At 60.4% G+C, this 56018-nt stretch carries 58 protein-coding genes and 2 tRNA genes (2 of these 60 cut by a window edge); 30 read left to right on the forward strand and 30 right to left on the reverse strand.

Translation table 11 applies throughout. The features are described 5' to 3' along the window. The 7 genes from B5526_RS23125 to B5526_RS23155 all read right to left on the reverse strand — a co-directional run. Positions 1–1510, reverse strand: the 5' portion of a protein-coding gene (locus B5526_RS23125; RefSeq protein WP_079541968.1) for a methyl-accepting chemotaxis protein. Its footprint begins 638 nt before the window's first position; only the first 1510 of its 2148 coding nucleotides appear in the window; the start codon lies at positions 1508–1510; its stop codon lies beyond the left edge, outside the window. 189 nt (positions 1511–1699) lie between these two features. After that, on the reverse strand, positions 1700–2428 hold the full coding sequence (locus tag B5526_RS23130) for an outer membrane protein (RefSeq protein WP_079541970.1): 729 nt from the start codon (positions 2426–2428) through the stop codon (positions 1700–1702). Positions 2429–2656: 228 nt separating this feature from the next. Beyond that, positions 2657–3055, reverse strand: a complete 399-nt coding sequence (cyoD, locus tag B5526_RS23135) for a cytochrome o ubiquinol oxidase subunit IV (protein WP_079541972.1) — start codon at positions 3053–3055, stop codon at positions 2657–2659. Then, complete coding sequence (cyoC, locus tag B5526_RS23140) at positions 3052–3699, reverse strand: cytochrome o ubiquinol oxidase subunit III (RefSeq protein WP_079541974.1); 648 nt, start codon at positions 3697–3699, stop codon at positions 3052–3054. The genes cyoD and cyoC overlap by 4 nt, the downstream gene beginning before the upstream one ends. Continuing rightward, positions 3699–5696 (reverse strand): cytochrome o ubiquinol oxidase subunit I, encoded by a 1998-nt coding sequence (cyoB, locus tag B5526_RS23145; RefSeq protein WP_079541976.1) that lies wholly within the window; start codon positions 5694–5696, stop codon positions 3699–3701. The genes cyoC and cyoB overlap by 1 nt, the downstream gene beginning before the upstream one ends. Beyond that, positions 5686–6519: a cytochrome ubiquinol oxidase subunit II gene (locus B5526_RS23150; RefSeq protein WP_079541978.1), complete on the reverse strand. Its 834-nt coding sequence runs from the start codon at positions 6517–6519 to the stop codon at positions 5686–5688. The genes cyoB and B5526_RS23150 overlap by 11 nt, the downstream gene beginning before the upstream one ends. Positions 6520–6762: 243 nt before the next feature. Further along, complete coding sequence (locus B5526_RS23155) at positions 6763–7425, reverse strand: TetR/AcrR family transcriptional regulator (protein ID WP_079541981.1); 663 nt, start codon at positions 7423–7425, stop codon at positions 6763–6765. A gap of 50 nt (positions 7426–7475) precedes the next feature. Between B5526_RS23155 and B5526_RS23160 the strand changes: the two genes are divergently transcribed. Both B5526_RS23160 and B5526_RS23165 read left to right on the forward strand, forming a co-directional pair. Beyond that, on the forward strand, positions 7476–8120 hold the full coding sequence (locus B5526_RS23160) for a DUF2306 domain-containing protein (RefSeq protein ID WP_079541983.1): 645 nt from the start codon (positions 7476–7478) through the stop codon (positions 8118–8120). A gap of 35 nt (positions 8121–8155) precedes the next feature. Beyond that, on the forward strand, positions 8156–8557 hold the full coding sequence (locus tag B5526_RS23165; RefSeq protein ID WP_154071403.1) for a PaaI family thioesterase: 402 nt from the start codon (positions 8156–8158) through the stop codon (positions 8555–8557). Positions 8558–8613: 56 nt separating this feature from the next. Here B5526_RS23165 and B5526_RS23170 read toward each other — a convergent pair. After that, positions 8614–8688 (reverse strand) — tRNA-Thr (locus tag B5526_RS23170). Between the two features lie 611 nt (positions 8689–9299). Between B5526_RS23170 and B5526_RS23180 the strand changes: the two genes are divergently transcribed. The 5 genes from B5526_RS23180 (at position 9300) to B5526_RS23200 (ending at position 13283) form a co-directional block, all read left to right on the forward strand. Further along, positions 9300–11015 (forward strand): FAD-dependent oxidoreductase, encoded by a 1716-nt coding sequence (locus B5526_RS23180; RefSeq protein WP_079541985.1) that lies wholly within the window; start codon positions 9300–9302, stop codon positions 11013–11015. 45 nt (positions 11016–11060) lie between these two features. Continuing rightward, the gene (locus B5526_RS23185) at positions 11061–11369 is read left to right on the forward strand and encodes an EthD family reductase (RefSeq protein WP_079541988.1); all 309 of its coding nucleotides are present in this window, start codon (positions 11061–11063) and stop codon (positions 11367–11369) included. A 5-nt stretch (positions 11370–11374) separates the two neighbouring features. Next, positions 11375–11683, forward strand: coding sequence for a UBP-type zinc finger domain-containing protein (locus B5526_RS23190; RefSeq protein ID WP_079541990.1), 309 nt, complete (start codon positions 11375–11377; stop codon positions 11681–11683). A gap of 175 nt (positions 11684–11858) precedes the next feature. Next, positions 11859–12350, forward strand: coding sequence for a hypothetical protein (locus B5526_RS23195; protein ID WP_079541992.1), 492 nt, complete (start codon positions 11859–11861; stop codon positions 12348–12350). A gap of 108 nt (positions 12351–12458) precedes the next feature. Continuing rightward, positions 12459–13283: an alpha/beta fold hydrolase gene (locus tag B5526_RS23200; protein ID WP_079541994.1), complete on the forward strand. Its 825-nt coding sequence runs from the start codon at positions 12459–12461 to the stop codon at positions 13281–13283. A gap of 25 nt (positions 13284–13308) precedes the next feature. Here B5526_RS23200 and B5526_RS23205 read toward each other — a convergent pair whose 3' ends face one another. Next, entirely contained in the window at positions 13309–13923 is a 615-nt protein-coding gene (locus tag B5526_RS23205) for a TetR/AcrR family transcriptional regulator (RefSeq protein WP_244562387.1), read from the reverse strand. 130 nt (positions 13924–14053) lie between these two features. Here B5526_RS23205 and B5526_RS23210 point away from each other — a divergent pair, with 130 nt between their 5' ends. The 13 genes from B5526_RS23210 (at position 14054) to B5526_RS23270 (ending at position 24799) form a co-directional block, all read left to right on the forward strand. Next, positions 14054–14992 (forward strand): SDR family oxidoreductase, encoded by a 939-nt coding sequence (locus tag B5526_RS23210; protein ID WP_079541999.1) that lies wholly within the window; start codon positions 14054–14056, stop codon positions 14990–14992. Between the two features lie 32 nt (positions 14993–15024). Beyond that, positions 15025–15684, forward strand: a complete 660-nt coding sequence (locus B5526_RS23215; protein ID WP_079542001.1) for an epimerase — start codon at positions 15025–15027, stop codon at positions 15682–15684. Positions 15685–15891: 207 nt separating this feature from the next. After that, on the forward strand, positions 15892–17196 hold the full coding sequence (locus B5526_RS23220; protein WP_172842090.1) for an ABC transporter substrate-binding protein: 1305 nt from the start codon (positions 15892–15894) through the stop codon (positions 17194–17196). Positions 17197–17301: 105 nt separating this feature from the next. After that, on the forward strand, positions 17302–18132 hold the full coding sequence (locus B5526_RS23225) for a carbohydrate ABC transporter permease (protein ID WP_172842091.1): 831 nt from the start codon (positions 17302–17304) through the stop codon (positions 18130–18132). Next, positions 18132–18974, forward strand: coding sequence for a carbohydrate ABC transporter permease (locus tag B5526_RS23230; protein ID WP_079542007.1), 843 nt, complete (start codon positions 18132–18134; stop codon positions 18972–18974). Before B5526_RS23225 ends, B5526_RS23230 begins: the two co-directional genes overlap by 1 nt. A 120-nt stretch (positions 18975–19094) precedes the next feature. Beyond that, positions 19095–20384, forward strand: a complete 1290-nt coding sequence (gene murA, locus B5526_RS23235; RefSeq protein ID WP_079542012.1) for a UDP-N-acetylglucosamine 1-carboxyvinyltransferase — start codon at positions 19095–19097, stop codon at positions 20382–20384. 111 nt (positions 20385–20495) lie between these two features. Continuing rightward, complete coding sequence (locus tag B5526_RS23240) at positions 20496–20930, forward strand: DUF2948 family protein (protein WP_079542014.1); 435 nt, start codon at positions 20496–20498, stop codon at positions 20928–20930. 146 nt (positions 20931–21076) lie between these two features. After that, positions 21077–22372, forward strand: coding sequence for a histidinol dehydrogenase (gene hisD / locus B5526_RS23245; RefSeq protein ID WP_079542016.1), 1296 nt, complete (start codon positions 21077–21079; stop codon positions 22370–22372). Next, on the forward strand, positions 22369–22863 hold the full coding sequence (locus tag B5526_RS23250) for a UPF0262 family protein (RefSeq protein ID WP_079542018.1): 495 nt from the start codon (positions 22369–22371) through the stop codon (positions 22861–22863). The genes hisD and B5526_RS23250 overlap by 4 nt, the downstream gene beginning before the upstream one ends. Before the next feature lie 93 nt (positions 22864–22956). Then, positions 22957–23424: a low molecular weight phosphatase family protein gene (locus B5526_RS23255; RefSeq protein ID WP_079542020.1), complete on the forward strand. Its 468-nt coding sequence runs from the start codon at positions 22957–22959 to the stop codon at positions 23422–23424. 321 nt (positions 23425–23745) lie between these two features. Further along, entirely contained in the window at positions 23746–24369 is a 624-nt protein-coding gene (locus B5526_RS23260) for a Maf-like protein (RefSeq protein WP_079542023.1), read from the forward strand. Then, on the forward strand, positions 24359–24589 hold the full coding sequence (gene yacG, locus B5526_RS23265; protein WP_079542025.1) for a DNA gyrase inhibitor YacG: 231 nt from the start codon (positions 24359–24361) through the stop codon (positions 24587–24589). The genes B5526_RS23260 and yacG overlap by 11 nt, the downstream gene beginning before the upstream one ends. A gap of 134 nt (positions 24590–24723) precedes the next feature. Next, positions 24724–24799 (forward strand) — tRNA-Phe (locus B5526_RS23270). Between the two features lie 264 nt (positions 24800–25063). Here B5526_RS23270 and B5526_RS23275 read toward each other — a convergent pair. Further along, positions 25064–25627, reverse strand: coding sequence for an HdeD family acid-resistance protein (locus tag B5526_RS23275; RefSeq protein ID WP_079542027.1), 564 nt, complete (start codon positions 25625–25627; stop codon positions 25064–25066). Continuing rightward, a complete protein-coding gene (locus B5526_RS23280) occupies positions 25624–25830 on the reverse strand; it encodes a hypothetical protein (RefSeq protein ID WP_079542030.1) in 207 nt (68 codons plus the stop codon). The genes B5526_RS23275 and B5526_RS23280 overlap by 4 nt, the downstream gene beginning before the upstream one ends. Positions 25831–25993: 163 nt before the next feature. On the opposite strand from B5526_RS23280, the gene B5526_RS37830 reads away from it, so the two are divergent. The 4 genes from B5526_RS37830 (at position 25994) to B5526_RS23295 (ending at position 29036) form a co-directional block, all read left to right on the forward strand. Beyond that, positions 25994–26212, forward strand: coding sequence for a hypothetical protein (locus tag B5526_RS37830; protein ID WP_154071404.1), 219 nt, complete (start codon positions 25994–25996; stop codon positions 26210–26212). Then, positions 26187–26390, forward strand: a complete 204-nt coding sequence (locus B5526_RS39785; protein ID WP_079542032.1) for a DUF6894 family protein — start codon at positions 26187–26189, stop codon at positions 26388–26390. Before B5526_RS37830 ends, B5526_RS39785 begins: the two co-directional genes overlap by 26 nt. 137 nt (positions 26391–26527) lie before the next feature. Continuing rightward, positions 26528–27580, forward strand: a complete 1053-nt coding sequence (locus B5526_RS23290) for a patatin-like phospholipase family protein (protein WP_079542034.1) — start codon at positions 26528–26530, stop codon at positions 27578–27580. Positions 27581–27584: 4 nt separating this feature from the next. Next, positions 27585–29036: a GntP family permease gene (locus B5526_RS23295; RefSeq protein WP_079542036.1), complete on the forward strand. Its 1452-nt coding sequence runs from the start codon at positions 27585–27587 to the stop codon at positions 29034–29036. Between the two features lie 25 nt (positions 29037–29061). Here the strand turns inward: B5526_RS23295 and B5526_RS23300 are convergent, their stop codons facing one another. The 14 genes from B5526_RS23300 to B5526_RS23360 form a co-directional block, all read right to left on the reverse strand. Beyond that, complete coding sequence (locus tag B5526_RS23300) at positions 29062–29442, reverse strand: SHOCT domain-containing protein (RefSeq protein WP_154071405.1); 381 nt, start codon at positions 29440–29442, stop codon at positions 29062–29064. 204 nt (positions 29443–29646) lie between these two features. Further along, entirely contained in the window at positions 29647–31278 is a 1632-nt protein-coding gene (locus B5526_RS23305; protein ID WP_079542040.1) for a complex I subunit 5 family protein, read from the reverse strand. Beyond that, positions 31275–32807, reverse strand: coding sequence for a complex I subunit 5 family protein (locus tag B5526_RS23310; RefSeq protein ID WP_079542042.1), 1533 nt, complete (start codon positions 32805–32807; stop codon positions 31275–31277). Before B5526_RS23310 ends, B5526_RS23305 begins: the two co-directional genes overlap by 4 nt. After that, positions 32807–33148 carry an NADH-quinone oxidoreductase subunit K gene (locus B5526_RS23315; protein WP_079542044.1) on the reverse strand — a complete coding sequence of 114 codons (342 nt, stop codon included), beginning with the start codon at positions 33146–33148 and terminating at the stop codon, positions 32807–32809. Before B5526_RS23315 ends, B5526_RS23310 begins: the two co-directional genes overlap by 1 nt. Then, positions 33145–34086, reverse strand: a complete 942-nt coding sequence (locus B5526_RS23320) for an MnhB domain-containing protein (RefSeq protein WP_079542046.1) — start codon at positions 34084–34086, stop codon at positions 33145–33147. Before B5526_RS23320 ends, B5526_RS23315 begins: the two co-directional genes overlap by 4 nt. Further along, positions 34083–34376 carry a monovalent cation/H(+) antiporter subunit G gene (locus B5526_RS23325; protein WP_079542048.1) on the reverse strand — a complete coding sequence of 98 codons (294 nt, stop codon included), beginning with the start codon at positions 34374–34376 and terminating at the stop codon, positions 34083–34085. The genes B5526_RS23320 and B5526_RS23325 overlap by 4 nt, the downstream gene beginning before the upstream one ends. After that, the gene (locus tag B5526_RS23330; protein ID WP_079542050.1) at positions 34373–34660 is read right to left on the reverse strand and encodes a monovalent cation/H+ antiporter complex subunit F; all 288 of its coding nucleotides are present in this window, start codon (positions 34658–34660) and stop codon (positions 34373–34375) included. The genes B5526_RS23325 and B5526_RS23330 overlap by 4 nt, the downstream gene beginning before the upstream one ends. Continuing rightward, a complete protein-coding gene (locus tag B5526_RS23335; protein WP_244562037.1) occupies positions 34653–35153 on the reverse strand; it encodes a Na+/H+ antiporter subunit E in 501 nt (166 codons plus the stop codon). Before B5526_RS23335 ends, B5526_RS23330 begins: the two co-directional genes overlap by 8 nt. A gap of 197 nt (positions 35154–35350) precedes the next feature. Further along, on the reverse strand, positions 35351–35608 hold the full coding sequence (locus B5526_RS37835; protein ID WP_154071406.1) for a hypothetical protein: 258 nt from the start codon (positions 35606–35608) through the stop codon (positions 35351–35353). 10 nt (positions 35609–35618) lie between these two features. Continuing rightward, positions 35619–36431, reverse strand: coding sequence for an outer membrane beta-barrel protein (locus B5526_RS23340; RefSeq protein WP_079542054.1), 813 nt, complete (start codon positions 36429–36431; stop codon positions 35619–35621). Positions 36432–36672: 241 nt separating this feature from the next. Further along, the gene (gene arcA / locus B5526_RS23345; RefSeq protein WP_079542056.1) at positions 36673–37935 is read right to left on the reverse strand and encodes an arginine deiminase; all 1263 of its coding nucleotides are present in this window, start codon (positions 37933–37935) and stop codon (positions 36673–36675) included. A 14-nt stretch (positions 37936–37949) separates the two neighbouring features. Continuing rightward, the gene (locus B5526_RS23350; RefSeq protein WP_079542058.1) at positions 37950–39380 is read right to left on the reverse strand and encodes a basic amino acid/polyamine antiporter; all 1431 of its coding nucleotides are present in this window, start codon (positions 39378–39380) and stop codon (positions 37950–37952) included. 618 nt (positions 39381–39998) lie between these two features. After that, positions 39999–43061, reverse strand: a complete 3063-nt coding sequence (locus B5526_RS23355; RefSeq protein ID WP_079542060.1) for an efflux RND transporter permease subunit — start codon at positions 43059–43061, stop codon at positions 39999–40001. Further along, positions 43058–44161: an efflux RND transporter periplasmic adaptor subunit gene (locus B5526_RS23360; protein WP_079545223.1), complete on the reverse strand. Its 1104-nt coding sequence runs from the start codon at positions 44159–44161 to the stop codon at positions 43058–43060. Before B5526_RS23360 ends, B5526_RS23355 begins: the two co-directional genes overlap by 4 nt. A gap of 556 nt (positions 44162–44717) precedes the next feature. Between B5526_RS23360 and B5526_RS23365 the strand changes: the two genes are divergently transcribed. From B5526_RS23365 to B5526_RS23390, 6 genes are all read left to right on the forward strand, one after another. Beyond that, positions 44718–45827, forward strand: a complete 1110-nt coding sequence (locus tag B5526_RS23365) for an ATP-binding protein (protein WP_244562038.1) — start codon at positions 44718–44720, stop codon at positions 45825–45827. A 123-nt stretch (positions 45828–45950) separates the two neighbouring features. Beyond that, entirely contained in the window at positions 45951–46583 is a 633-nt protein-coding gene (locus B5526_RS23370; RefSeq protein WP_079542062.1) for a response regulator, read from the forward strand. A 348-nt stretch (positions 46584–46931) separates the two neighbouring features. Continuing rightward, positions 46932–47567 (forward strand): response regulator transcription factor, encoded by a 636-nt coding sequence (locus B5526_RS23375; RefSeq protein WP_079545227.1) that lies wholly within the window; start codon positions 46932–46934, stop codon positions 47565–47567. A 42-nt stretch (positions 47568–47609) separates the two neighbouring features. Beyond that, a complete protein-coding gene (locus B5526_RS23380) occupies positions 47610–48707 on the forward strand; it encodes an AI-2E family transporter (RefSeq protein ID WP_079542064.1) in 1098 nt (365 codons plus the stop codon). Positions 48708–49021: 314 nt separating this feature from the next. After that, positions 49022–49222 (forward strand): SemiSWEET family transporter, encoded by a 201-nt coding sequence (locus B5526_RS39790; RefSeq protein WP_433994660.1) that lies wholly within the window; start codon positions 49022–49024, stop codon positions 49220–49222. A gap of 99 nt (positions 49223–49321) precedes the next feature. Next, positions 49322–51061 carry a metallophosphoesterase family protein gene (locus B5526_RS23390; protein WP_079542068.1) on the forward strand — a complete coding sequence of 580 codons (1740 nt, stop codon included), beginning with the start codon at positions 49322–49324 and terminating at the stop codon, positions 51059–51061. Positions 51062–51281: 220 nt separating this feature from the next. Here B5526_RS23390 and B5526_RS23395 read toward each other — a convergent pair whose 3' ends face one another. The 5 genes from B5526_RS23395 to B5526_RS23415 all read right to left on the reverse strand — a co-directional run. Further along, the gene (locus B5526_RS23395) at positions 51282–51806 is read right to left on the reverse strand and encodes a DUF1269 domain-containing protein (RefSeq protein WP_079542070.1); all 525 of its coding nucleotides are present in this window, start codon (positions 51804–51806) and stop codon (positions 51282–51284) included. A gap of 66 nt (positions 51807–51872) precedes the next feature. Continuing rightward, a complete protein-coding gene (locus B5526_RS23400; RefSeq protein WP_079542072.1) occupies positions 51873–53312 on the reverse strand; it encodes a basic amino acid/polyamine antiporter in 1440 nt (479 codons plus the stop codon). Positions 53313–53394: 82 nt separating this feature from the next. Then, positions 53395–53637: a hypothetical protein gene (locus B5526_RS37840; RefSeq protein ID WP_154071407.1), complete on the reverse strand. Its 243-nt coding sequence runs from the start codon at positions 53635–53637 to the stop codon at positions 53395–53397. 123 nt (positions 53638–53760) lie between these two features. Beyond that, the gene (locus B5526_RS23405) at positions 53761–54279 is read right to left on the reverse strand and encodes a hypothetical protein (protein WP_079542074.1); all 519 of its coding nucleotides are present in this window, start codon (positions 54277–54279) and stop codon (positions 53761–53763) included. Between the two features lie 735 nt (positions 54280–55014). Beyond that, on the reverse strand, positions 55015–56018 hold the 3' portion of the coding sequence (locus tag B5526_RS23415; RefSeq protein ID WP_079542076.1) for an aldo/keto reductase. Its footprint extends 10 nt past the window's final position; 1004 of the gene's 1014 nt are visible here — the last part of the coding sequence; its start codon lies off the right edge, out of view; the stop codon is at positions 55015–55017.

A 56018-nucleotide genomic window follows, 5' to 3' on the forward strand; every position in this document is an offset into this window, starting at 1 on the left:
CCTCGGTGCCCGAGGACACCGTCTGCACGTTCACGGAAGCTTCCTCGGCGGCGGCCGCCACCGTATTGACCAGCGCGCTGGATTGATCGGCGGTCGAGGACATGGTTTGCGCGGTGGTCTCCATCGAGGTTGCGGATTTCTGCAGGCCGTCCAGCGCGCCGCGGACGGTTGCCTCGAATTCGACGATCCGCGCCTCCATCCGGGAGGCGCGTTCGGCCTTGGCGAGGCGATCCTTGTCCTGATCGGCGGAGAGCGCGCGGGCCTCGATCATGCTCTCGCGGAAAACCTGCAGCGAATTCGCCATCGAGGCGATCTCGTCGTGCTGGTGGCTCTGGTAGATTTCCGATTCGAGGTCGCCGTCGGACAGAAGCTGCATCGAGCGTTGCAGGCTGCGGATCCGGCGCAGGATGTTGCCGCCGACGTAGAGCCAGACGAACAGCACGGAGGCTACGAAAGTGAGGCCGCCGAGCGCCAGCATCACGGTCGTCGCCAGCGAGATATCCTTGCGCGCCTGCCAGGTCGAGGCGTCGGTCTCGCGCTGCACGCCGTCGACGAGCTGCTGCACGCTGATGCCGAGGCCGACATTGAGCTTGCGGGTCTCGTCGAGCACGATCTGGCCGTAATCATTGGCGTCGAGTTCCTTCTGGCGGACCTTGAAGACGCCGGTCTTGCCCTCGCCAAACGCCAGCAATTTCAGCGCCGCGTCGCTCAGCGCCTTGGTGCCGGCATTCTTCGGCAGGAGATCGAGGCTAACTTTGACGCGTTCTTTCGAGGCCTTGAATTCCTTTTCGATCGTATCCAGCGTTTCGCTGCCATTGGCCGAGAGGCCTGCGATCAATTCGGACGCCGTCAGATGGCCGCTTGCGATGACATTGCCGAGCTGCTCCACGGTGCGTGCGGCCTCCGCCGCGTCCTCAGGCGAAAGATTGGCGGAGCCGAGGATGGCGTTGATCTGGGTCTGGGAGTCCAGCATCGCCGGGCTCGCGGCGGCGACAAAGCCCGCCTGCGCGCCGCGTAGCGCTTCGTAAAGCTTCTCACGCTGGGCCGTGGCCGCGAGCCGTTCGCGCGCCGCCGAACCCAGGCTCGTGATGGTGTCGTCGATGTTCTTCACGGTCTCGGTAAGTGCGGCGACGACCGACTTGTCGGCGCCGAGCTCGATGATCTGGCCGAGCTTTTCCAGCGTGACCGCCTGGGTTTCCTTCATCTTCTTGGAGCGCTCGTTGAGCGCAGCCTCGCTGTCGGAGGAAAGCAGGGCCGGTCCCTGACTGGCAAGGCTCGCGCTCTGGGCCGAAAGCTGCAGGCTCGCCGCAAGGCGGGGGATGTCCCGTCCGCTGAGATCGACCATGGTGCCGCCGAGATGGCGCAGCACCATCCCGGCGCCGGCGGAGATGACGATGGCCATGCCGGCGATCACGGCGAAGGCGGCAAACAGGCTGCCTCTGACACCCCATCGCGGTCGCAACAATCCCACCAGCCAGCCGAGTTTACCGATCGAAAATCGCCCCAACATGCCGTCCCCGCCCGCGAAAGTTGAATTTCGGGCGGCAGTATCGCGTTACCAGGTTAATAAAAAGTCGGGAAAATTCGATGCAGTTGGCGATTTTTGAGGGGCCTAAAAGCAAAAAGGCCGGCACGAGGCCGGCCTTTCCGTCAGTTTCTGCTGGATCAGTACTTATCAGTACTTGGCTCAGTACTCGTCTCAGTACTTGGCGACCACCGGGCCACCCCAGTTGAAGCGATAGTTCAGGCCGGCCTTCACGACATGGTCGTCGGTGGTGAAGCTGCCGAACGGGACCAGAGCGGCCGGGGTGATGAACCGGCTGCTGCCGAAGTTGTAGTACTGGTACTCGACCTTGGCCGACCAGTTCTGGGCGAACATGTATTCGATGCCGGCGCCGACGGTGTAGCCGTTCTTGTGGTCGCTATCGAACGCGAATGCGATCGGAACGCCACCAAGCGCCACGGTCTCGTTGTTGTCCGAAAAGGCATAGCCGCCCTTCACGTAGAGCAGGGCCGGACCCCAGGTGTAGCCGACGCGGCCGGTGACCGAACCGAGACCGCGCTGGTTGTTGGTGTAAATGAAGCCACCCGGGAAGATGACGCCGTTGTTGTTGTTGGCAAGCCAGGAGTACTGGCCTTCGATACCGAGCACCCAATTGGGGGCGAACTGGTAGTCGGCGCCAACCTGCACGCCGCCGAGGAAGCGGCCGTTATTGTTGTTGCCAACGGCCAGACCGTTGAAATTGTTGTTGCTCGAGAACGCGCCGCCGAGATGACCGCCGATATAGAAACCGGTCCAGTTGTAGATCGGCTGAGCGACGTAGGGAGCCGCCTTGGCATAGGGACGCGCCGCGAGATCGGCTGCGAGTGCTGGCACGGTCGCGCCGAGAGCGACGAGGGCCACAGTAGCAAGCAGGAACTTCTTCATTAGTATTTGTCTCCAACAGATTGTTTTTCGAGAGGCGCCGCGCCTCGGCGCCATCCATGGCGCGCAGATAGACAGCTTTTGCATAAAATGCTGTCACTCATCGGCCACACTCGCTGATAACCCAACCTGTTGGAGAACAACAACTTTCTGTGATTAATGACGCCTTAATGAAACCTAAAAGAAGCCTTAATTTTCGGCGGTCTCACCAGGCAAGCCCTAACATTTGAGCTACCGCTGCATCTGCATGATCTGATCCATCGGCATCATGTTGTGGTTCAGGTTCGCCATGATCCAGAGCGAACCGCCGATCACCAGAAGCACGATCAGGACGCCGAAGGCCAGCGCCAAAACGTTATTGGTATTGTCGGGCCCGGTGGTGATGTGCAGGAAGAACACCAGATGCACGCCCATCTGCGCGATCGCCAGCACCACCAGCGCCACGGGAATGCTGGGCTGCCATACCAGATCGGTGCCCGCGACAAAGAAAGACGTCGCCGTCAGCAGAATGGCGAGCCCCAGCCCGACGAGATAGCCGAGTACCCGCGAAGCGATGCCGCCACCTTCGACGTATTCATCGCCGGGGGCGAGATCGGCTGCGTGGTCGAGTTGTTCGTGTCCGTTGCTCATGCGGCGCTTCCCAACAAATAGACGACGGTGAAGACGGCGATCCAGATGATGTCGAGGGCATGCCAGAACAGTGCGAAGCACAGGATGCGGCGCAAAATGTCCGCCCGGAACCCCTTGGTGAAAACCTGGGCCATCATCGTCAATAGCCACAGGATGCCGGCCGAGACGTGCAGCCCGTGGCAGCCCACCAGCGTGAAGAACGCCGACAGGAACGCGCTGCGGGTCGGCCCGGCGCCGCGCGCAACCAGGCTGGCGAATTCCCGGCCTTCGATGGCGAGAAAGCCGAGGCCGAGAACGCAGGTCACGGCCATCGCAACCTGGAACCATTTTGCGCTTCGGGTATCGGCGGCGATCGAGGCGAGGCCGCAGGTAAAGCTCGATGCCAGCAGGAAGCCGGTTTCGATCGCAACATTGCGCAGGTCGAACAGCTCGCGCCCGCTCGGCCCGCCGGCCGTCTGCCCAAGCAGGACGGCATAGGTCGCGAAGAACGCCGAGAACATCACCATGTCGCTGAGGATGAAGATCCAGAAGCCGTAGCCGGTGACGATGCGCTTGGACGCCGGACCGCTATGCGCTGCCGCTAACGCCATGCTCCCCAGTTGATGCGGGTCGCTGCCTGCATACGCCATCGTGGTGTCGGCCATCACGCGCTCTCCAGGCCGGCAAGCGCCCGCCGCTCGGCGAGATTGGCGCGGTCGATGCGCGCGACTTCCGCCGCCGGGATGATGTATTCGTCATGGTCGCGCCAGGCGAACACGACGAACGTGGCGAAGGCGCCGATCGCGCCTACGGTGACCATCCACCAGATGTGCCAGATCAAGGCAAAGCCCATTACGGTCGCAAAGAACGCGCAAACGAATCCGGTCGGCGAATTGCGCGGCATCTCGATGTCCTGGTAGCGCGGCCCGCTGTGTTCGAGGTCCTGCCGCTTGGCGAGCGATTTCTGGTGCCAATAGGCGTCTTCGCCCTGCACGTCGGGCAGGATGGCGAAGTTGAAAGCCGGCGGCGGCGAAGATGTCGCCCATTCCAGCGAGCGCCCGTGCCAGGGATCGCCGGTACGGTCGCGCAACTCTTCGCGGTGGCGGATGCTGACGACGAGCTGCGCGATCTGAAATACGATACCGATCAGGATCAGCACGGCGCCGAACGCCGCCACGACCAGCCAGGGACGCCAGGCCGCGACGTCGTAATGCTGCATCCGCCGCGTCATGCCGAGAAAACCAAGCACGTAGAGCGGCATGAAGGCGACATAGAAGCCGATCAGCCAAAACCAGAACGCGGCTTTGCCAAGGCTGTCATGCAGGCGGAAGCCGAATGCCTTGGGAAACCAGTAGGTGTAGCCGGCGAACGCGCCGAACAGCACGCCGCCGATGATCACGTTGTGAAAATGCGCGATCAAAAACAGGCTGTTATGCAGCACGAAGTCGGCGGGCGGCACGGCGAGCAGCACGCCGGTGAGGCCGCCGATGATGAACGTCACCATGAAGCCGATCGACCACAGCATCGGCGTCTCAAAGCGAACTCGCCCGCCATACATGGTGAACAGCCAGTTGTAGATTTTCACGCCGGTCGGCACCGCGATGATCATGCTGGCGATGCCGAAGATCGCGTTGACGTCGGGGCCGGCGCCCATGGTGAAGAAATGATGCAGCCACACCATGAACGAGATGACGCAGATCGCCATGGTCGCCAGCACCATCGAGCGGTAGCCGAACAGCGGCTTGCCGGAGAATGTCGAGACCACTTCCGAGAAAATGCCGAACGCCGGCAGCACCAGGATATAGACCTCCGGATGGCCCCACGCCCAGATCAGGTTCATGAACATCATCATGTTGCCGCCGGCTTCGTTGGTGAAGAAATGAAAGCCGAAATAGCGGTCGAGGATCAGCATCGCCAGCGTCGCGGTCAGGATCGGAAATGCCGCGACGATCAGCAGGTTTGTCGCAAGCGTGGTCCAGCAGAACATCGGCATGCGCAGATAGCTCATGCCTCTGGTGCGCAGCTTGAGCACGGTGGTGACGAGATTGATGCCGGCGACCAGCGTACCGAGGCCGGAGATCTGCAGCGACCATAGATAATAGTCGACGCCGACGCCGGGCGAATAGGTCAATTCCGACAGCGGCGGGAAGGGCAGCCAGCCGGTGCGCGCGAACTCGCCGACGATAAGCGAGATGTTGATCAATAACGCGCCGGTGGCGGTGAGCCAGAAACCGACCGAATTGAGGGTCGGAAACGCCACGTCGCGAACGCCGAGCTGCAGCGGCACCACCAGATTCATCAAGCCGATCACGAACGGCATCGCGACGAAGAAGATCATGATGGTGCCGTGGGCCGAAAAAATCTGGTTGAAATGCTCGGGCGGCAGATAGCCATTCGAATGATAGGCGATCGCCTGCTGCGAGCGCATCATGATGGCATCGGCAAAGCCGCGCAGCAGCATCACCATGGCGAGCAGCGTGTACATGACGCCAATGCGCTTGTGGTCGACGCTGGTGATCCATTCGTTCCAGAGATACGGCAGGTGGCCCTTTATGATGACCCAGGCGAGCACCGCGAGGATCGCGACGAGCACCACACTCGCCGAAATCAATGGAATCGGTTGATCGATCGGAATCGCCGACCAACTCAGCTTACCGAGCATCGCTTGCTCCGAGATATGATTGCGCGGATTCGGTGGTCAGTCGTGGCCCCGGGGCGGGCGGAATCTTTTGGGTCGCGATGGCGTCGAACAGGCGGGGATCGTCGAGTCGAAAGGTCGGCTTGTCAGGCACGAGCGACTGCTGGGCGAGTTTCCAGTAGCTGTCTGCGTTCAGAACCCGATCGCTGCGCGATGTGCTCCTCACCCAATCGGGAAACGCAAGTTGCGATACGACGTGAACGTCGAACAACATCTCCGGAAAGCCGTCGCCGCTGAAATGCGCCGCGAGGCCCTGGAAGGTGCCTTCATTATCCGCGCGGAGATGCAGCCGGGTCACCATGCCGTTCATGGTGTAGATCATGCTGCCGAACTGCGGAACGAAGAACGCGGTCATCACGCTGCCGGAGGTCAGTTCGAAGTGCAGCGGCGCACCGGCCGGCACGGTCAGTGTGTTGACGGTGGCGATCCGCTGATCCGGATAGATGAAGAGCCATTTCCAGTCGAGCGATACGACCTGGATCCTGACCGGACTTCCGGTGCCTTCAACCGGCGTGGCGGGATCGAGCTGATGCGAGCCGATCCAGGCTACGCCGCCGAGCAGGATCACGGTAAGGGCCGGGATCGACCAGACGACCAGTTCGATACGCCCTGAATATTCCCAGTCCGGCCAGTAAAATGCCCTCGTGTTGGAGGCGCGAAAGTAGAAGGCAAAGCCGAAGATCGCGATGATGGTCGGCAGCACGATCGCCAGCATGATCGCGATCGAATCGATCAGGATGGTTGTTTGGGCGGCTCCGACCGGCCCTTGTGGATCAAGGATATTCATCGCCGCCCGCGATCGTTGAACCGGTAACGATACCGCTGCCCGGTCGTTCCATGGTCGTCGTCAGATTGTATTTGCGCCGGACCGCTGCTGCGACCGGGCGAAGTCGCGTGTCCCTTTCACGTCACTTGAACTTCGTGAAGCCGATGTAGGTTAGCCGCTCAGCCGACACCATTAAAATCAATTTTAGAAAGCCTCGTCGTCCGGCCGCTTGAGCGCGGAAGTGCTTGCGACACCGCGAAGATTTCATTTCTTCAGTGGCGACGGCAGATGCTTGAGCGTCAGCGGCAAAAGCTGCTCGAGGATCGCCTGCTTGCCGCCACCGCCGCGTTCGGGCTTGCTGAGCTCGCCGCCGAAGGCGAGATGGCAATAGCCATGCACCATGGACCAGACCGCCATCAGCAACCCCTGCCCATCGGGGCTCAGCTCCCGATCCGGTGATGTGCCGGTGGCGGCGCGGATCGCGTCCTTGAGGATGCGGAACGATTCTTCCGAGACGCGCACGAATTCGGCATTGCCGTGGTCGTGCTTGTCGGTGCGGAACATGAGCTGGAAACGTGCCGGATATTTCAGCGCGAACCGCACATAGGCGGTGCCCTGCTCGGTGAGGCGCCGCATCGGATCCTCGCCGCCGCGCCGGTCGGCGGCCGCCAGCGCTTCTGCGAAATCGCGAAAGCCGAGCAGCGCCACTTCCGTCAAGAGCCCCTTGGCGTCCTTGAAATGGTGCGATGGGGCGGCCGGCGAGACGCCGACGCGGCGCGCCGCCTCGCGCAGCGTGAAACCCTCCACGCCGCGCTCGACGATGATCCGCTCCGCCGCGGCGATCAGCTGACGGCGCAAATCGCCGTGATGATAGCTGGTCGGCTGCTTCGCCTTGCGCCGGCGAGGTTCTATCTTGACACTGTTCAAATCGTCCCCTAGCGTAACTGAACACTGTTAAGATCATAGCGGGCAATCGGATGGTTGGAAAGTATCTGGCGCGGCCCGGCCTTGCCATCATGGCCCTGCTGGCCGCCGGCGTGGCGCTTTATTCGCTTCGTTATTACGGCGCGCTCACGGACCGCTGGCTCGACGTCGATCCGAAAATCCACGCCGTCATCACGCAGGTGCCGGTCCGGGCGCTGACGCATATGCTGATCGCCCCGGTGGCGCTTCTGCTCGGACCGTTCCAGTTCTTTTCCCGACTTCGCGCGAAATATCCGAAAGTCCATCGCGGGTCGGGCCGCGTCTATGTCGCGGCTTGCGTGATCGCCGGTATTGGCGGGCTGGCCACGGCGCCCTCGGCGTCCGGCGGCCCGGTCGCGGGACTTGGCTTCGGCATTCTGGCGGTCTTGTGGGTCGCCACGACGCTGGGCGCCTGGCGCGCCGCGGTGCAGCGCCAATTCGCGCTGCATCGCCTTTTGATGCGCTTCAGCTATGCGATGACCTTCGGCGCGGTGACCTTGCGCCTGCAAATTCCGATCGGGCTGGCGCTGGGATTTTCGGATTATTCGGCGATGTCGGTATGGCTCGCCTATACCTCCTGGGTGCCGAACGTGATCATCGTCGCGCTCTATTCGGTGACAGAGGCATTGCGCCGTCCGCTGGCACCTGCGACGGTTTGATTTCCGCCGCAGGCAACGCCGGAAATAAGGACCCGATGTCCGATCATTTGAACCAGATTCCGCCCGCCGCTGCGCTGCTCGGCCGGGAGGTCGTCGCGGCCGACAAGGACACCGGCGAAGTACGGGTGCGGTTCCTGGCGAAGCACGAATTCACCAACCGGCACGGCACCGTGCAGGGCGGGTTTCTGGCCGCCATGCTCGATGCCGCGACCGGAAATGCCGTCATGGCGATGCTGCCGCCGGAGCAGACGGCGGTTCACACCCGCCTGGATACGTCGTACTTGAAGCCCGCGCGGCCGGGACCACTCACCGCGGTGGCGCGGGTCCGCGAACGCGATGCGCGGAGCGCGAAGGTTGAAGCCGAGCTTCGCGATGATTCTGGCACCGTGGTCGCGACCGCCCGCGCCGAATTGCGCATCCTGCCGCGTGTTCGCTGAGCGGCGTGCACGCAGCAAGTCTTGACTGGGTTTACAGGGTTTCCCGATTGAATAAATGGTGCTGCCAGACAGGATTGAACTGTCGACCTCTCCATTACCAATGGAGTGCTCTACCACTGAGCTACGGCAGCATGCCCGGGATACGAGAATCGGCCGAAACGGCCCCTACAAGGCGGCCGATCCTTGCCACAAGGACCCCGCCGGCGCAAGCGCGCGGTCGGCGCACGCGGGCCTCAAAAAGCGACAAAATCAGCCCTAGACGCCGGTCAACGGCTCCTGCCGGCTAAGCGGGCCGGTCCGGTTCCCTTTTTTCCCGGCCGAGCAAGCCGGGGGCGCGTCGCCCGCGGATCGGCGATTGCACGAATGGCGAGCGAAACACAATATGTCCCGCAAATAAGGGAGCCAGTTGGCTCCGATTGCCCGGGGCGACAAAGCGATGCCGTCGATCGGTTTAACCCGGTCCCCGGTCATATGAGCAGGTTCACGATGATGGATGAGAACGATAAGGACGACAGGCAAACCGGCGGGCATGCGAAAAATCCCCGAACCGATCGGCTGAAACTGGCATTGCGCGAAAATCTCAAGAGGCGAAAATCGCAGGCGCGGGCACGAAGCGATGTCACGATGGCGCCTTCCAATGATGATGACCTCCCACCACATGACGCCGGCGGAAAAAAGCCGGGCAAATAGCCGGGTTTGGCCGGTGGCAGGTTTTGTTACGTTCTGATGGTGTGAGACGAAGATGGGCGTGGACGGCGTGACTGGGAATAACACAGATGGCCGCGCGCCGCTCGCGGCCGCGTTTCCGCGTCGCGAGCAGACATTCCCGACGCTGACGCCGCAAGAGATCGAGCGGATGCGCCGGTTCGGCGAAGTCCGCCATTACAAGAATGGCGAAAGGCTGTTCGAGACCGGCAAACCGGGACCCGGCATGTTCGTCCTGCTGTCCGGCCATGTCGCGATCACCCAGCGCGATGGCCTCGGGCATGTGACGCCTGTCATCGATCAGGGGCCGGGTCAGTTTCTCGCCGAAATCGGCCAGCTCTCGGGGCGCGTCGCGCTGGTCGACGGCCATGCCGAGGGCGACGTCGAGACGCTGTTGATCCCGCCGGAGCGGTTGCGCGCGCTTCTCGTCGCCGAGGCCGATCTCGGCGAGCGCATCATGCGCGCGCTGATCCTGCGCCGGGTCAATTTGATTCAGGGCGGCGTCGGCGGCCCGGTGCTGATCGGACCGTCGAATTCCAGCGGCGTCGTCCGCCTGCAGAGCTTCCTCACCCGCAACGGCTTTCCGCATCACCTGCTCGACAAGGATAGCGATCGCGACGCCGCCGAGCTGATTGCCCGTTATTCGCCGTCCCCCACCGATTGGCCGCTGGCGGTGATCGCCGACGGCGCCGTGCTGCGCAATCCGAGCGAGACCGAGCTTGCCCGCGCGCTCGGCATGATCGGCGGTCCGGCCGGCAACAGGATCTACGACGCGGCGATCGTCGGCTGCGGCCCGGCGGGGCTTGCGACCGCGGTGTATGCGGCTTCCGAAGGGCTCTCGGTGGTGGTGCTGGACGCGCGCGCCTATGGCGGCCAAGCCGGCGCCAGCGCGCGTATCGAAAATTATCTGGGCTTCCCGACAGGAATCTCGGGGCAGGCGCTGGCCGGCCGTGCCTTCAGCCAGGCCCAAAAATTCGGCGCCGATATCATGATTCCGATCACGGCGAAGTCGCTCGATTGCTCGCGCAGCGATGGCGCGTTTGCGCTGGCGCTCGATGGCGGCGATACGGTACGCGCCCGCTCGGTAGTGGTCGCGAGCGGCGCGCGCTATCGGCGGCCCGAAATCCAAAACCTCGAAAAATTCGAAGGCCGCGGCGTCTGGTATTGGGCCTCCCCGGTCGAGGCGCGGCTATGCGCGGAACAGGAGATCGCCCTCGTCGGCGGCGGCAATTCCGCCGGCCAGGCCGCGGTATTTCTGTCGGGCCACGCCAGGAAGGTCCACATGGTGATCCGCGGCGGCGGCCTCGGCGCCAGCATGTCGCGCTATCTGATCGAGCGCATCGAGGCGACGCCGAATATCGAACTGGTGTTCCACACCGAGGTGGTCGGGCTCGAGGGCAGGGACGACGTGTCGCTCGAGCGCGTGCGCTGGCGCAGCCGCCTGTCCGGTGAGGAGAGCTCGGCCGAGATCCGCAATCTGTTTCTGTTTGCCGGCGCCGATCCCGCCACCGGCTGGCTCGACGGCTGCGGCGTCACGCTCGATCGCGGAGGTTTTGTCGTCACCGGCGCGCAGTCCGAACAGAATCAAGGGCGGCTGGTGGCGCCGCTGGAAACCTCGGTGCCCGGCGTGTTCGCGGTCGGCGACGTGCGCTCGGGATCGGTCAAGCGCGTCGGCGGCGCGATCGGCGAGGGCGCGCAGGTGGTGGCGGCGCTGCATGGCTTCCTTGGTGACGCCGCAAAGCCGGCGTTATAGTAAGCGCGTCATAACAAGACTGGTTACTGCAAAGGGAGAAACGCCATGGCTGACGTCGTCGTGCTGTACAAGACGCCAAAAGATCCGGCTGCTTTCGACAAATATTATGCCGAGACTCACATCCCGCTCGCGAAGAAGATGCCTGGCCTGCGAAAATTTCAGGTCAGTCGGGGACCGGTTGCGACGCCTGCCGGGCCGTCCGGCATCCATCTGATCGCAACATTGACCTTTGACAGCATGGCCGCCGTCCAGAACGCCTTCGGCAGCGCCGAGGGCAAAGCCACCGCGGCGGATGTGCCAAAATTTGCCACCGGCGGCGCGGACATCATGTTCTCCGACACCAAGGACGTCTGACGCCGTTGGCAAAAGGCTGTACCCACATCAGTGGCATTCGCACTGTCACGCCGAGCGCGCTCGGCTGCGAGGAATGCCTGAAGATCGGCAGCGCGTGGCTGCATCTGCGGATCTGCCGCAGTTGCGGCCACGTCGGCTGCTGCGATGATTCCCCCCACAAGCACGCGACCAAGCATTTCCGCGCCACCCAGCATCCGATCATCGAGGGCTACGATCCGCCGGAAGGATGGGGCTGGTGTTACGTTGACAAAGTGTTGTTCGATTTGTCGAACCGAAAGACTCCACACAACGGTCCGATCCCGCGCTACGATTGAAGGGTTGTGTGGCCCGTTGTCATAGATTGTGACAGCGCTGCAAATAACTTGAGCATCGCGCGCATTCTTGATTGGTGCCGCTTGCCTGAATTGGCGTTCATGTTCGCGCGCATGTGGCAATTTCCGGAACGGAGTCGTAGCATCACATTCGCCATCTTAAATGGGGGAGCGCGTCATGGTCCTTGGTATGAGTTTGTCTGCATTCACACTCTTGCACGTCATCATCAGTCTGATCGCCATCGTTGCCGGCATTATCGTCATGTTCGGTATGCTTGGCTCCAACCGGACGCCGGGCTTGACGGCGATATTCCTGCTGTTCACGATTTTGACCAGCGCCACCGGCTTCCTGTTTCCGTTCGAGAAATTGCTGCCGTCGCACATGATCGGCATCTTGTCATTGGTGCTGCTGGCGATCGCCTGCATCGCGCTCTACGCCATGAAGCTCGAAGGCGCGTGGCGCTGGATCTATGCGGTGACGGCGCTGCTTTCGCTCTACTTCAACGTCTTCGTGCTGGTGATCCAGAGCTTCCTCAAGATACCGGCGCTGACCGCGCTGGCGCCGGGTAACCCGCCGTCCGGACCGGTGTTCGCTGTGGTCCAGGGGATCGTGCTGGTGTTTTTCATCCTCATGATCATCGGCGCGATCAGGCGGTTCCGGCCGGTTTAGTTTTCGTCATTCCGGGACACGCGCCAGCGTGGACCCGGAATCTCGAGATTCCGGGTTCGACGCATTGCGTCGCCCCGGAATGACAGCATTCACAAAGGAGTACGCGCCATGGCGAGGATCAAGACCAAAGACGGTATCGAAATCTATTACAAGGACTGGGGCTCGGGTCAGCCGATGGTGTTCTCGCATGGCTGGCCGCTCTCGGCCGATGATTGGGACACGCAGATGCTGTTCTTCCTTCATCACGGCTATCGCGTCATCGCCCATGACCGCCGCGGCCACGGCCGCTCCAGCCAAACCGGCGATGGCCATGACATGGATCACTATGCCGACGACCTTGCGGCCTTGACAGCGCATCTCGATCTGAAGAATGCCGTTCACGTCGGCCATTCCACCGGCGGCGGCGAGGTGGTGCATTATCTTGGACGGCACGGCGAAAGCCGCGTGGCAAAGGCCGCCATCATCAGCGCGGTGCCGCCATTGATGGTGAAGACACCGGCCAATCCCGGCGGCCTCCCCAAGGAAGTCTTCGACGGACTTCAGGCGCAGCTCGCCGCCAACCGCTCGCAATTTTATCGCGACCTTCCGGCGGGACCGTTCTACGGCTACAACCGGCCGGGCGCCAAGGCATCAGAGGCCATCATCCAGAATTGGTGGCGCCAGGGCATGATGGGCGGCGCGAAAGCGCATTACGACGGCATCGTCGCCTTCTCGCAGACCGATTTCACCGACGACCTCAAGAAGATCACCGTGCCCGTCCTGGTGATGCATGGCGACGACGATCAAATTGTTCCTTATGCCGACGCGGGGCCGTTGTCGGCCAAGCTTCTGAAGAACGGGACGCTGAAGACCTACAAGGGTTTTCCGCACGGCATGCCCACCACGGAAGCGGCCACGATCAACGCGGACCTCTTGGCGTTCATCAAGGGATAATTCCGGCGGCGCGACAGACGGGCGATCAATCCAGGATCGCCCGTATCGCGGCGAAGGTTCGCTTCACCAGAGCTTCCGGTTTTTCGCACCCGCCGTCGTCGGCCCAAAACTCGGCGCCGATCCGCATCGCACCTGTCGTGATCATGGCGACCAGCCGGGCCTGAAGCTCTTCCGTTTCATGATCCGCCCGCTTGCCAAGCGCCTCCGCCAGGGCGCGCTCAAGCTTCTCGTATTTCACCTGATCGCGTGCCTGCAAGGCCGGATTGTCGCGCTTGAGCCGCGCCATCGCAATTGCTTCGCCGGGCTTAAGCTGCCTGACCGTCGCGAGGATCGCGTTCTCGGCGGCCGCGAGCATGGATTCGCTGGCCGGCCGCGCGGCGACCGCGGCGATCAGCGCCGCTGTGCTCCCCTCCTGCCACGCGAAGACGACGTCTTCCTTCGAGGCAAAATAGTGAAAGAAACTGCGGCGCGAAACGTCGGCGGCGGCCGCGATGTCGTCGAGCGTGGTTGCCTCAAAACCGCGCTCGAGAAACAGCGCCATCGCCGCCTGCGTCAAACGCTCGCGGGTTTGCTGCCGCTTGCGCTGCCGCAGGCCGGGGGCTGCCGGCAACGCGGCCTTGCCGGCTTTCTGCTTTGCTATCCTGGACTTAACCCATTCGCGCGTGCTCACCGGATTCTCTCAATTTTTCACCCCTTGCAAACTTGCACTGAGTGCACATTTAGGCCGTGCCGAAGCCATCCGCAAACGAATCGAGCCCGGAGATATAAGCATGACCGACTGGACCACTGCAGACATTCCGTCCCTGAATGGCAGGACCGCCGTGATTACCGGCGCCACCGGCGGCCTCGGCTACGAGACCGCGCTGGCGCTCGCCGGCGCCGGTGCACAGGTGGTGCTGACCGGCCGCAATGACGCCAAGGGTCGCGACGCCCTGCAGACAATTCGCAGTCAAGTTCCGAATGCCAGGATTGTCTACGAAAACCTCGATCTGGGCAGCCTTGTGTCGGTGGTCGATTTCGCGAAGCGCTTCGCGGCCGCGCATCGGTCGCTCGATCTGTTGATCAACAATGCCGGCGTGATGGCGTTGCCACAGCGGCAGACCACCGCCGACGGTTTCGAGATGCAGTTCGGCACAAACTATCTAGGCCATTATGCGCTCACCGCCCATCTGCTTCCCTCGCTTCGTCGCGGCAATCAGCCCCGCGTGGTCAACCTCTCCAGCCTCACGCATCGATCGGGCTCGATCGATTTTGGCGATCTGCAGGGCACGCGGTCCTATTCTCCTCGGAAGGCGTACTCCCAGTCGAAGCTGGCGATGCTGATGTTTGCGCTCGAGCTTCAACGCCGCAGCGATGCGAGCGGATGGGGATTGATGAGCAACGCCGCGCATCCCGGTTACGCGCGAACCGACCTGATCGCCAACGGTCCGGATGCCGGCGGCTTGGTGGGGCTGCTCAACAGGTTTCTCCAGCCCGCGCTCAGTCAATCGGCCGCCGAAGGCGCGCTGCCCACCCTGTTTGCCGCGACATCGCCGGACGCGAAGCCGGCCGGCTATTATGGCCCGAACGGGTTCTACGAGTTGAAGGGGCCGCCGGTTCCGGCGAAGATCATGCCGCAAGCGAAGGACGCCGCGGTTGCGGCACAGCTCTGGGATGTCTCCGCCCTGTTGACCGGATTATCGTTCGCGCAGATCGTGGCCGCTGCCTGAACGTGCAAGGCAGCGTGAGAGCTGGAAATCTTATGAAAGTCATCCTGTTTGGCGCGACCGGCATGGTCGGGCAGGGCGTCTTGCGCGAATGCTTGCGCGACGCTGATGTCGAAAGCGTGCTGGCGGTCGGGCGCAGCCCGACCGGACAACGGCACGCCAAGCTGAACGAAATCGCGCACGATAATTTTCTGGATTATTCCGCGATTGAATCACGGCTTACGGGTTACGACGCCTGTTTCTTCTGCCTTGGCGTCTCCTCGGCCGGCATGGACGAGCAGCGCTACCGGCATCTGACCTATGACATCACTCTTGCCGCGGCGAGAACGCTGGCAAAACTCAATCCGCAAATGGTGTTCGTCTATGTCACGGGCCGCGGCACCGACTCAAGCGAACAAGGCCGCTTGATGTGGGCCCGGGTGAAAGGCAAGACCGAAAACGATCTTTTGAAATTGCCGTTCAGGGCAGCCTTTATGTTTCGCCCCGCCGGCATCCAGCCGCTGCACGGCATCCGGTCGAAGACCGCCTGGTATCAGGCGGTCTATGTGATCGCCGCACCGCTACTGACGCTGCTCAATCGGATCGCGCCGAAATACATGACCACGACCGAGCAGGTCGGTCGCGCCATGATCAAGGTGGCGCGGGACGGTTTTCCGAAGCCGGTGCTGGAGAGCGAGGATATCCATCGCCTCTAGGCGTCATTCCCTGGTGCAAACAAAACGAGCATTGTTGCGCTGCAATGGCCCGCACCATCTGCGCTCCCGGGAGAATCCGGTTGCAAGGGAAAAGCTCAGGCCTAAGATCGAAAAAAGCCCCAACGCGTCATTGGGCGAAATGTCGGATCGATAAAGGTTTGGCGGCGCCGCCTGCCGATGGCCGGGCGGCGCGACAGGGAGGTCGCGATGACCAAGAAGGCGCGTGCATTGTCGGCGCAATCGCGCCGGCAGTTCTTGAAAGCTACGGCAATCGGTGTGGCAGGGGCAGCGCTGGGCGTACGCCCTGGTCTGAGTGCACCGAAGACCATGTCGATCATGCACGAAAATTCATTCATCAAGACGTTTGATGAATATTTCCAGAAGACCCTTCTCCCGGCCTACGAAAAGCTCACCGGCGTCAAGATCAAGTACGAATTGGTCAGCGTCGGTGGCCTGCAGACGCGCGTCACCACCGTGGCGGAGACCGGAACCGGTCCGGACATGACGCTGAATTTCTTCAACTGGCCGTTCCTCTACGACGAGAAGTACGTCGATGTCGGCGATATTGCCGAGGAGGCCGGCAAGAAAAATGGCGGCTGGCATGACGCGGCCAAAGAGGCCGTCGTCGTCAATGGCAAGTGGAAGGCGGTCCCGTTCGGCAATGTCGGCCAGCTGATGAACTGGCGCACCGACTGGTTCAAGGAGGCGGGTTACGACAAATTTCCCGAGACCTGGGACGGGCTTTTGGAGGCCGGCATCAAGCTGAAGGCCAATGGCCACCCGTTCGGCTTCGAGCTCGGCCACGGCTTTGGCGACAACCACGGCTGGCTCTATCCATTGCTGTGGTCCTATGGCGGGCGCGAGGTCGAGCCCGACGGCAAGACGGTGGTCATTGATTCTGCCGAGACGGCCCGCGCCGTCGATTTTGGCCGCACGTTTTTCCAGAAGACCATGCTCGAGGACGTGCTCGGCTGGACCGATCCCAACAACAACAAGGCGTATTTGAGCGGACAAATATCCTGCACCAACAACGCCGAAAGCATTTTGTGGGCGGCGAAGCGTGACTTTCCGGAGATTGCCGCAGCCACCGACCAGTCGCTCAATCCGAAGGGGCCGACCGGCCAGCGCTTCCACATTCTGGCGCCGTGGAGCCATTCGATCTTCACCCACACCCCGGATCAGCAGGCCGCGAAGGATTTTCTGCGCTGGTTGATGGAGCCTCCGCAGGTCGGCGGCTGGTATGCCTCGGCCGACAGCTATTACGCCCCGTTCCTGCACGCTTTCGACGACGCGCCGTTGTGGCACGTCGAGCCGCGCAACATCCCCTACCGCGACTCGCTCGCCACCTCGCATCTGCCGGGCTGGCCGGCGCCGGTCAGCCGGGCCTCGTCCGAGAGCGTCGCCAAATACGTCGTCGTCGACATGTTCGCCAAGGCGTGCGCCGGCAAGTCCACCAGGGAGGTGATCGCCGACGCCAACGCGCAGCTGAAGCAGATCTACCGGCCCGCCTGACACATGTCGGCGCATAGCGAACCGATACCGCTTCGGGCAACTCGCCGGCGCCTGCTGCCGGCACTGCGTGACTGGTCCGAGCGCGAGGAGGTCTTCAGCCTATTGATGATCTTGCCGCCGATGGCCTTCCTGGTCGCGCTGGTCGGCTATCCCTTCATCTACGGCATCGTGCTCAGCCTTGAGAATCGCCCCGTCGCCCAGCCCGGCACCTTTATCGGGCTTGGTAACTTCGTCACCAATTTCCATGATCCGACCTTCTGGCAGGTGGTCCAAAACACCTTCGTCTACACCGCCGCGGCGACGTTGCTGAAAATGGTGGGTGGCCTTGGGCTTGCATTGGTGATGAACCAGGCATTCCGCATGAAGAACCTGGTGCGCGCGGTGCTGCTGCTGCCGTTCATCGTGCCGACCGTGCTGTCGACTATCGCCTGGATGTGGATCCTCGATCCCTCCTTCAGCGTGATCAATTGGCTGTTGGTGCATGGCGGGCTCGCCGAGCGCGGCCCCTCCTGGCTCGGCAATCCGGCTCTCGCCATGACGTCGCTCATCGTGGTCAATACCTGGCGGGGGCTACCCTTCTACGCCATCACGCTGCTCGCCGGGCTGCAGACGATCCCGCCCGAACTCTACGAGGCCGCGACCATCGACGGCGCCGGCGCGTTCGATCGCTTCCGCTATGTCACTCTGCCGCTGCTCAAGCCGGTCGTCTTCATCGTCACCATGTTTTCGCTGATCTTTACGTTTTCCGACTTCCAGCTGGTCTATGTGCTGACGCGCGGGGGTCCTGCCAACGCCACGCATTTGTTTGCGACCTACGCCTTCGACATCGCCATGAGCGGCGGACAGTTCGGTCTCGGCGCCTCGGTCGCGCTCGCCATGCTGCCGCCGCTGGCGCTTCTGATCATTGCGCTGGCGCTGTACCTGAGGAGAGCGTGATGGTCGAGGACGGCGGCTGGCGGGTGCGCGCGCTGCGGCTGTGGCTGCCGCTCGGCTTCTTTCTGATCTTCGCGCTGTTTCCGTTCTATTGGATGGCGATCACCTCGCTCAAGCCGAACCAGGAGCTGTACAACCCCCAGCTCATGCCCCTGATCGTGCGCCATCCCACGCTCAAGCACTATGTCGACCTGCTCGCCGAGACGGATTTTTTGGTCTGGACCTGGAACACGATGCTGGTGGCGACGGTCTCGACCGCGATCTCGCTGGTGTTCGGCGTCATGCTGGCCTATCCGCTGGCGCGCATGAATTTTCCCGGCAGCGCCCTGGTCTCGTTTGCGGTGTCGGCGACCTATCTCGTCCCGCAGCCGCTATTGTTCATTCCGATGGCCGAGATCATCGAGCGGATGGGGCTCGGTAATACGCTCACCTCGGTCATCCTGACCTATCCGACCTTGCTGATCCCATTCTGCGCCTGGCTCCTGATGGGCTACTTCAAGAGCGTCCCGCGTGAATTGGAAGACGCCGCGCGCATCGACGGCGCGAGCCGCCTGCAGACGATGTTCCTGGTGTTCCTGCCGCTGTGTAAGCCGGGATTCATCTCGGCCGGCATTTTCGCGTTCACGCTTGCGCAGAACGAGTTCCTCTATGCGCTGATCTTCCTGACCGACACTTCGGTCCGCACCGTGCCGGTCGGCGCCATCGCCGAATTGATCCGGGGCGACGTCTTCTATTGGGGGCAACTGATGGCGGCGGCGCTGCTCGGCTCGATCCCGGTTGCGATCATCTATTCATTCTTCGTCGAGCACTATGTCGCCGGCCTGACCGCCGGGGCGGTGAAATGACGGGCGAAACAGCCTAATCCGGCCCCAACCCCATGAAATAGCCGCAAATTTCACGCTTTTGCCATGTCGGGCCCGTTGGCCCTATAGTTCGGGGCGTAGCAGAAAAGTGGGGGAAGCGGCATGGATCGCATTCGCATTGTCGGCGGCAACAAGCTCAACGGCATCATTCCGATTTCGGGGGCGAAGAATGCCGCGCTGCCGCTGATGATCGCGGGGCTGTTGAGTGAGGACACGCTCATTCTCGACAATGTGCCGCGGCTTGCCGACGTCGCCCAGTTGCAGCGCATTCTCGGCAATCATGGAGTCGACATCATGTCGGCCGGAAAGCGCCCGGGCGACCATGAATATCAGGGCCAGACCCTGCACATTTCGGCGGCTGACATCATCGATACCACCGCGCCGTACGAGCTGGTCTCGCGGATGCGCGCCAGTTTCTGGGTGATCGCCCCTCTCGTGGCGCGGATGCATGAGGCCAAGGTCTCGCTGCCCGGCGGCTGCGCCATCGGGACCCGGCCGGTGGATTTGCTGATCATGGCGCTGGAAAAACTCGGCGCCGAGATGACCATCGACGGCGGCTATGTGATCGCGAAAGCGCCCGGCGGTCTCAAGGGCGCCAATATCGATTTCCCCAAGGTGACGGTGAGCGGCACCCATGTCGCGCTGATGGCGGCGACCTTGGCAAAAGGCACCACCGTGATCACCAATGCCGCCTGCGAGCCGGAGATCGTCGATGTCGCCGATTGCCTGAACAAGATGGGCGCGCGCATCGCAGGCGCCGGCACGACCCGCATCGTGGTCGAGGGCGTGACAAAACTTCGCGGCGCGCGCCACACCGTGCTGCCGGATCGCATCGAAACCGGCACCTATGCGATGGCGGTGGCGATGACCGGCGGCGACGTGCAGCTCGCCGGCGCCCGGCCCGAGCTGTTGCAATCGGCGCTCGACGTGCTGACGCAGGCGGGTGCGATCATCTCCGTCAACAATGAGGGCATTCGGGTGGCGCGCAACGGCGCTGGGATCAGGCCGGTGACGGTTTCGACCGCTCCGTTTCCGGGCTTTCCGACCGACCTGCAGGCGCAGCTGATGTCGCTGATGGCCTGCGCCGACGGCTCTTCCCACATCACCGAGACGATTTTCGAAAACCGTTTCATGCATGTGCAGGAACTGGCGCGGTTCGGCGCGCGGATCAGTCTCGACGGTGAAACCGCCACCATCGAGGGCATCAAGAAATTGCGCGGCGCACCGGTCATGGCGACTGATTTGCGCGCCTCGGTGTCGCTGGTGATCGCGGGGCTCGCCGCCGAGGGCGAGACCATGGTCAACCGCGTTTATCACCTCGACCGCGGCTTTGAGCGGCTCGAGGACAAATTGTCCGCCTGCGGCGCGACCATCGAGCGCATCAGCGGATAGGTCTTGCGATGATCCAAACTTCGCGTATTCCGCAAAAGCATGCCCTCGGACTTGATCCGAGGGTGGTACCGGTTTTGCGATAAGAATACGCGCAAACCCAAGGTGTGATCGGTGGCGCCCCAGCTCAAATTGATCGCGCTGGATTCCGATGATCTCGCCGTCATTTCGGCGCACGTGCAGGAAGCCCGCGTGCACGCCTCCGACATCATCTGGCGGGAGGCCGAAAAGCGCCTGGTGGTCGGCATGCGCCGGCTGGACTGGGAGCAGACGCTATCAGGCGAAACCGCCCCGCGCCGCCTGATCGCCGCGCTGCGCTTCGACCGGGTGCTGTCGTGCAAGTCGCGCAACATCGATTGCGGGGCGCCGGATGCAGCACTCGAACTCGTCGGAATCGAGTTTTATCCCGGCGAATCGCCAAGCGGCTGTGCGCTTCTGATGTTCAGCGATGGCGGCGCATTGCGGCTCGACGTCGAGTGCCTGGAATGCGAATTGACCGATTTGGGTGCGGACGATCTCGGGATATCCAGTCCGGGTGAGGGCACCTGAATGGCATGTCATTCCGGGGCGCGCAGCGAACCCGGAATCTCGAGATTCCGGGTCTGGTCCTGCGGACCATCCCGGAATGACGGGGTTCTAGGGTTGACGGCGGTTTGTGGCCGCGCCATTGAGCAGTGACCCGCCGGAAAGCCATCATGCCCGTTCGCCTCGACCATAGCAGCCCCGATTTTATCAAGCGATTCCAGGCCTTGCTCGCGGCCAAGCGCGAGGTATCGGCCGATATCGAGAGCGCGACCCGCGCCATCGTCGATGACGTCGCCGCGCGCGGCGATGCGGCGCTGATCGAGGCGACGAAGAAATTCGACCGGCTCGATCTTGCGCCCGGAGGCTTGCGCATCACCGCCGGTGAGATCGACGCCGCGGTGAAGGCCTGCGACGCCAAGACCATCGATGCGCTCAAATTCGCGCGCGACCGCATCGAGCTGTTTCATCAAAGGCAGTTACCAAAGGACGAGCACTTCACCGATCCGCTCGGCGTCGAGCTCGGCTGGCGCTGGAGCGCGATCGAGGCGGTCGGGCTTTACGTGCCGGGCGGCACCGCGGCCTACCCATCCTCGGTGCTGATGAACGCCGTGCCCGCCAAGGTCGCGGGGGTTACGCGGGTGGTGATGGTGGTGCCGTCGCCGGACGGCAAGCTCAATCCGCTGGTATTGGCCGCGGCCCATCTCGGCGGCGTGTCCGAAATCTATCGTGTCGGCGGCGCACAGGCGGTGGCGGCACTGGCCTACGGCACCGCGACCATTGCGCCGGTGGCAAAGATCGTCGGCCCGGGCAACGCCTATGTCGCCGCCGCAAAACGGCTGGTGTTCGGCAAGGTCGGCATCGACATGATCGCCGGCCCCTCGGAGGTGCTGGTCATTGCCGATCAAACCGGCAATGCCGGCTGGATCGCGGCGGATTTGCTGGCGCAGGCCGAGCACGACGTCAACGCGCAGTCGATCCTGATCACGGATAATCGCGCGCTGGCCGACGATGTCGAGCGCGCGGTAGAGGCGCAACTTGCAACCTTGCCCCGCGCCGATATCGCCCGCGCCTCGTGGAACGATTTCGGCGCGATCATCCTTGTAAAGCATCTCGACGAGGCCGCGGAACTGGCAAACGCCATCGCCGCCGAGCATCTCGAGATCATGACGTCGGCGCCCGAAGCGCTTTCCGCAAAAATCCGCAATGCCGGCGCGATCTTCCTCGGCGCTCATACGCCTGAAGCGATCGGCGATTATGTCGGCGGCTCCAACCACGTGCTGCCGACCGCGCGTTCGGCGCGGTTTTCTTCCGGCCTCGGCGTGCTCGATTTCATGAAGCGGACCTCGATCCTGAAATGCGGGCCGGACCAGTTGCGCGCGCTGGGAGAAGCGGCGATGACGCTGGGCCAGGCCGAAGGCCTGGATGCACATGCGCGCTCGATCGGGCTGCGCCTCAACCTGCCATGAACAGGCCGCCGCCAGACGAGGATGCGCAGAACCGCATTGTCGCGGTGACGCTCGACGAGGAATCGATCGGGCGCTCCGGCCCCGACATCGAGCACGAGCGTGCGATCGCGATCTACGATTTGGTCGAACAGAATCTGTTCGCGCCGGAGGGCGCCGGCAACGGGCCGTTCACGCTGCACCTCGGCATCACCGGCAACCGGCTGATGTTCGATATCCGCCGCGAGGACGGCACGCCGGTGGTGGCGCATCTGTTGTCGCTGACGCCGTTCCGGCGGATCGTGAAGGACTATTTCATGATCTGCGACAGCTATTACCAGGCGATCCGCACCGCTACCCCGGACAAGATCGAGGCCATCGACATGGGCCGCCGCGGCATCCACGACGAAGGCTCGCGCACGCTGCAGGAGCGGCTGAAAGGCAAGGTGCGGGTCGATTTTGAAACGTCCCGCCGGCTGTTCACGCTGATCACTGTCTTGCATTGGAAGGGCTAGCGCGCATGATCCCGACCCGAAGGGCCGCGTTAGCGCAAAGTGGGAACCGGTTTTCGGACCAGATCATGCGCAAAACAAAGGACGCGTGAGCGCATGGAGGCGCCTTCGCGCGCGCGCAACCCCCAGGCCGTGCTGTTTGCATGCGGCCTGAACAGCGTGCGCTCACCGATGGCGGCAAGCCTTTTGCAGCAGATGTTCCCGCACGCGCTTTATGTGAAATCCGCAGGCGTCCGGAAGGGCGAGCTCGATCCGTTCGCGGTCGCGGTGATGGCCGAATTGGGCCAGGATATTTCCAGCCATAAGCCGACCACCTTCGAGGAGCTGGAGGATTGGGAGGGGCTCAATTTCGACCTCATCATCACCCTGTCGCCGGAGGCGCATCACAAGGCGCTGGAACTGACGCGGACGCTGGCGGCCGATGTCGAATACTGGCCGACCCATGATCCGACCGGCACCGACGGCAATCGCGAGCAGAAGCTTCAAGCGTACCGCGAGGTCTGCGACACCCTGTCGATGCGCATCCGCAAGCGTTTTGCCAAGGCCAGTGCGGCAAGCGGATGATAGGCGGTTGATGAATCTTTTATGTCGTCTCCGCGAAGGCGGGCACGGATCTTCCCTCTCCCGCTTGCGGGGGAGGGTGCTGAGCAAAGCGAGGCGGGTGGGGGCTCTCTCCGCGAATCCCATTGCGGAGAGAGCCCCCACCCCAACCCTCCCCCGCAAGCGGGAGAGGGGGTGTACCGAGCATCCATGTAGTTTCATGTCATCTTTACGAAAGCACCGCGTACACGCGGACACGACTAAGACCGGTTGTCTCTGGGAATGCCTTCCGATAGGTTCCGCGCGCATTCCCGCCCGATTCCCTCAAGCCAGCAAAAAATCCGCATGCTAGGCCGTCCCAAATTCGTACTTGCTTCCGGTTCGCCGCGGCGCCTTTCCCTGCTCAACCAGGCCGGCATCGAGCCCGATGCACTGCGCCCGGCCGATGTCGATGAGACCCCGCGGCGGGGCGAGTTGCCGCGCGCCTGCGCCAATAGGCTCGCCCGCGCCAAGGCCGACGCCGCACTCAAATCCGTGCACCTCGATGACGAGTTGCGCGGCGCCTTCATCCTCGCCGCCGACACTGTGGTCGCGGTCGGCCGCCGCATCCTGCCCAAGGCCAATCTGGTCGACGAGGCCTCGCAATGCCTGCGGATGTTGTCGGGGCGCAACCACAGAGTCTACACCGCGATCTGCCTGGTGACGCCGAAGGAGGCGTTCCGCCAGCGCCTGGTTGAAACCCGCGTGCGCTTCAAGCGCTTGAGCGAGGACGACATCCAGGCCTATATCGGTTCCGGCGAATGGCGCGGCAAGGCCGGCGGCTACGCCGTGCAGGGCATCGCCGGATCCTTCGTGGTCAAGATGGTCGGCTCCTATTCCAATGTCGTCGGCCTGCCGCTCTATGAGTCGGTGACGCTGCTCGGCGGCGAGGGTTTTCCGATCCGCTTCGGCTGGTTGAATGCCAGCTAAGCCACCAAAGGGCGCCGGCCCGGGCAAGGCGGCGGCCAAGGGGGCCGCCAAAGGAGCGGCCAGGCGATCGGCCAAGAAGTGCCCGATCTGCGGCAAGCCGGCCAACGAGGTTTCGAAGCCATTTTGTTCCGAGCGCTGCCGCGATGTCGATCTGAACCGCTGGCTGTCGGGGTCGTACTCCATCCCGAGCCGTGAGGACGAGGACGACGACGGCGAATAGGCACGATTTTTCAGCAATTTAGCGGTAGCGCGAAGTAAGGCCGCGCCTCGCGTAGCCGAAGGCGAAGCGAGGTGGACACAGCCGCCCGACCTCTCTATAAACCGCCCGCTTCCCCGGCCTTGGGCCCGCGAAGTGCCCAGGTAGCTCAGTTGGTAGAGCATGCGACTGAAAATCGCAGTGTCGGTGGTTCGATCCCGCCCCTGGGCACCATTCCTGAACAGATTTACGAGCCCTCGGCATGGATTGGCCTTCGGGTCCGAAGGTGGACCTGATACTGCCGTTTGAACCGACGGCGTTTGCATACATGAACGGCAAAGTCATCGAGGCAACTAAAGAGCTCGCGCACAGCGTTACAGCGAGAAAGTTTTTGCGAGTCGGCATAACCTTCTCCCCGTGTTACAATCCCTGTCCAAAACTGCCGGGTTGTGGAGTAACTTGACCTTCGAGCGCTCTCCTTTACCCGCCCAGGTTATGTTACGTTGGTCTCGCGGCGGGTTGCCATGCGTATGTCAACCACGCCAAACCGTGAGATATCAGGTCGACGCCGAGGAGAAATCCGAGCACCCAGAGACCTGTCATCGGGAATCCCGACAGAATGACGAGGCCGGCCAGAACTCCGAACGCTCCCGACAGCAGCATGATCCAGCCGGCAGATCGCCAGTGGCTGAAACCGAGCAAGATTCGAACGAAGCCGGATATCAGGAGCAGCAGTCCGAGGATATAAGTGAGGATTAAAGCGCTCGCGACAGGCTGGCTTACGACGACAACGCCTAACGCGATGTACAGAACGCCGAGCAGCACCTGCCACACAAATCCTCCCCATCCCTTGGTCCAGAACGCGTGGATGATTTCGAAGGCGCCCGCCGCGATCGCCATCGTGCCGATGAATATCGTGCTGATAACGGTAACAAGCACGACGTCACCCAACACCAGGAATCCGGCCAGGATCATTACAATTCCGAGTAGAACGCAGACCCAAAGGGGTGGCGGGGACAAGTTATCGGCGTGCAAACCCGGACGGCTGTCATAGGTGGTCATATCGTCCTCCTCAATTTGGAGCCAATGGGAGGTGAGCGGCGTCGCGGCTCGAGGCTCGGGCAATTGAACGGGCTGTTGTCGGAAAGCTGGCGACGTTGTTGCTTGAGCTTGCTTATATAGGCGGTCCCCAGCCCAAGCAGGATCACCGCCAGCAATAAGCTCAAGACGAAAATCAGCATGGTTCGCCAGCTGAACTTGTGCATCAAATCGTCCAAACGAAACCCGCCGCCAGGGATCAACTGGCGGGCTTCGCCTTTCAGAGTAAAACGCGGCTTTCTTTGTGCTTCGTGCCCTCACAATGCTCGTTCGCAGGAACCTGCGGTATCAGGTGATTACCTTAGCGTTCGAAAGGGAATCACCTCAGCCATGGAAACCATCCACTTCAGGCCCCGTCCGGCGATACATTTCTGCGTCGATTTTGAGCCGATCGACGTGAACCTTGATGATGAGTCTCGTGGCATCGACCTTGGAAAAGCGGGAATTCGCAAGGAGTACACATACGTTCAATTCTTAAGCATTTGTCACTGGACACCCGCACCTTTCGAACTATTGGAAGGCGATGCGATACTTTTTCCATATCTTTGATGGTCCGAAAGCTTTTCCCGATGAGGACGGAAACAGACTTTCGAGTCCTGAACTGGCGATACGTCAGGCCAAGGTCCTTGCTGCCGAGTTGAGCAAGGCTGGCGAGTTCTGCCGGTCAAATTTGGTGTTCGTGTTGGATGAGAAGGGCAACAACATCTTCAGATGTTGGGCCGTATGAAAAAAGGGAAGAAGGCCCAATCGTCCACCCACGCGATCTGCACCCATGATTAGTCCGCGAGGCTTAGGGTAAAACCCGATGGCAAGTGGGGTTTTATCCCGCTAGGTTTAACACTCGCAACAGTCCATGAGGGTGTGATGGAAACCGTCCCTTCGGATGCCTCGGCGAGATTTGACCGCGAGACCGTTTTGGTCGATCTCGCCCTGCAAGGCGGCGGCTCGCACGGCGCCTTTACGTGGGGCGTGCTCGATCGGCTTCTCGAGGAACCCTGGCTACGGATCGACGGCATCTCGGGCACCTCTGCGGGCGCGATGAATGCGGTGGTGTTGGTCGACGGCTATGAAAAGGATGGATCCAAGGGCGCGAAGGCTGCGCTTGAAGATTTCTGGCGGCGCGTCTCGCATTCCGCCCGGTTCAGCCCGATCCGGCGTAGCCCTTTGGATATTCTCTTGGGCAGATGGACGTTGGACAACTCGCCGTTCTTCGTTGCTTTCGACCTGGCAGCGCGTTTGTTCTCGCCTTATGATTTGAACCCGCGAGGCGCTAATCCGTTACGTGATATCCTTGCCGAATGCGTCGACTTTGAGCGGGCGGCAAAATCTCCAATCCGTTTGTTCGTGACCGCGACTAACGTTCGCACCGGCCGGGGCCGCGTATTCCGAAACGGTGAGCTCACGCCGGACGTGCTGCTTGCGTCCGCCTGCCTGCCGACGCTGTTTCAGGCCATCGAGATCGACGGCGAGGCCTATTGGGATGGCGGCTACTCCGGCAATCCGACCATTACCCCATTGATACGCGAGTGCGCATCGCACGATACGTTGCTCGTTGCGGTCAACCCCGTCGAGCGCCAGGGCACACCGCGTTCGGCGCGCGAGATCCTCGACCGTTTGAACGAGGTTTCCTTCAATGCCACCCTGTTGAAGGAATTGCGTATGATTGCCTTGTTGCGCCATGTCGCTGATGTCGGCACAGGCGAGGGCGCTCTATGGGCGGGAATGCGTATTCATCTGATCTCGAGTGAAACCATCGACAAGCTCGGAGCGTCTTCCAAGTTCAATGCGGAATGGGACTTTCTAAGCATGTTGCGGGACGAGGGCCGTCGTAGCGCGGAATCCTTTCTGACGGCGCATCATGCGAGTATTGGCAAGCACTCCACGATCAATCTGGACGTTCTCCTGGAACAGGTCTGATGTCATGGGCCTTCTAGGCATTCTCCTTGCGTTGGGGCTGCTTGTCTGGCTGGCTTATCGCGGATGGAGCGTGCTCCTGTTGGCTCCTGCGGCCGCACTTATCGCTGCTGCCATTTCTCGGGAGCCGTTGCTCGCCCATTGGACGCAAACCTTCATGGGCAGCGCGGCGCAGTTCCTCGCGCAATTCTTCCCGCTGTTCCTGCTCGGCGCGCTGTTCGGCAAGCTCATGGACGACAGCGGTTCGGTCGAAGCCATCGCAGGCTTCATGACCGAGCGACTGGGTGCGCGCCGCGCGATACTGGCGGTGGTGCTTGCGGGTGCGCTGGTGACGTATGGGGGCGTCAGCCTGTTTGTTGCCTTCTTCGTTTTGGCGCCGATGGCGCAGGCGCTTTTTCAGGCCGCCGATATTCCGCGGCGGCTGATGCCGGCGGCGATCGCGCTCGGCACCTCGACGTTCACGATGACCGCTTTCCCCGGCACGCCCGCCATTCAGAACGCGATTCCGATGCCATTTTTCGGCACCACACCCTTTGCTGCACCTGGCCTCGGCATTATCGCTTCAGCAATCATGCTGGGATTTGGATTGTGGTGGCTCGCCCGTTCCGAAGCCGCCGCTCGGCGAAAAGGCGAAGGCTATGGCAGCACCGATATTGCGCCCCGCATAGCTGCCGATGATCCGATCATTCGAGAGCGAGCGACGACCGCACGCGAATTCGATCCCGCCGAGATCAGCCACGGCCGACACGGCAACACCCTGGTGCCGATCGGTTTTGCCGTGCTGCCGCTGGTTGTTGTCGTGAGTGTCAATCTCCTGATGTCGCTCGTCATTCTGCCGCGTCTGGACTTTTCCTTTCTGGCGGAGCCGCGCTGGGGCGCTACGTCATTGTCTGCCGTTGCGGGTGTATGGTCGGTGGTGGTGGCACTCGCGACCGCGATCCTTACGCTTATCCTTGTCAATCGTCAGAGGTTACCGACGTTGCGCGAGAGCATGGATGCCGGCGCCAACGCCTCCGTCTTGCCGGCGTTCAGCGTCGCCAGCCTCGTGGGCTTCGGCGCCGTCGTCGCGATGCTGCCCGCGTTTGCGATGGTGCGTCAATGGGTGCTTTCAATTGGAGGCGGGCCGTTGGTCTCGCTCGCGATGGCGACTAACGTACTGGCCGCCCTGACCGGTTCGGCTTCGGGTGGCATGACGATCGCGCTCGATGCGCTCGGCGACACCTATATGCGCATAGCCGCGGAGCAAGGCATCGATCCCGCGTTGATGCACCGGGTAGCCGCAATTGGCTCCGGTACCCTTGACAGCTTGCCGCACAATGGTGCGGTCGTGACATTGCTCGCCGTCTGTGGCTCGACGCATCGCGAGAGTTATCTCGATATCGTCATGGTTGGGATTGTCAGCGCACTCGTCGCCCTCGTGGCGGTCATTGTCCTGGGCTCGACGTTTGGCTCTTTCTAAAACGATGCGAGCGCATACGTCGGTCCTAATGCACCAAACGCGCTCTTAGGCCCGCGTATTCTTTCTCCGAAATCGATCCGGCCGATTTTAATCGGTCAAGTTTTTCGATCTCGTCGGCGGCGCTGAAGCCCACGAACTGGCGCAAATTATCTTGGGCCTGCTTGACTTGGGCTTGATTGCGCTCGGCCATGCCCCGCCCCTGCGTGAGGAGGTATGCGAAAATGCCGACATAGGGCAGGATGATGAGCAGGATCACCCAACCTACCTTGCCTACTCCAGACACGTCATGGCGACGAAAAAGATCGCTCGCGACGATGATGAACAACCAGAACCATAGCACAAACATGAACACGGCGAATGCGTCGGCCACGAAATTGGTGAACGTGAAACCACCCTGAAATAACATTATCGTTCTCCATTTTCCCGGAATCGCGCACGCATCGCAGCGTACTTTCGATCGCCGCCGTCAGCAGCCGACGACAAGGAACGCACGGCCTGCCGGGTGATGCTAACGTCTGGCACGCGAAAGTTGATCCGAAAAAACCCTGAGATGCCCGGATGGATACCCTGATCGTTTACGCGGAGCGGAGACGCGATTCTGCGGATCGTCTTACCGCGCGAATACCGCCGTACCTAACGCGATGATCAGTATCAGCAACGACATGGCGGCCGCCGGCCACTGACGAAGAGCACTGTCCATCCGCTCGAGCGTCTTACCCCACACAACAGCCACCCGTATGCCAACATCTATTGCCACCGCAACGTCTCCCTCTGGAACGCGTGGCAACCAACGCGCCCAACGCCACAGCGCAATCGCAAGTACGGCGCCCAGCAAAACGGGCCAAAGCGCCTTCCATAGGACCGCAGGAGCAAGCGGGTCGGGCAGCGTTCCGCTCGGGACCGTCAGATATAGCGCCCACGGCACCACGAGCGAAACCGCAGCGGTCGCCAGCCAGGGCCAGACAAGTCCGACGGCCGCTGTCGCCTCCGGGTCTTGTGACGCCGTTTTCGCAAGGCTGCGCAAGAACTGCAGCATCAGCAGCGTCGTGCCGACAGCGGACAGCGTTGCAATCTTGCTCGCGATACTATCTCCCAGCAGTCCGTCGGCTACGAGTTTCGCCAAAGCGCCGCCAGTAAATGGGAGCCCGCCGAGGCCCACCGCAATGATTGCCACGGGCAGAAGCATCGGCCATAGGCGTCGGCTGCCGGTCGCGGCGATGACGCCCACGGACAGGAACAGCGCACCTTTGACCAGGACGTGGTGCGCGGCATAGAAAGCCGCTGCCAGTGCGGCGCGGTCATCTCCAGCGAGCATTCCCATGCCAATGACCGCGACGATGAATCCCATCTGGCTCACGCTCGAATACGCCAACACGACCTTGGGGTTGTGTTGCGTGATTCCAATCACAACGCCGTAGATCGCGGCGAAGAGTCCTGCGGCTGCGAGTGCCGTACCCCAATCGGGCAGTGCGGTTTCAAGGGGTAGAAAGCGGATCATTCCAAGGATGCTTGCCTTGACAACCGCACCGCTCAGCACAGCGGAAGCAGGCGTCGGCGCCGCTGCATATGCCAGTGGCATCCAGAAGTGGAATGGCACGAGGCCCGCCTTCATGCCCAGGCCGGCTATCAACAGGGCGAGGATCAGATCGCGTTGAGGCGAGGTCGGCAACGCCGCCGCGGCATCACGCATCAACAGGCTATCCCCCGGGATTTGCGCGGCCAGCAGCACGAACGCCATCAGCAGGAATGCTTCCGCCAGCAGCGCGAGCCCGATATAAACCGCGCCGGCGCGCCATGCACGGGGCGTTTCGTGGTGGATGACGAGTCCGCAGGCTCCGAGGGTGAGCAGCGCAAGAAGAAAATAGAAACTCACCATGTCGGCGGCCAGAAATACGCCGAGGCAGCCGGTCAGCGTCATCAACCAGCACACCACGAATCGCCCGCGGTTTGGCCGGCCCTGCATATACTGCAAGGCGTAAGCACCCGATGTGATCCACAACAGCGCCGCAACGCCAAGCAGCACGGCTCCGGGAAGGTCGAGGGCGAAAGTCAGGTGCAGGCGTGTTGAACCTAAGATCAGCGCGGTATCGTGAGTAGCAAGTAACACGGCGGCAAGCGCCGGGATCGGGGCGAACGTGAGGCACGAAGGCATCCGGTTCAGCGCGCGCGGCCAGAGGCATGCCAGCAGCATGCCGAGTGGGACGACGATGACGCTAGCCAGTAATGTCCTTGTCTCGATCATCGCGGCATACCCGTCAATGCCTCCGGGCGGCCAACCTGAAAAACATCGACGGGGCCGAGCGCGACGAAACCTAGTAACAGCGACGTCAGCGCCAGCGCCAGCGCAGCCGCCTCTTGATACCGCGGCACGACTATGCGCAACTTAAGCGGCTCCCGCGCTGGTACGAGCGCGCGCGCGAGCACGATGAACATATAGCCGCTCGTGAAGAGGCCTCCCGCGAGCATCACCATCGCCCACCACCATTGACCGGTTGCGACGGCCGCCTCGAGCAACAGCCATTTCGCCAGAAAGCCGCCACTTGGTGGCAACCCGATCAGGGACACTCCGCCGAGCGCGAACGCGAAGATCGTCATCGGAAGCGCGCGTGCGATCCCTCCAAGCTCGGCGATCCGATCATGCCCAAGCGCCGCGTAGATGAGTCCAGCGGCCATGAACATGGCCGCCTTCGCCGTCGCGTGCGAGATCGCCTGAAGCATGCCGCCGGTCAAAGCGCCGCTACTCTGGAGCTGTGTCTGCGCCGTGTCGAAGGCGAGCGGAAACATCAGGAACAGGTAACCGATCTGCGCGACCGTCGAATAGGCGATCAGGAGCTTGAGTCGCTCCTGTCGCAGTGCGACGACGCTGCCGAATACAATTGCCGCCGCCCCAAGCGCACCGAAGATTTGCGCGCCGGCTGGACCGAGCATCCCCGGCATGACGTCGAACCAGAGCCGTACGACGAGGAAGAACGATCCCTTCACCACCACTCCCGACAGAACCGCGCTGGCGGCCGCCGGCGCACCGGCGTGGGCCGGCGGAAGCCAAAGATGCAGTGGAAAGAGCGCGGTCTTGGCGAAGAGTCCGACAGTCATCAGCGCGGCAGCAACGAGTGTCGCGGGCTCCATATGAACTCGATGAGACAACAGAACAATGTCGAGCGTCGCATAACTGCCGTACAGCAGTGCCGTTCCAACCAGATAGAGAATCGAGCCGAGCAGAGCGAAGAGCAGATACCGCAGGGCGGCCTGCAGTGTCTCCGCGCGGCCATCGAGAGAGACCAGCGGTACCGCGGCAAAGGTGAGGAGCTCGAGCGCGACGTATAAGGTGAACAGATCTCCGCCCAGAAACACCATATTCATTGCGCCCCAGATCGCCATCAGCAGTATCCAGAACGCGAACGGTGCGCGGATTTCGACCGACCCCGCAGCAGTACCGAAGTCCGCATGGGCAAACACGCCGACGGCGCAGATCACGATCGCCATCGTTACCATCATCGCCGCCGAAAGTCCGTCGGCCCGCAACGCAATGCCGAGCGGGGGCGTCCAATCCCCGACGATGTATATCAGCCGGTGGCCGCTTCGCCATACGTCGGCGAAGATGACAAATGCGATGGCGAGACCGCACGGCAGAAGAACGAAGACTATCCTTTCAACGTACCGCCCGCCGAAGGCCAACGACAACAGAACGCCCGCGACCGGCAATACGATCGCCAGAACAAGGAGAGCTCCATCTTTCGTCGTCACGTCGGGCAAGAGGGTTGCGTCCGGCATCAGGAATTGCCTCTGTCCGTACTTGTGCCTCCGGAACTATCGGAGCTGAGCGTGGCTCGGCCGGTTTCTTGCAAAAGCCGCAGCATCAGTGCGATAGCCATGGCGGTAGCCGCGAAGGCAACCACAATCGCGGTAATGACCATCGCCTGAGGAACCGGATCACCCCCGAGACCAGCCGCGGCGGCCCTCCTGGCTATGACGCCGAACAGCAGAAACACGCCGCTCCCCAGCAGGTTGAATGCCAGTATCTTGCGCAGCGGCTCGGGATTTGTGATGAGCCCGTACAATCCAAGGCCCGCCAGCGCCGCACCGCATAGCCCGAACAACGTTGCAGCGTTCATTGGTGCCGCGCCCGTTCTGGCGGGCCCGCGGCCAGCAGGCCCAGTGCTACACCGATCGAAAGTGTCAAAGCGGCCTCCACCGCGACAATCATCGGCTTGGCGTAACCTGACGGGTAAGCAAGAAAGGCGTTCGCCCACACCAGGCCGGCGAGCCCGATAGCAAGGAAGATCACCGGCCCGACGACGAGTAGCAGGCGTAGCCAAGGCTGACTGATCGAAGGTACACTCTCCAGGCCAGCGATCATGACAAGGAGCCACATCGCGGCTAAGACCGTGCCGCCTTGAAAGGCGCCCCCCGGCTCGTTCGCACCGACCCAGCACATATAGATTGCCACCACTATTCCCACCGGTGGTAGAAGTTGAGCAAGAAAAGTCAGCGTAGTGTTTCGTTGCGCATAGACACGCAGCCCCGGTATTCCGCCCCACACGCTGTCCGGCGCCAACGACCAGACGCCGAGCAAGGCGAGCAGCAAGACCACTTTTTCGAGCAACGTGTCGAGCGCGCGGTAAACGAACAGAACGCCGGCGACGGGATTGCCGAGGCCAGTCTGCGCCAGGTTCTCCATCACTGTCGGGGCGAGGGTGGGAGTAACTTCGGGCGGCAGTAGTATCGCGGTTGCGAGGCCTGCCGCGATCAGGGCGCACAATACTCCCGCCGCAAGACGAGTTGGCAGGCTGGTCGGGATGCCGTTACCCTTGGAAAAGCGCTGGCGTGCGGCCGCACCGAGCATCAACAAGCCGGTCATTCCACCGCCGATCGCCGCTTCGGTCAGCGCTACATCTACGGCAGCGAGCCTGACCCAGGCGATGGCCATCAGAAGCCCATAAACGACGAACGCGATAGCGGCCGCAAAGGCCTCGCGCACGGCAATCGTCGCAGCACCGATTCCGAGGATCAGGACGACAAGACCGATATCGAAAAAAGACAAAAGGATCATCCCCGTGGTCCGTGTTGTCGAACGGCGCCTGCCATGAGCTGGGCAACAATCGCGCCGGACAATTGGACGAGCAGCCAAATGCTGACCAGCTTGAGCCCGCCGAGTAGTCCATTGGCATGTGGCAACAGCCCAAGAACGACAAGGCCAAGGCCAAGATTGTCCACCTTGGTCAGCGCGTGCAGACGCGTTAGCGAGTCCGGGAAGCGGAGCAAACCAACCGTACCCGCCAGAAAGAAGAACGCACCCGCCGAGACCGCGGAAACGGTGAAGATGTTAAACACAAGGTTCATCCGCCGCTCGTTGCCTTTGGGATCTCGCTCTCGGAATCGGACGCGTTTCTGACGAACGCGACTGCCGCGAATGCGGCAAACAGCGCCAACATCAATGCAACATCCACGATCGGCGACGTTTCGGTCGCCGCGGCCAGCAAAAGAAGTATAGCGACGCCACCCGTGCCCAATAGCTGCGCCACCATCATGTGGTCGACCTCGGCCGGGCGCTGAAGAATGACAAACAAACCGAGCGCGACCATCGTCAGCACGAAACCCGCGGCTCCGAACAGGAAGCTAGTCATTGCGCTGTACCCCTCCGAGTGTCTGCGTGCATAGGGTTTCCTCCGCGGCCAACTGCTCGACCACCGGCTGCGTTATATCGAGACAATGGATGGACAGCCCGTCGCCTTCCGCGGATCCGCACGGAAGCGTGCCCGGCAGCAAACTCACTATTGCGCAGAAGGTATTTCTCCTTGTGCCCGGCGGCAGGTGCGTTTGATAGATCACGAAGCCGGGCCGCAACGGCAGCCGAGGATCAAGCGCCCGCCAGGCGACGTCTATCCCGGCACCAATTGATTGACGCAGAAAGTGCAGTACGAGTTCGGCAAGCTTGATGGGACGCAGTTTCCATTGCTTCGCCGGCATCAGGCGCAGACTGGCCCAGGTTGCCGCGACAGCAGCTACCGACCCGGCCGCGAGATCGGCAGAGTCGGCGTCAGTTAGCACCAGCCAGAAGCCAAAAAATACGGCAGCGCGGGAAATCGCACCCGCGAGGGCACCGCCCGGATTTTTCACGAGCGGCCCCACGCGCCTGCTTCGTTCCTCCAACGGGTTCATTGACCCTACCAACCTCCGTATTGTTCGATCCAGCGGCACGCCTTCGCACACCCGCTGCCGGGATCAACACCAACTCACTTGGCGAGCATCAGGAGGCGGCCCTCAGGTTGCCGTTGCCTTCTTATCAACAGGCATAGCGTTCAAACGGTCCGCCGCTAGTGGCTGCTCCCTCCGCTTCTCCTGGATTTGCTTTTTCCTTTTGAACTGGGGGCAGGTTGCGGGGATTGTTCGGCAGCCAGGGGATGCTCGGGGATCTGAAGGCGATTGGTGCGGACGTCGTCCCGAATTGCATCGGTGTCCATCCTCGTACCGCGTTCGACGGAATCGCGCGGCTCGGCGGTGACGGCCGACGCCGCGCATAATCCGATTGTTGCACCGACCAACATGACCAGGCGTTTCATGATCGTTTTCATGGCCATTCCTCTAAAAAGCGAAGTCGAGTCTCGGGCCTATCTGCCAATCCGTGTAGTGACGCAAGGCAACGTTCGATGTTCGCGCTTCGTAAAGCACGTTGCTGGTAAGCGATATATTGCTGGCAATATTGTATTTAAGTCCAAGAGTCGCGGAGTAGATTTGATCTTTACGGCCGGTGTTGAGGCCGTCGGTGAACCAAAATGCTTCGATCAGCGGCGTGCTGACAATCGACCATTTCGGATTGAGCTTGACTTCGATTCCGACCAACGCATCGAAACGCCAGCGGCGAGCCTCCGCTAGGTCAGAAAATCGGTAGGTGAGCAGCACGAGCGGCGAGAGTGTCACATTGTCAAACTGGAAGTCGCGCGTGACCGAACCCATCACATCGTTGGAAGTGAACGCAAGATCGCGGTAGATGCCGTCGAAATCATATCTGTTTTCGTAAGTGGCGGTTATCCTCCAGCCGTATAGATTCTCGGTCAGCCGCGCCCCCAAGCGTGCGATCGCGGCATTGCCGTCATGCTCGGTTGCAAAAGATTCGAACTGTGTTCGAGCATAGATGCGGTACGACAAATCGGGCGACAAATTGCCGTCCAGCCTCACACTCACGTCAGGCTCATAAAAGAAGTCGCGACGCCGGTCGTCCCGGCTGAACAGCGCGTTCTCGGTATACGTTGGAGAGACGGATCCAACGACGCTCCAGGAAGGCGCGGTCGGAGCGAACGCAACCGGCTTGAATTCGGTCAGATCTAGGTCGGCGGCAAAAGCTCCGCTCGCGCTGAAAAATCCGAAAATCGGCAACAGAGCTCTAGATCCGCGCATTGGAATCTCCCACGGAGTCTTTGTCCATTGGCCGGAGCTCGTTCAGGCTACGCCCGCATTGTCACTTGTCAAGAAACCGCTCAACCAGCATTGAAATAGCTCGATGGCGTTGCAAACAAATCACACGCTCTCACTTCGCGGCAGGCGGTAGAGCGCGCGGAACCTTGTCGACGCGCCGACTCACGATTTGATTCGGGTCCGAACGCAGCCGTCGCTGGCCGAGCGAGCGTTGTCGAACGGCCTAGTAGTCCACCGCATCGCGGATAATCGGACAGGTCATGCAGTGACCGCCACCGCGGCCGCGGCCGAGTTCGGCACCAACGATCGTGACGACCTCGATGCCTTCCTTGCGCAGCAGAGTATTCGTATATGTGTTCCGGTCGTAGGCGAAGACAACACCCGGAGACGCACAAACAAGATTTGCGCCGCTATCCCATTGCGTCCGCTCGCGCATATAAGCATTGCCGCCGGTCTCGACCACGCGCAGCTTCTTGAGGCCAAGTGCATCGGCTATCACCTCGACGAACGGCTTGTCGTCCTTGCGCAACTCAACTCCGCCCGACTTGTTGCTCGGCCGGTATGAAAACGCGGTGATGTTGTTCACGATGTCGGGATAGAGCAGAACACAGTCGCGGTCGGCGAATGTGAAGACTGTATCCAGATGCATCGCCGCGCGGAGCTTGGGCATCGCCGCCACAATGACCCGCTCTACCGCGCCTTTTTCAAATAGCGCGGCTGCGAGTTGGCTGATGGCCTGGCGCGAGGTGCGCTCGCTCAAGCCGATCAGCACATTGCCCTTGCCGATCGGCATGACATCGCCGCCCTCGAGCGTGGCGAGGCCATGGTCCTGTGTCGGATCACCCCACCAAACGTTGACTTTGCCGGCGAAGTCGGGATGAAACTTGTAGATGGCTGTGGTCAGGATAGGTTCTTCGTGCCGCGCGGGCCAATAAAGCGAGTTGAGGGTGACGCCGCCATAGATCCAGCACGTGGTGTCCCGCGTATACAGCGTATTGGGAAGGGGAGGCAGCAGGTATTCAGTCATGCCCGCGGCCTCGCGGACAAGTTTGAGCATGTCGCCGCCGTGAGCGTCGGGAAAGTCCAGGGTCGATAAGCCGCCAATCAGGGTTTCGGCGAGTTCGCGGGGCTGCAGGCCATCGAGATAGCCGCGGATCTCATCGACCAGACCAAGGCCCACCTGATTGGGCACAACTTGATTGTCGAGAATCCACTTCTTGGCTTCGGGGATAGCGACCGTCTCCGTGAGCAGGTTATGCATCTCGACCACTTCGACGCCGCGATCGCGCATCTTTTGGACGAAATCGAAATGGTCCCGCTTGGCGTTGTCCACCCACAAGACGTCGTCAAATAACAAAGTGTCGCAGTTGGAGGGCGTCAGGCGTTGATGAGCACGTCCCGGCGCGCACACCATAACCTTGCGCAGCTGACCGACCTCTGAGTGAACGCCGAAGGGGACTGACGATCTGAGATTTGCTTCTGCCATGAGATCCGCCTTGCCTAGATGGTGATGTAGCCGGTCGCCAGCCCGTGGATGCCAACCGCCGCGCCGATCAGCGCGACGGCGAAGATGACCCATTCCACCGCGGTGAAGAGCTGCTTTTTCTGCTCCCGCTTCGCCCAGATGTAGAGCACGGTGCCGGGCCCGTAGAGGATCGCCGAGAGCAGCAGGAACTTCATCCCGGCGGCATAGAGCAGGAACAGGGTATAGATCACTGCGAGACCGGCGATGATCAGATCCCGCGTGCGCTCCTCTGGCCGCGTTCCGTAGGTTTCGCCGCGCCTGGCCATCAGGAATCCGTATGCCGCGACGAGGAAGAACGGAATCAGCGCCATCACGCTGGTCAGATTCAACATCAGCGAGAACGCGTCATTGGACCAAAAGGTGCTGATGACGAAAAGCTGAACGATGATGTTGGTCATCCATAGCGCAGCCGCCGGCACTTTGTTCTGGTTCTCGGTTGCGAAAACCTTCGGCATGTCCTTGGTCTTTGCAGCTACCGAGAGTACCTCGGCGCAAATCAGGGACCATGCGAGATAAGCGCCTAGCACCGAGACGATCAAACCGGCACTGACGAAGACTGCGCCCCAGTGCCCGACCACGGCCTCCAGCACCGTTGCCATCGACGGCTGACGCATGCCGGCAACGTCGGCGCGGGTGAGAGCGGCGTATGGCAGCATGGTGACCAGCACCATCAGGGTCGTTACGCCGAGAAAGCCAAAAATGGTCGCCGTGCCGACGTCGGAACGTTCTTTGGCATAGCGCGAATACACGCTCGCACCCTCGATCCCGAGGAAGACGAACACCGTAACGAGCATCGTCGCGCGGATCTGGTCGAACAGGCTGGCGGGCGGCATGCCTTCGCCGCCCCAGAAGTTCGCGCGGAACAGATTGGCCTTGAACGCGAAAATCAGGAGTACGATGAAAACCAGGATAGGGACGATCTTTGCGATCGTGACGACGGTATTGATAGCGGCAGCCTGCTGGACTCCCCGCAGGATCATGAAGTGAAAGAGCCAAATTCCGATCGAGGCGACGACGATCGCCGTAACCGTGTTGCCATCCCCGAAGATCGGAAAGAACGCGCCGAGCGTTGACTTGATCAGAACCCAATACGAAACGTTGCCGATGCAACTACCGACCCAGTAGCCGAGCGCCGACAAAAAACCGGGATAGTCGCCGAACCCGGCCTTGGCATAGGCGTAGACGCCGGCGTCCAGATCGGGTTTGCGTTCGGCGAGCGCCTGAAACACGCGGGCCAGCATGTACATGCCGCCTCCCGCGATGCACCACGCAATGATGGCGCCAAAGGGCCCGGTCGCGAGCGCGAAGGTTCGCGGCAACGAAAAAATGCCCGAGCCCACCATTGACCCGACCACCATCGCGGTCAGGGCGAACAAAGAAAGCTTCTGTGCCGGCTGCGACGTCATATCGAACCTCAGCAATGCCAGCCAGCGAAAACCCTTGTGGTTCGGGTGTGGCCCTGAGTGACGCTAAATCGGCTACAATTCGAGCGGAGTTGCAGCCGCATCACGACGCTGCTTTAGGGTCGGATTCCCATTCGCCCGGCACAATCGTGATAGGCCGACGAACCTCTCACGTTTCTCTCTGTAGTTGCACCAGGGTTCGTTACAAGGACGGCCGACGCCGCTTCATTGGCTTGCCTGAAACACTCCGCTCGTTTGGCTTCGAGTGCTTGGCTTGATCGGCTCGCAGCCGCCGCTTCGGAAATTGACAACCCAAGAAGCGCGGGAACAAGCAGGGCTAATGCAAATCGTGCGTTCGGATTCTGCATCATCGCCTCCTTTTTTAGAAAGGCATAGTGCACCTTTAGAATGTGCCGCGATATCGGGTGATCACCTAGTTGAAGACGTGGAATTACCCCTATCGCGGAATGCGAAAAGCTATCCCGGCCGTGAATTTGAAGACATTTGAAGAAAGCCGCTCTCTTGTTTCGATCTTTGAAGATTTCGATCGATGCAAGACGCGGGCGCGATCTTGCATTTTGGGCGAGCTTGCATTTTGCGCGAGCTTGCATCTTTGCATGACTATGCCGAACTGGACGAAGCATCCGGCGATGCTTCGTTTCCCTTGAACCAGGCAACATACAATGTGGGCAGAAAGATCAGCGTCAAAATCGTCGCGACCAACAAACCTCCCATAATTGCAAAGGCCATCGGTCCCCAGAACACCGTCGGAGCAATCGGTATCATACCGAGAACGGTGGATACAGCCGTCAGCATGATGGGGCGGAAACGGGAGCTGCTGGCATCGATGGCGGCTTCCCAAGCATTTTTTCCCTGGGAACGCTCCGCCTCGATCTGACCGATCAAGATCACCGCATTCTTGGTAATCATGCCCAGCAGCGCCAGGATGCCCAGGATTGCAACGAAGCCCAGCGGTCTGCCAGAAACCAGGAGCGCCGCGACGACACCGATCAGGCCGAGAGGCGCTACGCTGAGGACCAGGAACAATCGTTGGAAGCTTTGTAACTGGACCATGAGGACGGTGAACATGATGAGCAACATGACCGGTACAACGGCGATGACGGAAGCCTGCGATTTCTTGCTCTCTTCTACAGTCCCGCCAACAACGATATTATACGATGGCGGAAGGGTCTTTATCAGGGTTTCCACCAAGGGTGAAAGCGAGGTCACTACCGTCTCCGGCAGGGCTCCCGCGACGATGTCGGCTTGCACGGTCAGGGTCGGAACGCGGTCGCGCCGCCAGATCAAGGGATATTCCTGCTCATATTCGAAGGTCGCAAACTGACTGAGCGGAACCGTTTGCCCACCGGGCAACGGCACTTGCAGGGTGCGCAGAGTGGAAAGCGAGACGCGCTGCTCATCCGTCGCACGTGCGATGACGTCGACCAAAAAGATATCGTCGCGCACTTGGGTAACGGCGGTGCCGGATATGACGGTATTCAGAACATTGGCTAGTGCTTGCGAGCTGAGGCCCAGCAAGCGCGCCTCATCCTGGTCGACACGAATGCGCACCTGCCGGGCGGGCTCGATCCAGTCAAAATTGACCTTTTCGGCTTTGGGATTGGTTGCGATGATCTGGGCGAGCTTGAGAGCAATGGCACGAACCTGATCTACGTCGGGACCACTGACGCGATATTGCAGAGGCCATCCGACCGGAGGCCCAAGTTCAAGTGGGTAAACCCGCGAAATTGCGCTTGGAAGCTGTTCTGCCAGGATTTCTTCCAGCTTCAGACGAAGACGCTCGCGGGCCGCGACGTCCTTTGCAACAATTACGCCTTGGGTGAAAAAATTGTTGGGTAACTGGACGTTGAGTGGCAGATAGAAGCGAATAGCGCCGCGGCCCACATAAGTGCTCCAGCGCGAGACATCTGGATCGCCCTTCAGAGCAGCATCAAGGCGTTGCGCCGCGGATTCGCTGGCATAGATCGACGCATTCTGCGGCAGACTGAGGTCAACGAGCAACTCCGGACGATCCGAGGACGGAAAGAATTGCCGGGGTATCAGCGGAAGCGCGAGAAAGGACGCGACGAAGAGGGCCAACGAAGCGAAAATTGTTACCCATTTCCCTCGCATCGCAAGCGTGAGGAAATCCCGATACCATTGGTAAATCCTGCCGGGACTGGCGGCCTTTGCCGCCTTCGGTGGAGTGAGAATGACGACACCCAGCAGCGGCGCAAAGATGACCGCAACGAACCAGGACACGATCAGTGCGATGCTGACCACCGCGAAGAGCGAGAATGTGTATTCTCCCGCTGAACTGGCAGCAAAGCCGACCGGGACAAAACCTGCGATCGTTACCAGCGTTCCCGCCAGCATGGCGAACGCGTAGGTCCGGAACGCGTAGGTCGCGGCCTCGACCTTGTCGTCGCCTTCCGCCAATCGATTGAGCGTGGCGTCCGTAGTCGTCATCGCGTCGTCGACGAGCAACGCGAGGGCAATGATAAGTGCGCCGAGCGATATTCGCTGCATATCGATGCCCGCCATTTTCATGGTCGGAAAAACGATGGCCAGCGTCAACGGAATGGAAAGTGCGATGATCAAGCCGGGGCGGACACCGAGACTGATGAAGCTCACCGCGAGAATAATCGCGATCGCTTGCAGCAGCGACGTCATGAATTCGGAGATGGCGCCGTCGACGGTGACGGCCTGGTCGGCGATTAATTTCGGCTCGATGCCGATAGGCAGGTCCGCCGTGATCCGCGCCATCAATTGCTTGATGTTCGCGCCCAGAGCAAGAATGTCACCGCCTTCTCGCATGGCGATCGCAAGTCCGATCGCCGGTTCGCCATTCACACGAAAAAGTGGCTGTGGCGGGTCGGAGTAATCGCGCCGTACTTGCGCGATATCGCTAAGGCGGAGCATCCGTCCGCCGGCGACGAAATTGGTGTTCGCGACATCCTGTTCGGACAGAAATGCGCCTGAAACCCGCACCGAAAGACTTTCATCGCCGGTTTGAATCGTGCCGGCCGGCCGTACGATGTTCTGCGCTTGCAGCGCGGCAATCAGTGCAGATCGGTCGATCCCCAGGCTGGCGAGTTCCTTCATCGAGAATTCGACAAAGATCTTCTCGTCTTGGGTTCCCAGCAGTTCGATTTTTGATACGTCAGGCACAAGCAGCAGCTGCGAGCGGATATCCTCCACACGGTCACGCAGTTCGCGGTGCGTGAAGCCATCGCTTGTAAAGCCATAGATGATCCCGAACGTATCGCCGAAATCATCATTGAAGCCGGGCCCAATAATTCCTGCCGGCAGTGTGCTCCGGATATCGCCGACGTTCTTGCGAACCTGATACCAGGTGTCGGAAACGTCTTTTGCGCTCGCGCTGCCCTTCAGGTTGACAAAGATTGTCGTGACGCCGGCACGCGTGAAGCTGCGCAGAAAATCCAGGTGAGGGGTCTCTTGCAGTTTGCGCTCGAGCCGTTCAGTGACCTGCTTGAGCGTCTCCTCAACGGTCGCTCCGGGCCAAGCCGCCTGAACTACCATGGTTTTAATGATGAAGGCAGGATCCTCGCTGCGGCCAAGTCGGAAATAGGACAAAACCCCCGCGATGACAGCAACAATCATGATATAGGCGACGAGCGAGCGGTTTTTGAGCGCCCATTCGGAAAGATTGAGCCCCGTCATGGCTCTGACCCGAGCACGCGAATCTTCTGGCCCGGGTGGAGCGCCTGAACACCCGCCGTGACTACGATTTCGCCGGTGTCGAGTCCCTGGGAAACGACGACCCGCGCCTGGTCAAAGCGCAACACGTCGACGTTTCGGATTGAAACCGTATGGGTCGATGGATCGACAATCCATACCGCCGGCTGTTGATTGATCTTCGTTAATGCCGTTGCCGGTATCTCGATGATCGGTCCGGCGTCGGTTTCCACGCGCCCGACCACGGTCGCCCCGAGTCGCATTGCCAGCGGAGGGTCAGTCAAGCCGACTTTGACCTCGAAGGTTCGGGTTACAGGATTGGCTTGGGCGGCGACCTCGCGGATACGTCCGGAGGCAGTCACCGAGGGATCGTCCGTCAGGCTGACGGTGATCCGGGGATCGGCAGGTGCTGATCGAAGGAACTGGGCCGGAATGTCGAAAATGGCATCGCGACCGTCTTTCCGCGCAAGCCTGGCGATCATTTGCCCCGCCTGAACAACTTCCCCCGCGCCAGGACCTATTGCGGTTATTATCCCCGGCGCATCGGCCTTGAGCTCGGTGAAGCTTACCAAATCATGTGCGGTATGTAGCTGGGCTTCGGCTGCATCTACTTGCGATTGAGCGGTTTGTTGCGCCTGCGTCGCGACATCGAAATTGGCCCGCGTCGTCCATCCCTGTGCCAGAAGCGTCTCCTGGCGTTCGAAATGATTGCGCGCCTGCGTTAATTGCCCCTGAGCGGCCGCAAGACCTGCCTGCGCCTGCCGCAGCGCGTTCAACTCGTTCTGTGGTTCAAGTCGTGCCATTATTTGCCCGGGTTCCACCCGGTCCCCGAGCTTGCCGCTGCTTTCCAATAGCCGCCCGGAAATTCGAAACGCCACGCTCACTTCATCTTCAGCCTCGATACGGCCTGTAAATGTAACTTGCTGACCGCCCTCACGTTTCTGAACGGTTGTCGTCCGAGCTGGACGGGCTGCCGGAGCTGCGGTGTCTGTCTCTCTCTGGCAGGCCGCGAGCAGCAATACCGGCGCAATTGTCATGAGCGCCATCATAAGCATTCGATATAATGTCGTCTGGTCGGCGCGCATGGGCATGACGGAACCTTCGATGAGAGCTGCAGATCGCTCGGCCTGCAGATATCCTCGCCAAATGCGACCTGCGCCCCAACCCGCATTTGTTTATAGGGGCGCCGCAGTTCGTCAGCGAAATACACCGATCACCGTCGAGTATTTTCGATCGGAAGATCATCTTCCGCTATCAGTAAATGTACTGAGCGCGCTGATGTATTCCCGGATAGAAGTGTGTACCCGAAATCCGCCCGCAGCGGTCGTGCCCAGCGGCTGAAATGCTGCTGCCGAGACATCATCACGCGCGGCGGAAAGCGCTTCAATCCTCATCCGGTTGATTTAGCGAAATGTTGAAACTTGATTCAATGAAAACGAATTCTCGACATGTTACTTGACGGGGATTTCACTAAGGGTATTTACTACCGCAATCGACCTAAGGGAGAGTGAGCAGTTTCATACACCGTGCCATCTGAGAAAAATCGGGCAAGAGCCAATGATGAAGGCACACAAAGCTCGCATAAACGGATCGCACCGAGTTGACGGATCGTACCGAGTTCCCGGTCGGAAATGGCCAAGGATGGCTTCGGAAGAAGCGTGCGATAAGCTCTACTGGATGCATGCTCCGGAATTTCTTTTTCGAATGCGAGCCTCGCATACAGGGCGATTTGTCTACGAGAGCATAAATCCGGCTTTCGAACGCTTGCTTGGAACCTCGTCCGAGAACATCCGCGATAAAGCCGTTTCGGACTGCATGAGTGCCGGAGACGCGAAATCCATTTGCGCATCCTGCGACGCGTGTCTTGCTGACGGAGAGCCGGTTCGTTGCCGGCATCGCCTTGCTCTCGGCGGACCGCAACGAAACTTTGAGACGACGGTCGCTCCCGTCCGTGATCCCGTAAGCGGCAGCATAGTCAGGCTGGTTGGCAGCCACCGAGCCATCAAAGAGGGGCGCGATGCTGTCGAGACTGCCACAAGACGAGTCTCGGCGAATCGCAGCGTCCGGCTGTTATCGCTTCAGGAAGAGGTACAGCAGCGGATTGCATCTGACCTTCATGATTCGACTTGCCAACATTTGATTGCTGCCAGCTTGAATGTAATGCGGATGAGGCGCGCGATACACGATGCCGGCCATGCGGATACCGCCGAAAGCCTCTGCGACGAAGTCGATGCGTCGATCGATCAGGCGCTCAGGGAAATCCGGGCCTTTACCTACCTATTGCATCCGAAAAATCTGCTCGCCGACGGACTGAAGATTACCATCGAACAGTTCGTAGACGGATTTTCAGCGCGCACTTCATTGAAGGTTGACGTTGAGATCGCTCCCGAGGTCGATGAGCTGTCATACGAGGGGCAGCGCTCGGTGCTGAGAGTTATTCAAGAAGCCCTTACGAATGTTTTTCGTCATGCGAAAGCAACAGAGGTGAAGATCGCGCTGGAAGCTACCGACACGCATTTCAAGCTTCGGATTAGTGACAACGGCCGCGGCATGCTGGTCGGCCAGGCGAGATCGGGCCCCAAGGCGATGTCGTTTGGTGTCGGAATTCCCGCTATGAGAGTCAGGTTGCAGCAGATGGGAGGGGCTCTCGAAATCCGCTCTTCTTCGGCAACGGAACGCCGAGGTACGACGTTGTGTGCGGTAATTCCGCATTCTCTCCCGCGTAAGGGAACGCGTTGCCAACAGCATTAAAAGTCCGCCAGGCTGCTCGAAATATTGGAGGAATGTGAAGAATCCGGGGAAGTTTTAGAGACGAACGGCAGTGATGCAATTATGTCGCGCCCGATGTGGAGCGACATTGGAGTTTGTTCGGTCATGAAGCGGTTTCTTATAGCTGACGATCATGAAACGGTGCGATCAGGACTCCGTGCCGTTTTGGAAGGGCATGCTGGCTGGGAGGTCGTTGCCGAGGCGCACGACGGCAGCGAGGCGGTCGCCGGGGCTATTGAAAAACGGCCCGACGTAGCCATCGTTGATTACTCAATGCCGCTAATGACGGGGGTGGAAGTTGCACGGCGGATCAGGGAACATCAGCTGGTAACGGAAATACTCATTTTCACGATGCATGACTCAAACGTGCTTGCGTTGCAGGCGTTCCAGGCGGGTGCCCGCGCGTTTTTGCTGAAGTCTGATGCGAATAAAATGCTCTTGGCGGCCGTTGAGTCGTTGATAGTTCACAAGCCGTTTTACGCCAGCGCTTTTTCGAGCGAACTAATAAAAGGCATGTCGACCGGAAAGCGCGGCCCGAGCCAAATGCTTTCGCCTCGGGAAAAGACGGTCGTTCAATTGGTTGCGGAAGGCTACAGTAACAAGGCCGTCAGCGCGATCTTGAATCTCAGCATAAAAACGACAGAGACGCATCGAGCGGCCGCCATGCGCAAGCTTGACATTAACTCGACCGCCGGCCTGGTTCGCTACGCGGTTCGCACCAAACTCGTGCAGGCATGAGATCGGCGGTTTGTTCATGATTCAAAGCCCAGTTCGCTCGATCATCTTGCGTTGAATTCGGAAGCTAGATCTCCGGACGATAGGTAGAGTTACAGGTTTTCGGCCCATCTTCCGAGACTGCTACATCCTTCTTCCGGTTTGAAGAAGAGCCTTGAAGATAGTGAGCCCGCGGCGACATTAGATGCCGGCAGTAGTCGATCAGGAAATCGGGACATTCATCCCCCGAGTCTCAGGGTTTTGTGGGATTAACGGTGGGCATTCCGAGCCGTATCCTCGATTGTTCCGCTGCCGCGTTGTTGTCGTCGGCGCCCCATAGCTGCGGTGGTTCCAATCGATAGGAACGTCGCTGTGAAGCAGATATTGATTGCGGACGACCATGAAGTCGTGCGGTCTGGACTTCGCGCGATCATCGAAACTCGCGCCGACTGGGTGGTGAGTGGGGAGGCGAACAACGGTAGGGACGCCATCGCGCTCGCTTTGAAAAAGAAGCCGGATGTAGCGATCGTCGATTACTCGATGCCGATTATGAATGGGTTGGAAGTCAGCCGTCGAATCAAATTTCATGGTCTGCGCGCGGAAGTGCTGATTCTTACGATGCATGAAAGCGAAGAAATTCTGACCGAAGTACTTCTGGCAGGAGTACGAGGATTTCTGCTAAAATCAGACGCAAGGAGTCATCTTATTGCGGCTGTTGAAGCATTGCTTGAGCATCGACCCTACTTCACCGGCGTATTGTTGGAGAAGTTGCTTCGCGAATACCTGTCGAACAAGAAGGACAGGTCGGACGTCCTGCTATCTTCGCGAGAACAGAGCGTCGTTCAACTGGTTGCGGAAGGACACACCAACAAGTCCGTCAGCGCCGTCTTGAATCTTAGTGCAAAGACGGTCGAGACTCACCGCGCTTCGGCAATGCGTAAGCTCGGTATTTCATCCACGGCCGAATTGGTCCGGTATGCAATTCGTACAAAATTGGTCGGACTTTGAAAGGAAGATACCTTTCGGCGCGGAACGAGTATTGAGGGCTCAATGACCGAACCGAAGGTGAATCCGGACAGAATTGCCGAAAACGTTCAACGCCTTGAGCTCTCATCTGAAGTGGAGGGCGCCGGGCGGGGGTTCACCCTCGCCGCAGCGCTCTGCGTGTTGAGCGTCGTCCTCGGTATTCTCCTCATATGGCGGACGTCTTCCAGCCTTCTCATCATATTCGCCGGTATCCTGTTTGCATCTTTTCTCGATGCCTGTGCCCGAGCACTCGGTCCCGTCATCCCTCTCGGCCGTGTATGGCGATTGACCCTGGTGATTCTGGCCCTGACGGCCCTGATAGTGCTGGGCGCCATTTGGGGGGTTGGGAAAATTCCTGAACAAGCACGGCTTTTGATACATGTGATAGAGGCGCAGCTTGATGTCCTGCAACAACGCCTCCAGTCTATTGGCGTTGATTTGTTTGGTCCCGATGGTGACCGCGATCTTTCCCGCTGGTTTCCCGACCATGATAAGCTGTTCGGCCATGCTCAGACGGCCGTCGGGACAGCGTCCAGCTTCCTGGCCAACACCCTCGTCATTGTGTTCCTCGGCCTTCTCTTCTCATTTGATCCGCGAGCCTATCGCGATGGCGTCGTCTTGCTGGTCAGGCCCATGTCGCGCCAACGCGTGCGTGGCGTTCTGGATGAGATGGGCAGTGTCTTGCGCTTGTGGCTTGTCGGGCAACTTATCAGAATCGTGCTTATGACCGCGTGTGTCTGGCTTGCTCTTTATCTATTGGGGCTTCCAGGTCCTTTTCTTCTCGGCGCGCAGGCTGGCCTGTCAAATTTCGTTCCCTATCTCGGCCCAATTCTCGCTGCCATTCCGGTAGCATTGGTAGCTATGCCTCTGGGTCCCGCAATGCTGATCTGGGCCGTCGGGATCTATACCGCCATCCAGTCAATTGAGGGTTATGTGATCGGCCCTCTCATTCAGCGTCAGGCAGTGGAATTGCCTCCCGCATGGACATTGGTGGCCATCGTCTTGTTCGGTTCCTTGTTCGGCGTGATGGGCATTGCCCTTGCGGTGCCTTTGTTTGCGGTCGGTCGTGTCGCCGTCCTTCGGCTTTATGTGGAAGATTGGCTGCGAGCTGACCTGGGCTGACATCTGCGAGGAGGTTGCTATGGCGCAAACGACTTCCACGACTACACAAGACTCGCGGGCCGATGTGCGGGCGCGTGAAAGCCGACCAATGGCACATCACCAAAGGCACATACCGGATCGCGCTGGGAAAAGCCGCCGGCGATCTCGTACTCGCCGCACAGGCGCAGCTAACGGAGCGCATGTTCGGGCGGTAGATTTGAGTAGATTTGGCGCCGGTCGGGACGTTGAGAGGATGAACGATGGAGCTTACTCAAATCATCGGCTTCGTGGCGGGATTCGGTACGACCTTCGCCGCTCTGCCCGATTTGGTCGCCATGCTCAGACGGCGATCAATCGTTGGCATGAATCCCAGGATGGCCGCGATCTTGGGCACATTCCAGATCTTCTGGATATGGTACGGCCTTATGATTGGGTCGAGGTCCGTCGTCATGTGGAATGTGATCGCCGTAATCACGAATTTTCTCACGGTTGCAGCGTATCTGTACTTTCGCCGCAGCGAAACGCGATCGTGGTGACCGCGGCCACTGCGACATCGCGGGTCCTCCGCTCATTCCGGCAACGAGACCGGGAGCTCCGCAAGAACGCTGCCATGTTCGCGATGGTCAGGGCCTGCCATGAATCCCGTCATCGATCCTCGTGACGGCGACGTTGAGGATGACGCGTCAAGCACCAAACGTCGCTCGCTGCTATCGCTTGCCGGCAGCTTGCTGGCGGAGATCAGTCTTCCCAAGCTGATCTTGTCCTGGACAATGCTGTTCGTTGTTCCAGGTCTACTGCTCGGACTCGCACCGCTTGTTGCTTCCGCCTGGGTAAGTATGGTCTCGCGCAAAATCACATCCCCTCTGCTCGGGATCTGGCCTGCGTTGCTTCTTGTGACGGTGCTCGCCATCGGACTGTTCGGAGTGCGATCGCTGTTTCGGATGGCCGAGAGCAGTTTCTGGTCTTTGAATTCGCTTGCCGTCGAACCGATATACGTCGCTTGCCGGGAGGGTTTGCGGCACCTCGTCGAAAAGCTTCTGCAATCGCGACTTAGTGAATCTCAGCTTGCCACGCTGCGGGCCGGCACTGCAGGGGCGGCGGGCATCATCATTTTTGCTGTAGCGTCGGCAGTGGTGACGCTCTGCTGGCCAAGCTCGCGCTGGCTGGGCAATCTCACCGATCTCGCTTCGCCCCATGACCTGGTTTCTGTCGCCCTGGCCAACAGCATCGTGCTCGTCTCAGCCTATCTCGCCGTCGCCGCACTCGTCTGGGCGTTCGCTGATGCGACCATGCCTCAACCCCGTGATTTTGGTGAGTTCCCTGCAAGTGCGGGCGCGGATCACACGTGGCGCGTCGCTCACTTGTCGGATATTCACGTCGTAGGCGAACGCTACGGTTTTCGGATCGAAAGCGGTCGAGCGGGGCCGCGCGGAAATGAGCGCCTGAACCGGCTGCTCACCCTGCTGGATTTCATTCACGCCAATAACCCGCTCGACACAATTCTCATTACCGGCGATATGACGGATGCGGGCCGTTCCGCGGAGTGGTCAGAATTGCTCGACGCCCTGAAGGCGCATCCGCGGCTAGCCGAGCGGATTTTGATCTTACCCGGCAATCACGACCTTAATATTGTCGACCGCGCCAATCCAGCCCGGCTCGATCTTCCGACAAGTCCGAATAGAAAGCTGCGCCGACTTCGGTTTTTATCGGCTGTTGACGCTCTCCACGGTGAACGCGTTCGTTTGATCGATCAGGCCGGACGATGTCTTCTGGCTGGCAGCCTCTCCGAGGCGCTGAAACCGCATCGGACGGAAATGGCAAAGTTTGCCGAAGTCGGAAGGCCGCGGCTGTCCAGGAGGTTGAATGAATTATGGGCAGCGGTCTTTCCAATGGTGCTGCCACCGGATCGTGACGATGGTCTTGGCATAATCCTGTTGGACTCGAATGCCGATACGCATTTTTCCTTCACTAACGCTCTGGGGATGATTTCAGTGGAACAGGTGAGAGGGATTGAGATCGCCGCCGCGCTGTATCCCCAGGCGCGCTGGATCATCGCGCTTCACCACCATGTGATCGAATATCCCAAGGTGGCAAAGGTGCTATCTGAACGAATCGGTACAGCGCTGGTAAATGGAAATTGGTTTGTTCGGCGGCTCCAGGCGTTGGGAGGCCGGGTCGTGCTGATGCACGGTCACCGGCATATTGACTGGATCGGAAAATGTGCCGGGCTTGCGATCGTGTCGGCGCCGTCTCCGGTGATGGAAGCGACCGACGGCAGCAGCACCTACTTTTACATCCACACATTAGCGACACGAACGGACGGGCAGTTCGGCTTGCTGACACCCGAGCGAGTCGTTGTGGACGGTCAACCTTAGACTGGCAACCAGAGCCAGCTGTCGCTATCGGAATCCTTCAGCTCGAGCCTGATTCAACTGAGCTGAATCAGGCTCTAGCGTTATCCTTTTGTTTGAGCATGATCTTTTCGGAAAACCGGTTTCCACTTTTCCGGATCATGCTCTAACAAGCTGCAGACCTCAAGACGCCCGCATCTTGAGGTTGCAGCCCCAGAGCCGCTCGCTGCCTCGCGATGTTGAATTAGGCCGACTTTGCTGATGGCGGCGGTGTTTCGGTGACGGCGGCCTTGGCGAGCGCGTCGCGCAATATCTGTTCCTTCGTCTCATCAAGCGATGTTTTGAGCACGACGCCTCCGGCATCCCTGATTTCCTTAAGCACCTTGTCTGCCGTCATGTTTTTGATGAGAACAAACAGAGCGGCATTACCGGGCTGGATGCTCGCTGCGAGTTCCTTCATGAAGGCATCATTGATGCCGAAATCGGTCAGCGCGCCGCCGAGCGCCCCCGACGCCGCACCCAAGGCGACGCCTACGATCGGATTCAGAAAGAGGACGCCTATCAGGAGGCCCCAGAAACTTCCCGAGGCCGCTCCCATAGCGGTCGTGTTGACAAGCTGGTTCAGTTTGACGGTGCCGGCTTCGGTCTTGATTGCAATGACTGCGTCGTTGATCGTTATCAGATATTCTTTCTGCAATTTGAGGAGACGTTGACGTACTTCTTCGGCTTTCGCCTCGGACGGATACACGATGACGACTAAGTCGGACATGGAAACCTCCGTTAGGTTGAAGTCCCCCTCCCCAAACCGAAATACCCGATTGTATCTCACAACTCCCTAGATCGAAATAGTGCCCGTCACGAGACTGTAAAGGCCGACGGCAGCCGCGACAAGGATAGCTCCGAACAGGAGCCCCTCAACAAGTGTAAAGGCAGTCTTCTTCTGCTCGCGCCTCGCAATAACAAATAAAACCGTTCCGGGCGCATAGAGAAGCGCCGACAGCAGCAGAAACTTTGCGCCGCCGGCGTAGATCATGCCGGCCGCGTAGATCGTCGCAATCGCTCCGCGAATCCAGTCGATGGCACGGCTACGTGGGTCGGCTGCGTAGGTTTCTCCGGTCCATGCGAGTTTGAGCCCGTAGGCAGCGACCAGCAGATAGGGAATGAGCGTCATCGAGCTCGTCATCTTCAGCGCGAGCGTGAATGCATACTCCGCGAAATAAGTGACAAGCAGGAAAACCTGTATGACGATATTTGTCAGCCACAGCGCCCCGGCGGGAACTTTTTTGGCGTTCTCACGCGCAAGGAAAGACGGCATCGTGCGATTTACCGCCGCAGAGTGGAGGACCTCAGCGGCGAGCAGCGACCAGGACAGGTAGTTGCCGAGGACGGAAATGAGGAGGCCGACGCTGATGAATATCTTGCCCCATGGTCCTACGATGGCCTCCAGTACGCCTGCCATCGAAGGGGTAGCGAGCGATGTCAGTTCCGGACGCAATAAAATGCCATACGACAGCATCGTGACCAGGACGAGCAGACAGAGCACTCCAAGAAAACCCAAAACCGTTGCGATCCCCACGTCGTCGCGGTTTCTTGCATAGCGCGAGTAGACGCTTGCGCCTTCGATCCCCACGAAAACGAAGACGGTGACCAGCATCGTGTTGCGGACCTGATTTGACACATTCGCGAAGGTCGGTTCTTCGCCGCCCCAGAAATTCTGCGCAAAGATGTCGGCCTTGAATGCAAATATGACAATAACGATGAAGAGAAGTATCGGCACGATTTTGGCGAAGGTCGCAACCGTATTGAGTGCGGCGGCTTCCTTGACGCCGCGAAGGATCAGGAAATGCACGCCCCACAGCAGCGCGGACGCCGCAGCGATCGCGGTGGGTGTCGTCCCATCGCCAAAGATTGGAAAGAACTGTCCCAGCGTCGCCTTGATCAGCACAAGGCAAGCGACGTCGGCGAGACAGCACCCGGTCCAGTAGCCCACCGCCGACGCAAAGCCGAGATAGTCTCCAAAGCCCGCCTTGGCATAGGCGTAGATGCCTGTGTCCAGATCTGGCTTGCGCCGGGATAACGTCTGAAAGACGAAGGCGAGCATCAGCATTCCGACGCCCGCGATGCCCCAGGCAATCAAAGCACCCAGGCCTCCGGTGGCGCGGCCGAATGATGAGGGCAGGGCAAAGATGCCCGAGCCGACCATCGATCCAACAACAAGCGCGATGAGCGCGCCGCGCGAGAGTTTTTGATCGGATGAATTTGACGATGCGGTCATGCACGCTCCGATTCTTCGAGTCTCGTATCGGTACACTCCTGCCGAACAGCTTACATCACGATGCGATTTGCAGGGCCGCCCGTCATCTCTTTGTGGGATTGGTGCCGGCCTGATCACCCGGACGCCGGTGATCGTCGTTTAGTTGCTGCCTGCTTTGCCGACGCAATTGATGGTGCCGGTGCCGCCACTGAGCTTCAATCGCCATCTTTTCAACGACGATCGTATTCGGCTTGATGAGCGGCATAGCTTGTGTGCGGTCATGCCAGGTAGCGAGAAGAAAAGTACCAACAGCGGTCGTGAAGAACGATATTTCTTTTGATGTCATTCGTTCCCTCTTGCGTGCATGTCGAAGACAATCAAGTGGCGATGTCCGTCAGCGCTTGAACTCGAACGATTGCCGGCATGCTGCACACGGTCGATCTGGAGAATCGATCAAGGCCGACGATCATCACGTGGCGGGCTTGCCATCGAGTACAACGGTCGCTTCAGACAGGCGGAGGAAAAGTTTCCGGCGGGCGGCAATCGGAGGCCAGGCATAGAGAAAGATTTCCGATGGCTTCCAGATCGCAACCCAGCCAAGAATAAGAAAGCTCTCGGTCAGGATTTGGGAGAGAGGATCCTCTCTCATCCTTTGCCCGAAAAGCCAACCGAGCAACAGACAAACGGAAAGAATCGCAAGGCCGACAACGAGTGACAGTCGCCCGGTCTTGAACAACTCACCCATCTCCCTTGATACAGCCTGCCTGCGAAGGCCAAAATAATCCTTGATCGTGCTTGCAATGTCGAATTCAGAGGCCTGCAAAAGCTCGTCCGACGGGAGATGGATGACAATTTCGATTGGGATGTTCGACGGCAATTCCAGAGCGCGATCGACAATGTAATCTTCGGCCTGTAGCGCGAGGTCACTTTCCCGGAATGGAGACGGATCCAGCGTGTTGAATAGCTGCGATACCTTGCGCAATTTCATCTCGATTCGTCCCACTCCCGCAGGCTCGGTCGAAGGTGCCCTCATAACGCGTTCTCAATCGCAGCTTCTCAACAGCAGGAGACCCGTCGCTATTGCCTTGCGTTCATTCTGCTTTGCCTTCAGACCAAGCTCTCCAAGCCTATCGCGCGCCCTGAGGAGCTCTCGCGGGCTGTCTTAGGAGCGCGCCGGCGGTGAGGAGTACCTTGACCATTATCGCCAGCCGCAGACGCGACGTCCCCTGTGCCACCAGCAAACCCATCGCCGGCGACGACGGCGACGCGGATTAACAACAACGACCTGCGCTCTCTGCACTAGCTCGTCGACTCTAGCGCCGTTCTTGGCGATGCCCAATGGGATCGCGTCAGCGGCTCCTGGCGCGATGACCCAGCCGACCGTAGCGACGCCCGCAATAGCAACGGCGGCACCAGGCAGAATGTCGGTGAGCATGGTACGACGACTGATGTCCATGTGGTTGCTCCCTGGTTCGAGAATCTCTTTTTTGCAGACCGCTGCGGAAGCTGGAAATATCAGGTGGTTTGCGAAGGCTAACCCCAGCGCTCTCACGGTTGAATACAGCTTTAACGCGTTTGTCGTCAGGGTGATTCCCTACCCCCACCAAGGTGATCATCTGATACCGTGGGGTGTGGCAAGAGCGCACTGTTCGTGTGCGGAAGCAGTGCACCGGCGCCGTAGTTGCCTGGTGACCCCCGAGTGACCCCCGAGCGATCCTCTCGCTCACCCCGCCGTCCGCGCCCTTCGCCCCTCGATCGGATACGCCGGATCATTGAACCCCGGCGTCGACGGATGCCCGCTTGCCACCAGCCGGTCCACCAGCGCCTCGTCCTCGGCCGTGAAGCGATAGTCGAGCGCGCGGATGTAGTCGTCCCACTGCTCCTCGGTGCGGGGGCCGGCGATCACGCCTGACACGAACGCGGAGTTCAGGACCCATGACACCGCGAACTGTCCGGCGGTGATGCCTTTTGCCTCGGCGTGCTGCTTTATCTCCTGCGCCAGCTTTAACGATTCCGGCCGCCACTCGGTCTGCATCATGCGGGTATCCTTGCGGCCCGCGCGCGTCTCCTTGTCGGGCGCGGCATCGGGGCGGTATTTGCCGGTCAGCACGCCGCGCGCCAGCGGGCTATAGGGCACGATGCCGAGGCCGTAAAAATTGCAGGCCGGAAAATGCTCGACCTCGGGCATCCGGTTCATGGCGTTGTAATAGGGCTGGCTGACCACCGGGCGGTCGATGCCGAGGTCATCGCAGATGTTGCAGATTTCGGCGACGCGCCAGGCGCGGTAATTCGAGACGCCGAAATAGCGCACCTTGCCCTCTCGGATCAGTTCGCCCATCGCGCGCACGGTCTCGTGAAGCGGCGTCGAATGGTCTTCCTTGTGCAGATAATAGATGTCGATGTAGTCGGTGCCGAGCCGCTTCAGGCTTTCATCCGCGGCCTGCAGCACCCAGCGGCGCGACAGCCCGCCGCGGTTGGGGTCCTCACCCATCTGGTTGGCGAGTTTTGTCGCCAGCACCCAATTGTGCCTGTTGTTGGAAATGGCGCGGCCGACCACGTGCTCGGAATTGCCGCCATTATAGGCATCCGCGGTGTCGATGAAATTGACGCCGGCCTCGCGCGCCTTGGCGATGATCCGCCCCGACGTCGCCTCATCGGTCGGGCCGCCGAACATCATGGTGCCCAGGCAAATCGGCGAAATTTTTAAGCCGCTGCGGCCGAGGTTGC

Source organism: Bradyrhizobium lablabi (assembly GCF_900141755.1).
GTDB classification, from domain to species: domain Bacteria; phylum Pseudomonadota; class Alphaproteobacteria; order Rhizobiales; family Xanthobacteraceae; genus Bradyrhizobium; species Bradyrhizobium lablabi_A.

Coding starts and splice junctions, on each gene's coding strand:
- B5526_RS23390 (WP_079542068.1), top strand. CDS start 49,322: ATGAATCCCGTCATCGATCCTCGTGACGGCGACGTTGAGGATGACGCG.
- B5526_RS23275 (WP_079542027.1), bottom strand. CDS start 25,627: ATGACCACCTATGACAGCCGTCCGGGTTTGCACGCCGATAACTTGTCC.
- B5526_RS23260 (WP_079542023.1), top strand. CDS start 23,746: ATGCTAGGCCGTCCCAAATTCGTACTTGCTTCCGGTTCGCCGCGGCGC.
- B5526_RS23295 (WP_079542036.1), top strand. CDS start 27,585: ATGGGCCTTCTAGGCATTCTCCTTGCGTTGGGGCTGCTTGTCTGGCTG.
- yacG (WP_079542025.1), top strand. CDS start 24,359: ATGCCAGCTAAGCCACCAAAGGGCGCCGGCCCGGGCAAGGCGGCGGCC.
- B5526_RS23165 (WP_154071403.1), top strand. CDS start 8,156: ATGTCCGATCATTTGAACCAGATTCCGCCCGCCGCTGCGCTGCTCGGC.
- B5526_RS23330 (WP_079542050.1), bottom strand. CDS start 34,660: ATGACTAGCTTCCTGTTCGGAGCCGCGGGTTTCGTGCTGACGATGGTC.
- B5526_RS23350 (WP_079542058.1), bottom strand. CDS start 39,380: ATGACGTCGCAGCCGGCACAGAAGCTTTCTTTGTTCGCCCTGACCGCG.
- B5526_RS23400 (WP_079542072.1), bottom strand. CDS start 53,312: ATGACCGCATCGTCAAATTCATCCGATCAAAAACTCTCGCGCGGCGCG.
- B5526_RS23200 (WP_079541994.1), top strand. CDS start 12,459: ATGGCGAGGATCAAGACCAAAGACGGTATCGAAATCTATTACAAGGAC.
- B5526_RS23160 (WP_079541983.1), top strand. CDS start 7,476: ATGGTTGGAAAGTATCTGGCGCGGCCCGGCCTTGCCATCATGGCCCTG.
- arcA (WP_079542056.1), bottom strand. CDS start 37,935: ATGGCAGAAGCAAATCTCAGATCGTCAGTCCCCTTCGGCGTTCACTCA.
- B5526_RS23225 (WP_172842091.1), top strand. CDS start 17,302: ATGATCTTGCCGCCGATGGCCTTCCTGGTCGCGCTGGTCGGCTATCCC.
- B5526_RS23325 (WP_079542048.1), bottom strand. CDS start 34,376: ATGAACCTTGTGTTTAACATCTTCACCGTTTCCGCGGTCTCGGCGGGT.
- B5526_RS23230 (WP_079542007.1), top strand. CDS start 18,132: ATGGTCGAGGACGGCGGCTGGCGGGTGCGCGCGCTGCGGCTGTGGCTG.
- B5526_RS23220 (WP_172842090.1), top strand. CDS start 15,892: ATGACCAAGAAGGCGCGTGCATTGTCGGCGCAATCGCGCCGGCAGTTC.
- B5526_RS23320 (WP_079542046.1), bottom strand. CDS start 34,086: ATGATCCTTTTGTCTTTTTTCGATATCGGTCTTGTCGTCCTGATCCTC.
- B5526_RS23130 (WP_079541970.1), bottom strand. CDS start 2,428: ATGAAGAAGTTCCTGCTTGCTACTGTGGCCCTCGTCGCTCTCGGCGCG.
- B5526_RS23210 (WP_079541999.1), top strand. CDS start 14,054: ATGACCGACTGGACCACTGCAGACATTCCGTCCCTGAATGGCAGGACC.
- B5526_RS37840 (WP_154071407.1), bottom strand. CDS start 53,637: ATGACATCAAAAGAAATATCGTTCTTCACGACCGCTGTTGGTACTTTT.
- B5526_RS39785 (WP_079542032.1), top strand. CDS start 26,187: ATGCGATACTTTTTCCATATCTTTGATGGTCCGAAAGCTTTTCCCGAT.
- B5526_RS23380 (WP_079542064.1), top strand. CDS start 47,610: ATGACCGAACCGAAGGTGAATCCGGACAGAATTGCCGAAAACGTTCAA.
- murA (WP_079542012.1), top strand. CDS start 19,095: ATGGATCGCATTCGCATTGTCGGCGGCAACAAGCTCAACGGCATCATT.
- cyoB (WP_079541976.1), bottom strand. CDS start 5,696: ATGCTCGGTAAGCTGAGTTGGTCGGCGATTCCGATCGATCAACCGATT.
- B5526_RS23395 (WP_079542070.1), bottom strand. CDS start 51,806: ATGTCCGACTTAGTCGTCATCGTGTATCCGTCCGAGGCGAAAGCCGAA.
- B5526_RS23185 (WP_079541988.1), top strand. CDS start 11,061: ATGGCTGACGTCGTCGTGCTGTACAAGACGCCAAAAGATCCGGCTGCT.
- B5526_RS23280 (WP_079542030.1), bottom strand. CDS start 25,830: ATGCACAAGTTCAGCTGGCGAACCATGCTGATTTTCGTCTTGAGCTTA.
- B5526_RS23310 (WP_079542042.1), bottom strand. CDS start 32,807: ATGCCGGACGCAACCCTCTTGCCCGACGTGACGACGAAAGATGGAGCT.
- B5526_RS23305 (WP_079542040.1), bottom strand. CDS start 31,278: ATGATCGAGACAAGGACATTACTGGCTAGCGTCATCGTCGTCCCACTC.
- cyoD (WP_079541972.1), bottom strand. CDS start 3,055: ATGAGCAACGGACACGAACAACTCGACCACGCAGCCGATCTCGCCCCC.
- B5526_RS23150 (WP_079541978.1), bottom strand. CDS start 6,519: ATGAATATCCTTGATCCACAAGGGCCGGTCGGAGCCGCCCAAACAACC.
- B5526_RS23340 (WP_079542054.1), bottom strand. CDS start 36,431: ATGCGCGGATCTAGAGCTCTGTTGCCGATTTTCGGATTTTTCAGCGCG.
- B5526_RS23355 (WP_079542060.1), bottom strand. CDS start 43,061: ATGACGGGGCTCAATCTTTCCGAATGGGCGCTCAAAAACCGCTCGCTC.
- cyoC (WP_079541974.1), bottom strand. CDS start 3,699: ATGGCCGACACCACGATGGCGTATGCAGGCAGCGACCCGCATCAACTG.
- B5526_RS23300 (WP_154071405.1), bottom strand. CDS start 29,442: ATGTTATTTCAGGGTGGTTTCACGTTCACCAATTTCGTGGCCGACGCA.
- B5526_RS23370 (WP_079542062.1), top strand. CDS start 45,951: ATGAAGCGGTTTCTTATAGCTGACGATCATGAAACGGTGCGATCAGGA.
- B5526_RS23180 (WP_079541985.1), top strand. CDS start 9,300: ATGGGCGTGGACGGCGTGACTGGGAATAACACAGATGGCCGCGCGCCG.
- B5526_RS23405 (WP_079542074.1), bottom strand. CDS start 54,279: ATGAAATTGCGCAAGGTATCGCAGCTATTCAACACGCTGGATCCGTCT.
- B5526_RS23195 (WP_079541992.1), top strand. CDS start 11,859: ATGGTCCTTGGTATGAGTTTGTCTGCATTCACACTCTTGCACGTCATC.
- B5526_RS23360 (WP_079545223.1), bottom strand. CDS start 44,161: ATGCGCGCCGACCAGACGACATTATATCGAATGCTTATGATGGCGCTC.
- B5526_RS39790 (WP_433994660.1), top strand. CDS start 49,022: ATGCTCAGACGGCGATCAATCGTTGGCATGAATCCCAGGATGGCCGCG.
- B5526_RS23290 (WP_079542034.1), top strand. CDS start 26,528: ATGGAAACCGTCCCTTCGGATGCCTCGGCGAGATTTGACCGCGAGACC.
- hisD (WP_079542016.1), top strand. CDS start 21,077: ATGCCCGTTCGCCTCGACCATAGCAGCCCCGATTTTATCAAGCGATTC.
- B5526_RS23215 (WP_079542001.1), top strand. CDS start 15,025: ATGAAAGTCATCCTGTTTGGCGCGACCGGCATGGTCGGGCAGGGCGTC.
- B5526_RS23315 (WP_079542044.1), bottom strand. CDS start 33,148: ATGAACGCTGCAACGTTGTTCGGGCTATGCGGTGCGGCGCTGGCGGGC.
- B5526_RS37835 (WP_154071406.1), bottom strand. CDS start 35,608: ATGAAAACGATCATGAAACGCCTGGTCATGTTGGTCGGTGCAACAATC.
- B5526_RS37830 (WP_154071404.1), top strand. CDS start 25,994: ATGGAAACCATCCACTTCAGGCCCCGTCCGGCGATACATTTCTGCGTC.
- B5526_RS23250 (WP_079542018.1), top strand. CDS start 22,369: ATGAACAGGCCGCCGCCAGACGAGGATGCGCAGAACCGCATTGTCGCG.
- B5526_RS23365 (WP_244562038.1), top strand. CDS start 44,718: ATGGCTTCGGAAGAAGCGTGCGATAAGCTCTACTGGATGCATGCTCCG.
- B5526_RS23255 (WP_079542020.1), top strand. CDS start 22,957: ATGGAGGCGCCTTCGCGCGCGCGCAACCCCCAGGCCGTGCTGTTTGCA.